The sequence below is a fragment of the Pseudomonas sp. EA_65y_Pfl2_P78 genome, from assembly GCF_963970495.1.
GTDB classification, from domain to species: domain Bacteria; phylum Pseudomonadota; class Gammaproteobacteria; order Pseudomonadales; family Pseudomonadaceae; genus Aquipseudomonas; species Aquipseudomonas baetica_A.
The window spans coordinates 1-57,671 of the sequence record NZ_CAXAON010000007.1; the positions used below are offsets into that span (position 1 = coordinate 1).

At 59.9% G+C, this 57,671-nt stretch carries 50 protein-coding genes and 1 pseudogene (1 of these 51 running past the window's edge); 32 read left to right on the forward strand and 19 right to left on the reverse strand.

What is annotated here, in order from left to right; all coding sequences use genetic code 11:
• Window positions 1-188: 188 nt before the first annotated feature.
• The 3 genes from aguA to AACY02_RS08460 form a co-directional block, all read right to left on the reverse strand.
• On the reverse strand, window positions 189-1,295 hold the full coding sequence (gene aguA, locus AACY02_RS08450; protein WP_339431540.1) for an agmatine deiminase: 1,107 nt from the start codon (window positions 1,293-1,295) through the stop codon (window positions 189-191).
• Between the two features lie 5 nt (window positions 1,296-1,300).
• On the reverse strand, window positions 1,301-2,179 hold the full coding sequence (gene aguB / locus AACY02_RS08455) for an N-carbamoylputrescine amidase (RefSeq protein WP_339431541.1): 879 nt from the start codon (window positions 2,177-2,179) through the stop codon (window positions 1,301-1,303).
• A gap of 302 nt (window positions 2,180-2,481) precedes the next feature.
• A complete protein-coding gene (locus AACY02_RS08460) occupies window positions 2,482-5,394 on the reverse strand; it encodes an aminotransferase (RefSeq protein ID WP_339431542.1) in 2,913 nt (970 codons plus the stop codon).
• A gap of 147 nt (window positions 5,395-5,541) precedes the next feature.
• On the opposite strand from AACY02_RS08460, the gene rfbC reads away from it, so the two are divergent.
• Genes rfbC through AACY02_RS08480 form a run of 4 tightly spaced genes read left to right on the forward strand, consistent with a single transcriptional unit; the run spans window position 5,542 to window position 9,772 of the window.
• Entirely contained in the window at window positions 5,542-6,087 is a 546-nt protein-coding gene (gene rfbC, locus AACY02_RS08465; RefSeq protein WP_221731050.1) for a dTDP-4-dehydrorhamnose 3,5-epimerase, read from the forward strand.
• A 42-nt stretch (window positions 6,088-6,129) separates the two neighbouring features.
• Window positions 6,130-7,938, forward strand: a complete 1,809-nt coding sequence (locus AACY02_RS08470) for a sensor histidine kinase (protein WP_339431543.1) — start codon at window positions 6,130-6,132, stop codon at window positions 7,936-7,938.
• Window positions 7,935-9,320: a sigma-54-dependent transcriptional regulator gene (locus tag AACY02_RS08475; protein WP_339431544.1), complete on the forward strand. Its 1,386-nt coding sequence runs from the start codon at window positions 7,935-7,937 to the stop codon at window positions 9,318-9,320. The genes AACY02_RS08470 and AACY02_RS08475 overlap by 4 nt, the downstream gene beginning before the upstream one ends.
• A complete protein-coding gene (locus tag AACY02_RS08480; protein WP_339431545.1) occupies window positions 9,317-9,772 on the forward strand; it encodes a thioesterase domain-containing protein in 456 nt (151 codons plus the stop codon). Before AACY02_RS08475 ends, AACY02_RS08480 begins: the two co-directional genes overlap by 4 nt.
• A gap of 63 nt (window positions 9,773-9,835) precedes the next feature.
• On the opposite strand, the gene cysQ is transcribed toward AACY02_RS08480, so the two are convergent.
• Window positions 9,836-10,663 carry a 3'(2'),5'-bisphosphate nucleotidase CysQ gene (gene cysQ, locus AACY02_RS08485; protein ID WP_339431663.1) on the reverse strand — a complete coding sequence of 276 codons (828 nt, stop codon included), beginning with the start codon at window positions 10,661-10,663 and terminating at the stop codon, window positions 9,836-9,838.
• An 11-nt stretch (window positions 10,664-10,674) separates the two neighbouring features.
• Window positions 10,675-11,241 carry an ADP compounds hydrolase NudE gene (nudE, locus tag AACY02_RS08490; RefSeq protein WP_339431546.1) on the reverse strand — a complete coding sequence of 189 codons (567 nt, stop codon included), beginning with the start codon at window positions 11,239-11,241 and terminating at the stop codon, window positions 10,675-10,677.
• 88 nt (window positions 11,242-11,329) lie between these two features.
• Between nudE and yrfG the strand changes: the two genes are divergently transcribed.
• The gene (yrfG, locus tag AACY02_RS08495) at window positions 11,330-11,992 is read left to right on the forward strand and encodes a GMP/IMP nucleotidase (RefSeq protein WP_339431547.1); all 663 of its coding nucleotides are present in this window, start codon (window positions 11,330-11,332) and stop codon (window positions 11,990-11,992) included.
• A gap of 94 nt (window positions 11,993-12,086) precedes the next feature.
• On the opposite strand, the gene lysM is transcribed toward yrfG, so the two are convergent.
• The gene (gene lysM / locus AACY02_RS08500) at window positions 12,087-12,536 is read right to left on the reverse strand and encodes a peptidoglycan-binding protein LysM (protein ID WP_339431548.1); all 450 of its coding nucleotides are present in this window, start codon (window positions 12,534-12,536) and stop codon (window positions 12,087-12,089) included.
• A gap of 143 nt (window positions 12,537-12,679) precedes the next feature.
• Here lysM and AACY02_RS08505 point away from each other — a divergent pair, with 143 nt between their 5' ends.
• From AACY02_RS08505 to AACY02_RS08520, 4 genes are all read left to right on the forward strand, one after another.
• Window positions 12,680-13,567: a LysR family transcriptional regulator gene (locus tag AACY02_RS08505; RefSeq protein WP_339431549.1), complete on the forward strand. Its 888-nt coding sequence runs from the start codon at window positions 12,680-12,682 to the stop codon at window positions 13,565-13,567.
• Between the two features lie 92 nt (window positions 13,568-13,659).
• On the forward strand, window positions 13,660-14,499 hold the full coding sequence (fdhD, locus tag AACY02_RS08510) for a formate dehydrogenase accessory sulfurtransferase FdhD (RefSeq protein WP_339431550.1): 840 nt from the start codon (window positions 13,660-13,662) through the stop codon (window positions 14,497-14,499).
• Window positions 14,496-16,844 carry an FdhF/YdeP family oxidoreductase gene (locus AACY02_RS08515; protein WP_339431551.1) on the forward strand — a complete coding sequence of 783 codons (2,349 nt, stop codon included), beginning with the start codon at window positions 14,496-14,498 and terminating at the stop codon, window positions 16,842-16,844. The genes fdhD and AACY02_RS08515 overlap by 4 nt, the downstream gene beginning before the upstream one ends.
• 317 nt (window positions 16,845-17,161) lie before the next feature.
• A complete protein-coding gene (locus AACY02_RS08520; protein ID WP_339431552.1) occupies window positions 17,162-17,644 on the forward strand; it encodes a glycine zipper domain-containing protein in 483 nt (160 codons plus the stop codon).
• A gap of 55 nt (window positions 17,645-17,699) precedes the next feature.
• Here AACY02_RS08520 and AACY02_RS08525 read toward each other — a convergent pair whose 3' ends face one another.
• The 4 genes from AACY02_RS08525 to AACY02_RS08540 form a co-directional block, all read right to left on the reverse strand.
• Entirely contained in the window at window positions 17,700-18,119 is a 420-nt protein-coding gene (locus AACY02_RS08525) for an acyl-CoA thioesterase (RefSeq protein WP_339431553.1), read from the reverse strand.
• 104 nt (window positions 18,120-18,223) lie between these two features.
• Window positions 18,224-19,447, reverse strand: coding sequence for a 3-hydroxyacyl-CoA dehydrogenase (locus AACY02_RS08530; RefSeq protein ID WP_339431554.1), 1,224 nt, complete (start codon window positions 19,445-19,447; stop codon window positions 18,224-18,226).
• 142 nt (window positions 19,448-19,589) lie between these two features.
• Window positions 19,590-21,524 carry a RecQ family ATP-dependent DNA helicase gene (locus AACY02_RS08535; RefSeq protein WP_339431555.1) on the reverse strand — a complete coding sequence of 645 codons (1,935 nt, stop codon included), beginning with the start codon at window positions 21,522-21,524 and terminating at the stop codon, window positions 19,590-19,592.
• A 162-nt stretch (window positions 21,525-21,686) separates the two neighbouring features.
• Complete coding sequence (locus tag AACY02_RS08540; protein ID WP_339431556.1) at window positions 21,687-22,190, reverse strand: polysaccharide deacetylase; 504 nt, start codon at window positions 22,188-22,190, stop codon at window positions 21,687-21,689.
• A 293-nt stretch (window positions 22,191-22,483) separates the two neighbouring features.
• Between AACY02_RS08540 and AACY02_RS08545 the strand changes: the two genes are divergently transcribed.
• The 6 genes and pseudogenes from AACY02_RS08545 to AACY02_RS08570 form a co-directional block, all read left to right on the forward strand.
• Complete coding sequence (locus AACY02_RS08545; RefSeq protein WP_339431557.1) at window positions 22,484-22,771, forward strand: hypothetical protein; 288 nt, start codon at window positions 22,484-22,486, stop codon at window positions 22,769-22,771.
• Between the two features lie 96 nt (window positions 22,772-22,867).
• On the forward strand, window positions 22,868-23,995 hold the full coding sequence (locus tag AACY02_RS08550; RefSeq protein WP_339431558.1) for a hypothetical protein: 1,128 nt from the start codon (window positions 22,868-22,870) through the stop codon (window positions 23,993-23,995).
• A 356-nt stretch (window positions 23,996-24,351) separates the two neighbouring features.
• On the forward strand, window positions 24,352-24,651 hold the full coding sequence (locus tag AACY02_RS08555; protein ID WP_339431559.1) for a hypothetical protein: 300 nt from the start codon (window positions 24,352-24,354) through the stop codon (window positions 24,649-24,651).
• Between the two features lie 154 nt (window positions 24,652-24,805).
• Window positions 24,806-25,249, forward strand: coding sequence for a hypothetical protein (locus AACY02_RS08560; protein WP_339431560.1), 444 nt, complete (start codon window positions 24,806-24,808; stop codon window positions 25,247-25,249).
• Window positions 25,249-25,521 (forward strand): type II toxin-antitoxin system RelE/ParE family toxin, encoded by a 273-nt coding sequence (locus AACY02_RS08565; protein ID WP_339431561.1) that lies wholly within the window; start codon window positions 25,249-25,251, stop codon window positions 25,519-25,521. Before AACY02_RS08560 ends, AACY02_RS08565 begins: the two co-directional genes overlap by 1 nt.
• A 102-nt stretch (window positions 25,522-25,623) precedes the next feature.
• Window positions 25,624-25,746: pseudogene (locus tag AACY02_RS08570) on the forward strand (helix-turn-helix domain-containing protein); the annotation flags it as partial.
• Between the two features lie 42 nt (window positions 25,747-25,788).
• Here the strand turns inward: AACY02_RS08570 and AACY02_RS08575 are convergent.
• Together AACY02_RS08575 and hslO are read right to left on the reverse strand one after the other, a co-directional pair.
• Complete coding sequence (locus AACY02_RS08575; protein WP_339431562.1) at window positions 25,789-27,330, reverse strand: phosphoenolpyruvate carboxykinase; 1,542 nt, start codon at window positions 27,328-27,330, stop codon at window positions 25,789-25,791.
• A 181-nt stretch (window positions 27,331-27,511) separates the two neighbouring features.
• Window positions 27,512-28,414 carry an Hsp33 family molecular chaperone HslO gene (hslO, locus tag AACY02_RS08580; RefSeq protein ID WP_221731029.1) on the reverse strand — a complete coding sequence of 301 codons (903 nt, stop codon included), beginning with the start codon at window positions 28,412-28,414 and terminating at the stop codon, window positions 27,512-27,514.
• A 104-nt stretch (window positions 28,415-28,518) separates the two neighbouring features.
• Here hslO and AACY02_RS08585 point away from each other — a divergent pair, with 104 nt between their 5' ends.
• On the forward strand, window positions 28,519-29,319 hold the full coding sequence (locus tag AACY02_RS08585; RefSeq protein WP_339431563.1) for a phosphatase PAP2 family protein: 801 nt from the start codon (window positions 28,519-28,521) through the stop codon (window positions 29,317-29,319).
• 109 nt (window positions 29,320-29,428) lie between these two features.
• Here the strand turns inward: AACY02_RS08585 and AACY02_RS08590 are convergent, their stop codons facing one another.
• On the reverse strand, window positions 29,429-29,833 hold the full coding sequence (locus AACY02_RS08590; RefSeq protein ID WP_339431564.1) for an RNA-binding S4 domain-containing protein: 405 nt from the start codon (window positions 29,831-29,833) through the stop codon (window positions 29,429-29,431).
• 216 nt (window positions 29,834-30,049) lie between these two features.
• On the opposite strand from AACY02_RS08590, the gene rimB reads away from it, so the two are divergent.
• Window positions 30,050-30,529 (forward strand): retropepsin-like aspartic endopeptidase RimB, encoded by a 480-nt coding sequence (gene rimB, locus AACY02_RS08595; protein WP_401138337.1) that lies wholly within the window; start codon window positions 30,050-30,052, stop codon window positions 30,527-30,529.
• Entirely contained in the window at window positions 30,526-31,431 is a 906-nt protein-coding gene (gene rimK / locus AACY02_RS08600; protein WP_221731026.1) for a 30S ribosomal protein S6--L-glutamate ligase, read from the forward strand. The genes rimB and rimK overlap by 4 nt, the downstream gene beginning before the upstream one ends.
• Before the next feature lie 84 nt (window positions 31,432-31,515).
• On the opposite strand, the gene AACY02_RS08605 is transcribed toward rimK, so the two are convergent.
• Together AACY02_RS08605 and ompR are read right to left on the reverse strand one after the other, a co-directional pair.
• Window positions 31,516-32,829: an ATP-binding protein gene (locus AACY02_RS08605; RefSeq protein WP_221731025.1), complete on the reverse strand. Its 1,314-nt coding sequence runs from the start codon at window positions 32,827-32,829 to the stop codon at window positions 31,516-31,518.
• Between the two features lie 114 nt (window positions 32,830-32,943).
• A complete protein-coding gene (ompR, locus tag AACY02_RS08610) occupies window positions 32,944-33,684 on the reverse strand; it encodes an osmolarity response regulator transcription factor OmpR (protein ID WP_339431565.1) in 741 nt (246 codons plus the stop codon).
• Window positions 33,685-34,042: 358 nt separating this feature from the next.
• Between ompR and AACY02_RS08615 the strand changes: the two genes are divergently transcribed.
• The 3 genes from AACY02_RS08615 to gshA all read left to right on the forward strand — a co-directional run bounded on the left by AACY02_RS08615 (window position 34,043) and on the right by gshA (window position 38,652).
• A complete protein-coding gene (locus AACY02_RS08615) occupies window positions 34,043-36,367 on the forward strand; it encodes a Tex family protein (protein ID WP_339431566.1) in 2,325 nt (774 codons plus the stop codon).
• A complete protein-coding gene (locus AACY02_RS08620) occupies window positions 36,367-36,750 on the forward strand; it encodes a PaaI family thioesterase (protein ID WP_339431567.1) in 384 nt (127 codons plus the stop codon). The genes AACY02_RS08615 and AACY02_RS08620 overlap by 1 nt, the downstream gene beginning before the upstream one ends.
• 318 nt (window positions 36,751-37,068) lie before the next feature.
• Window positions 37,069-38,652 (forward strand): glutamate--cysteine ligase, encoded by a 1,584-nt coding sequence (gene gshA / locus AACY02_RS08625; RefSeq protein WP_339431568.1) that lies wholly within the window; start codon window positions 37,069-37,071, stop codon window positions 38,650-38,652.
• Window positions 38,653-38,706: 54 nt separating this feature from the next.
• On the opposite strand, the gene mgrA is transcribed toward gshA, so the two are convergent.
• From mgrA to epsC, 3 genes are all read right to left on the reverse strand, one after another.
• A complete protein-coding gene (mgrA, locus tag AACY02_RS08630) occupies window positions 38,707-39,744 on the reverse strand; it encodes an L-glyceraldehyde 3-phosphate reductase (protein WP_339431569.1) in 1,038 nt (345 codons plus the stop codon).
• 190 nt (window positions 39,745-39,934) lie between these two features.
• Window positions 39,935-41,896: a choline transporter BetT gene (gene betT, locus AACY02_RS08635; RefSeq protein WP_339431664.1), complete on the reverse strand. Its 1,962-nt coding sequence runs from the start codon at window positions 41,894-41,896 to the stop codon at window positions 39,935-39,937.
• 385 nt (window positions 41,897-42,281) lie between these two features.
• Window positions 42,282-43,208: a serine O-acetyltransferase EpsC gene (gene epsC / locus AACY02_RS08640; RefSeq protein ID WP_339431570.1), complete on the reverse strand. Its 927-nt coding sequence runs from the start codon at window positions 43,206-43,208 to the stop codon at window positions 42,282-42,284.
• Between the two features lie 190 nt (window positions 43,209-43,398).
• Here epsC and AACY02_RS08645 point away from each other — a divergent pair, with 190 nt between their 5' ends.
• The 11 genes from AACY02_RS08645 (at window position 43,399) to AACY02_RS08695 (ending at window position 54,804) form a co-directional block, all read left to right on the forward strand.
• Complete coding sequence (locus AACY02_RS08645; RefSeq protein ID WP_339431571.1) at window positions 43,399-44,391, forward strand: D-cysteine desulfhydrase; 993 nt, start codon at window positions 43,399-43,401, stop codon at window positions 44,389-44,391.
• A 235-nt stretch (window positions 44,392-44,626) separates the two neighbouring features.
• Entirely contained in the window at window positions 44,627-45,427 is an 801-nt protein-coding gene (gene tcyJ, locus AACY02_RS08650) for a cystine ABC transporter substrate-binding protein (RefSeq protein WP_339431572.1), read from the forward strand.
• Complete coding sequence (gene tcyL / locus AACY02_RS08655) at window positions 45,427-46,092, forward strand: cystine ABC transporter permease (protein ID WP_339431573.1); 666 nt, start codon at window positions 45,427-45,429, stop codon at window positions 46,090-46,092. The genes tcyJ and tcyL overlap by 1 nt, the downstream gene beginning before the upstream one ends.
• A 4-nt stretch (window positions 46,093-46,096) precedes the next feature.
• Window positions 46,097-46,846 carry an L-cystine ABC transporter ATP-binding protein TcyN gene (tcyN, locus tag AACY02_RS08660; protein WP_339431574.1) on the forward strand — a complete coding sequence of 250 codons (750 nt, stop codon included), beginning with the start codon at window positions 46,097-46,099 and terminating at the stop codon, window positions 46,844-46,846.
• A gap of 471 nt (window positions 46,847-47,317) precedes the next feature.
• On the forward strand, window positions 47,318-48,082 hold the full coding sequence (locus AACY02_RS08665; RefSeq protein ID WP_339431575.1) for a hypothetical protein: 765 nt from the start codon (window positions 47,318-47,320) through the stop codon (window positions 48,080-48,082).
• Window positions 48,083-48,349: 267 nt separating this feature from the next.
• Entirely contained in the window at window positions 48,350-49,591 is a 1,242-nt protein-coding gene (locus AACY02_RS08670; protein ID WP_339431576.1) for an SfnB family sulfur acquisition oxidoreductase, read from the forward strand.
• Window positions 49,592-49,627: 36 nt separating this feature from the next.
• Window positions 49,628-50,821 carry an SfnB family sulfur acquisition oxidoreductase gene (locus AACY02_RS08675; protein WP_339431577.1) on the forward strand — a complete coding sequence of 398 codons (1,194 nt, stop codon included), beginning with the start codon at window positions 49,628-49,630 and terminating at the stop codon, window positions 50,819-50,821.
• Window positions 50,821-52,173 (forward strand): LLM class flavin-dependent oxidoreductase, encoded by a 1,353-nt coding sequence (locus AACY02_RS08680; RefSeq protein ID WP_339431578.1) that lies wholly within the window; start codon window positions 50,821-50,823, stop codon window positions 52,171-52,173. Before AACY02_RS08675 ends, AACY02_RS08680 begins: the two co-directional genes overlap by 1 nt.
• Window positions 52,174-52,236: 63 nt before the next feature.
• Window positions 52,237-53,046 (forward strand): MetQ/NlpA family ABC transporter substrate-binding protein, encoded by an 810-nt coding sequence (locus AACY02_RS08685; protein WP_339431579.1) that lies wholly within the window; start codon window positions 52,237-52,239, stop codon window positions 53,044-53,046.
• A gap of 2 nt (window positions 53,047-53,048) precedes the next feature.
• Window positions 53,049-54,170 carry a methionine ABC transporter ATP-binding protein gene (locus AACY02_RS08690; protein ID WP_339431580.1) on the forward strand — a complete coding sequence of 374 codons (1,122 nt, stop codon included), beginning with the start codon at window positions 53,049-53,051 and terminating at the stop codon, window positions 54,168-54,170.
• The gene (locus AACY02_RS08695) at window positions 54,160-54,804 is read left to right on the forward strand and encodes a methionine ABC transporter permease (protein ID WP_339431581.1); all 645 of its coding nucleotides are present in this window, start codon (window positions 54,160-54,162) and stop codon (window positions 54,802-54,804) included. Before AACY02_RS08690 ends, AACY02_RS08695 begins: the two co-directional genes overlap by 11 nt.
• Before the next feature lie 94 nt (window positions 54,805-54,898).
• On the opposite strand, the gene AACY02_RS08700 is transcribed toward AACY02_RS08695, so the two are convergent.
• Window positions 54,899-57,671, reverse strand: partial view of an RHS repeat domain-containing protein gene (locus AACY02_RS08700; protein WP_339431582.1) — the 3' portion only. 47 nt of this gene lie beyond the right edge of the window; only the last 2,773 of its 2,820 coding nucleotides appear in the window; its start codon lies beyond the right edge, outside the window; the stop codon is at window positions 54,899-54,901.

Here is a 57,671-nt window from a genome sequence, read left to right on the forward strand (position 1 = left end):
ATGGTGCGGGAAGCGGTCTTGATCTACAACCAAGAGCGCCCGCACCTGTCCTTAAAATACAAAACGCCCGATGCAGTGCATCGGGCGTTAGGGTGAGATAGGTGTAAACCTATTTCAGGACTAGACATCAGGCAAGCAAATCGTCGCCCGGCTGATTGTCCAATCAACTCAAGCTGTTACGACTCAACTCACTCTTTGTGCGGCGCTGGCTGCTGTTGGGTAAGGCAGTGAATATTGCCGCCACCCAGTAACAGTTCGCGGCCTGGCACCATCACCACTTCGTGCTGCGGGAACAGGTTCTGCAGGATTTCCCTGGCCGGGCCGTCCATCGGATCGTCGAAGCTCGGCGCGATGATGCCGCCGTTGACGATCAGGAAATTCACGTAGGAACCCGCCAGACGCACGCTCGGGTTGCGCTCTTGCGTGCCGTCCACCGGATCAACGCCAGCGCACTCTTCTTCGGTGGCAAACAGCGGCCCCGGAATCGGCATTTTATGCACCGTGAACGGGCGTCCCTTGGCGTCGGTGCTGTTTTGCAGCACGTTCATCGCCGCCTGGCAGCGTGGGTAGTTCGGGTCCTGTGGATCGTCGGTCCACGCCAGCAGCACTTCGCCCGGACGCACGTAGCAGCAGAAGTTATCCACATGGCCGTCGGTTTCGTCATTGAACAAACCGTCCGGCAGCCAGATGATTTTATCCACAGCCAGGTTGGCGCTGAGCACCGCTTCGATTTCTTCGCGGCTCAGGTGCGGGTTGCGATTGCGGTTGAGCAGGCATTCTTCGGTGGTGATCAGCGTGCCTTCGCCATCGACGTGAATCGAACCGCCCTCGAGCACAAAACCTTCGGTGCGGTAACGCGGACTGCGCTCGATCTCAAGGATCTTGCCGCCGACTTGCGCGTCGCGGTTCCATGGCGAGTACAAGCCGCCGTCAAAGCCGCCCCAGGCGTTGAAGTCCCAGTTCACGCCGCGCACTTCGCCGCTGTTGTTGATGACGAACGTCGGGCCGCTGTCGCGTACCCAAGCATCATCGCTGGACATCTCGACCACGCGGATATTCGGCACGTCCAGACGCGCACGGGCGTTTTCGTACTGGCCGGCAGAAACGGCCACGGTCACCGGCTCAAAACGGGCGATGGCTTTAGCCACTGCCGCGTGTGCGGCTTGCGCCGGTTTGCCGCCCAGACGCCAGTTGTCCGGGCGCTCGGGCCAGATCATCCAGGTCTGAGTCTGGGGTGCCCACTCGGCCGGCATGTGGAAGCCGTCGGCGCGCGGGGTACTTTTCAATGTGGTCATCGGGATCAGGACTCCAGGGAACCGTCGAGGGTTTTCAACGCGCCGTACAGATTCGGCCGGCGGTCACGGAATGAACCCCACGCGCTGCGAATATGTTCGAGCTCGTCGAGGTTGAAAGTGTGCACAAGAATACCTTCTTCGGTTTTATTCAGCTCCTGCACTTTTTCGCCGAACGGGTTGGCAATGAAGGAGGAGCCGTAGAACGTGATGTCGTAGCCGTCCTGTTCTTCGTGGCCGATGCGGTTGCTGGCGATCAGCGGCATCAGGTTGGCGCCGGCATGACCCTGCTGCACGCGCTGCCAGTGATCGCGCGACGAGATGGTTTTGTCGTGCGGCTCGCTGCCGATGGCAGTCGGGTAGAACAGGATTTCCGCGCCTTGCAACGCCATGCTCCGTGCGGCTTCCGGGAACCACTGATCCCAGCAGATGCCCACGCCGATCTTCGCGTAACGGGTGTTCCACACTTTGAAACCGGTATCCCCCGGATTGAAGTAGTACTTCTCGTGGTAGCCCGGGCCGTCCGGAATGTGGCTTTTACGATAAATCCCGAGGTTGCTGCCGTCGGCGTCGATGATCGCAATGCTGTTGAAACGCGCACGCCCGGCCAGCTCGTAGAAGCTGATCGGCAATACAACCTGCAGCTCTTTGGCGACTTTGCGGAAATGCTTGATCGCGACGTTTTCTTCAACCGTCGTGGCCAGTTGCAGATAGTCCGGGTTTGGCTTCTGGCAAAAGTACGGCGCCTCGAACAATTCCTGGATCAGGATGATCTGCGCGCCTTGGGCGGCCGCTTCGCGCACCAGCCTTTCAGCGGTTTGAAGGTTGGCTTCCAGATCCCACGAACAGGCCATCTGAGTGGCGGCGACGGTAACGATACGGCTCATGAATCATCTCCGGGCAAGGGCTTTGACGGTCGAGGATTCGACCGAAGAGAAAAAACGCGCGCACCGGACAAAAATCGCCATGCCGGAGCAATGGCGACTTTATAGCCGATAAATATCGGCTTTTGAAGCTACAAAAATGTATTTCGTCTGATTTTAAAGACTTAATACCGATACAAATCGAATTAAAACCACCAAACGAAAGGTGTGGGGCTTGCTCGCGAAAGCAGTGTGTCAGTCACTTTGGATGTCGACTGAAGCACCGCTTTCGCGAGCAAGCCCGCTCCCACAGGGGTTCGTGGGTTTTACAAGCCTTCGGTGAGCACCCGGTCGAGCATGTCGACAAAGAAGTCCACACTGCGCCGCGGCGTCACCATCGGCGGTTTGATCTTGAGGATGTTCAGGTCATCGCCGGTCGGCTGCATGAAAATCCCCAGTTCGCGCAGACGATCACACAGCAACGACGTCTCTTCGGTCGCAGGCTCCAGCGTCTCGCGGTTGCGGATCAACTCCAGCCCCAGATAGAACCCCGAACCATGCACGGCGCCGACCAGCGGATGTTTATCGATCAAGGCTTCGAGCCGCGCCTTGAAGTGGCCGCCCACCACTTGGGCGTTCTCCCAGAGTTTTTCTTCCTCCATCACATCCAGCACGGCCATGCCGATCTGGCAGCTCACCGGACTGCCCCCGGCCGACGAGAAGAAGTAACCCTCAGCCTCCAGCGCCTCGGCGATTTCCCGGCGGGTGATCACCGCGCCCAGTGGCTGGCCATTGCCCATGCCTTTGGCCATGACGATGATGTCCGGTACCACGCCTTGCTCTTCAAACCCCCAAAAGAAATGGCCCATGCGCCCGTAACCGACCTGCACCTCATCGGCAATGCACACGCCACCCTGTGCGCGGACCCGCGCATACACCTGCTGCAGATACCCCGGCGGCAGCGAGATGCCACCGGCATTGCCGTACACCGGTTCGCAGATGAACCCGGCCAGTTGGCGCTTTTGCTCGGCGATTTTCGCCAAATGATGTTCGACGCTGCGCACATAGTCGGGCGCCGAATCGAGGCCACGAAACTCGCCGCGATACATGTTCGGCGCGGTCACTGGATGCACCCAGTCCGGACGGCTTTCGAGGGCTTTGGGGTTGTCGGCAATCGAGGTCGACACCGCATCGGCGCCCACCGTCCAGCCGTGGTAGGCCTCCAGCACGCTGACCATGTCGCGACCGCCGCTGTAAGCCCACGCCAGGCGGATCGCCAGGTCATTGGCCTCGCTGCCACTGTTGACCAGAAACACCCGATCCATGCCCTCCGGCGCCAGCTTCAGCAAACGCTCGGAAAACTCGGCGACCGCCGCATAGTTGAAGCGTGAGTTGGTATTGAGGAGCGACCATTGACGGGCGGCGACCGCCGCCATGCGCGGATGGCCGTGACCGAGCACTGCCACGTTGTTGAGCATGTCGAGATAGGAACGGCCCTGCATGTCGATCAGGTGGTTGCGCCAGCCGCGCTCGATGCGCGGCGGATCGACGTAATAGTGTTTTTGTGTACGGGCGAAACTGGCATCGCGGCGTTCAAGCAGGGTCTTGGCGTCCAGCTCTGGCTCGGCATCGCAGGCCAGCCCCAATAACCCCGCAGGAGACGGGCACAACGCTTGCCACGCGGCGGCGCGCGATGGCGTACAGAAGAGCGGCGCATTCAGTTGCGCACCGCGATTCAGTTGCACGATCAACGGCCCGCTGACCGCGCCCAGCACCTGACCTTTGACCAGCGCTGCGCCGCTGTGCAGCGAAGGCGTCACGCCCCACAAGCGCACGCTGAGCTGAGGGCCGTCGAGTTGCAGCACGCCATCTGCGTGCTGATGAACCACGCCGGCAAACGGCGACTCCACGGGTGTGCCAGTGGGCACGCGCAATTCGACGTGCAGCGCGAACGTGTCCGGTTCTTCAGCGCTGTCCGGCCGGGTGCGCGACAGACGGTATTGGCCATAACGGCTCGCCGCCAAACCATGGGCCGCCGCCGCGTCGTTCAACAGACGCTGATCGATGCCGTCCTGCTCCCAGTTCCCAGCCTCGAAATGCGCGCTCAACACGCCGAGGTCGATCAACGCAAATTCGCGTCCGACCAGACTCGGCAGCAACGGTACAAATCCTTCGCTGTTGATCGTCGGCAACGGCTGACCGACGGCGCTGAGAATCGCCGCTTCCATCAGTGCCAGCGGCACCGAGGTGGCCACGCGGAAGATTTCCCACTCATGGGTCAGGTTGTCGCGGCTGTAGGCGTTGCCCGGATCGATGCTGACCTGCTGCTCGCCACTGAGCACCAGCACCGCCGCCCGAGCGACGATCAACGGCCACAAGGCTTGCAGCTCTTCGTGTTGCAGCGGATTGACCGCGTGATAGGCCTGAACCGCCGGCAGAATGACAAACGGATCGCCACCGGCGTGATGCAGCAACGCCGCACAGGTCACCGACAAATCGGTGATGCGCCAGGTGCGGACCAGATCACCGAAATCGATCACCCCCTGCAACTGCCAATGACGCTGGGCGTCGCGTGCCCACACCGCGTTGTCATCGGTGATGTCCATGTGGATCGCCTGCACCGGCAGCTTGTCTGCCAGCGGCTGCAAACGGCGCTCGGCCTGTTCGGCGGCGTCGGCGATCAAGGTGCGCTGCTGATCGTCCCTGATCACTGGCAGCAAATGGCTGATCAAAGCGCTGGCATGGCGCGCGTCCCACTGCAACGTGCGTTCCAGGCCCGGATGGTCGAAGCCTGCCAGCGCCAGGTCCATCTCGCCACAAAGCCTGCCAAACCCGGCGACCACGTCATGGCCCAGGTGATCGAGATGCGTGAGCGGCTGGCCTTCGATGTAATCGAGCAGCCGCACATGCACTGCTTCACCGTCGACATCCAGCGTCAGCAAGTCCTGACCGTTATGGGCGGCAATTACTCGGGGCACGCTCACGTCACAGTGTTCGGCCAGATGTTTCAGGCCGGCGTGCTGGGCTTGTAGCTCCACGAGGGCGTAATCGCCACGGCAGATTTTCAGGACAAACCGCCCCCGCTCAGTGTCGACGCGGTAGTTGAGGTCTTGCTGGCTGCCGAGGGCCTGCAACGTGCCGCTGAGCCCGTAGTGCTCGGCCAGCCATTGCAGGGCCTGCGCCTGCGAAACCTGCGGGCTGGGCAAACTGGCGCGATGAATCAACGTGGCGAGCGACATGAAACGACCCCTGAAATTTTATTAGGCGCCTATATCGCCACCGCAGCAGAGGATGCGCAACCCCTGATCGTGGTTATTCGAGCGCTCGCATCTGTCGGCACTTTGCGCAAGAATGTCGGCCATTCACATCTGCCTATGGAAATTCTCATGAATGTCATCACCACCGATCTGCCCGGTGTTCTGATCATCGAACCCAAGGTGTTCGGTGACGAGCGCGGTTTCTTCTACGAGAGTTTCAACGCCAAGGCGTTCCAGGACGCCACCGGTCTGGACACCCAATTCGTCCAGGACAACCACTCGCGCTCGCAAAAAGGCGTACTGCGGGGCCTGCATTACCAACTGCAAAACACCCAGGGCAAACTGGTTCGCGTCACGGTCGGTGAAGTGCTCGATGTGGCCGTGGACATCCGCCGCAGCTCGCCGCACTTCGGCAAGTCGGTAGCGGTGCGCCTGTCGGCTGAAAACCATCGTCAGCTCTGGGTGCCGGAAGGTTTCGCCCATGGTTTCGTGGTGCTGAGCGAGTTCGCCGAGTTCCTCTACAAGACCACCAACTACTACGATCCTTCTTCCGAACGCAGCATTCGCTGGGACGACCCTGCTCTGGGCATCGACTGGCAACTGGACGAGGCGCCAAAACTGTCCGCCAAGGATCAGGCAGCAGCGCTGCTCAAGGACGCTGACGTCTTTTCCTGAGGCCGGGCATAATGCGCCTGTTCACTCAGGCGCATCCGGCTTATGAAACCCTCTCTCCCTCGCAGACCCCGCTGGCGCAGCCTCGCCCTTCTGGCCCTGTGCCTGGCGCCACTGCTGTGGCCGCTGGAGCATCTGGCTGAGCGCTATTACCGCAGCGAACTGGCCGGCCAGAACCGCCAGACCCTCGACCTGTACGTCGCCAACCTGTTGGGCACCCTGCACCGCTATGAAGTGTTGCCGCAGATCCTCGGCCAACTGCCGGCCCTGCGCGCTGTGCTCGGGGCGCCAGACGATGGGGTGACCCAAGGCAACGCCAACCGCCTGTTGAAAAACATCAGTGCGCAGACCGGTGCCGAAGTCATGTACCTGATGGACACAACCGGGAAGACGCTGGCCGCGTCGAACTGGGACAAGCACGACAGCTTTGTCGGCCGTAATTTTTCCTTCCGCCCCTATTTCAGCGAAGCCATGGCCGGACGTCTCGGGCGCTTCTTCGGTCTGGGCACCACATCGGCCAAGCGCGGCTACTTTTTCGCCGCCGCCGTGCACGATGGCGAGAGAATCCTGGGGGTGCTGGTGATCAAGGTCGATCTCGATCACACCGAAAGCCTGTGGGGCAAAACCCCGGAACAACTGCTGGTGACCGACCACAACGGCGTGGTCATCCTTACGTCGCGCCCGCAATGGCGCTTCCGCTCGACCCGCGCGTTGAGCGACGCCGAACGTGCCGCCATCAGCGCGATCCAGCCCTACCCGACCCGAGAACCGCGCCCGCTTAACCTCAGCCCCACCGCCTGGCTGACCCAGACTCACGACATCGCCGAAACCGGCTGGAGCGTCAGCATCCTCGCCCCGCGCACCCTGATCGACCGCCCGGTGCGCACGGTGGTGGCCATTGGCGGCGCCACGCTGTTGGTGTTGATGCTGTTGCTCGGTCTGATGATGCAGCGCCGTCGCCACTATCTTGAGCGCATCGCGTTTGAAGCCAAGGCGCGGCGAGAACTGGAAGGTCGCGTCGCCGAACGCACCAGCGATCTGGAAGGCCTCAACCGTCGTTTGAAGCAGGAAGTGCTGGAGCGGGAAACGGCCCAGCAGGAGCTGGTACGTGCCCAGGACGATCTGGTCCAGGCCGGCAAACTGTCGGCGCTGGGCACCATGTCGGCGAGCATCAGTCACGAACTCAACCAACCCCTGGCGGCCATTCGCAGCTACGCCGAAAACGCCGAAGTGCTGCTTGATCATCAACGCACCGACGACGCACGCGGCAATCTCAAACTGATCAGCGAGCTGACCGGGCGCATGGCCTCGATCATCGCCCACTTGCGTGCCTTCGCCCGTCGCGACCGCCATGCGCCGGAAAGCGTGGCCCTGCAACCGGCGCTGGACGATGCGCTGGCCTTGCTGGCCAAACGTCGGCGCAGCATGGAGGTTGAGCTGATCCGCGACCTGCCCGCCGCCACGCTGTGGGTCGAGGCCGGGGAAACGCGCTTGCGTCAGGTACTCGGCAACCTGTTGGCCAACGCCCTCGACGCGCTCACCGAAAAAGGCCCGCCACGCAAATTGTGGCTGAGTGCCGAATCCACCCCCGAGGGCGTCAATCTGTACATTCGCGACAACGGCCCGGGGTTCTGCATGGAAGCCCTCGGCCGCGCCAGTGAGCCCTTCTACACCACCAAGACCCGCACTCAGGGCCTGGGGCTGGGCTTGGCGATCTGTGAAACCCTGATGCGCGCCTTCGGTGGAGAACTGTCGTTCGCCAACCACAAGCAAGGTGGCGCCTTGATAACCCTGCGCCTGCGCGCCGGCGCGCCCGGGGTCAGCCTGCAACCGTCCGAGGATCGAAGTGCATGAGCATCGACAATCGCATTCAGGTGGTGTTGATCGACGACGATCCGCACCTGCGTCAGGCCCTTGGCCAGACGCTGGATCTGGCGGGGCTGAAAATCCTGCCGCTGTCCGAAGCCAAAGGTTTGGCCGCACAACTGGAGCGCGACTGGCCGGGCGTTGTCGTCAGCGACATTCGTATGCCCGGCATGGATGGTCTGGAATTGTTGAGCGAGTTGCACGCCCAGGACCCGGAATTGCCCGTGCTGCTGATCACCGGCCACGGCGACGTGCCTCTGGCGGTGCAAGCGATGCGCGCCGGCGCGTATGACTTCCTCGAAAAACCCTTCGCCAGCGACGCCCTGCTCGACAGCGTGCGCCGCGCCTTGGCCCTGCGCCGACTGGTGCTGGACAACCGCAGCCTGCGTCTGGCCCTCAGCGACCGCAACGAGTTGAGCGCGCGTCTGGTCGGCCACTCAAAACCGATGCTGCGCTTGCGTGAACAGATCGGGGCATTGGCAGCGACCAAGGCTGACGTGTTGATCCTCGGCGAAACCGGCGCCGGCAAAGAAGTCGTCGCCCGCGCGCTGCACGATTTGTCGAGCCGCCGTAACGGCCCGTTCGTGGCGATCAACGCCGGGGCATTGGCCGAGTCCGTGGTGGAAAGTGAACTGTTCGGCCACGAACCCGGCGCCTTCACCGGCGCGCAAAAACGCCGGATCGGCAAGTTCGAATTCGCCAACGGCGGCACGCTGTTCCTTGATGAAATCGAAAGCATGAGCATGGACGTGCAGGTCAAACTGCTGCGCATGTTGCAGGAGCGCGTGGTCGAGCGCCTGGGTGGCAACCAACTGATCCCGCTGGATATCCGCGTCATCGCCGCGACCAAGGAAGACCTGCGTCAGGCCGCTGATCAGGGGCGTTTCCGCGCCGACTTGTATTACCGCCTCAACGTCGCGCCGCTGCGCATCCCACCGCTGCGCGAGCGTGGCGAAGATGCTCTGGTGCTGTTCCAGCACTACGCCGATGAAGCCAGCACTCGCCATGGTTTGCCGCCTCACGAACTGCAACCGGCACACCGCGCCTTGCTGCTGCGCCACACGTGGCCCGGCAACGTGCGTGAACTGCAGAACGCCGCCGAGCGGTTCGCTCTCGGTCTTGAATTGGCACTGGATGACACCGGCATCGAGGGCGGCGGCACGACCGTGGAAGTCATCAGCGGAGGGCTCAGCGAGCAAGTGGAAAACTTCGAGAAATCGTTGATCGCCGCCGAACTGGCGCGCTCCCACAGCTCGGTACGCAGCCTTGCCGAAGCCCTCGGCGTTCCCCGCAAGACCTTGCACGACAAACTGCGCAAACACGGCTTGAGTTTTGCCGACAGTGGCGCCCAAGGAGACGAAACCGAATGAACCGTGACAGCCGCTATCTGCAATCGGTCCTGCATCACGACATTCCCCTGACCCAGGCGATGGGCCTCAAAGTGCTCGACTGGCAGGCGCAGCAGTTGCGCCTGCACTTGCCGCTGGACGCCAACGTCAACCACAAGAGCACCATGTTCGGCGGCAGCCTCTACTGCGGCGCGGTGTTGGCCGGCTGGGGCTGGTTGCATTTGCGGCTGAAGGAAGCAGGGATCGAAGACGGGCACATCGTCATTCAGGAAGGGCAGATCAGTTATCCGCTGCCAGTGACGGGGGATGCCACGGCGATCTGCCTGGCGCCGGATGCGGCGGTGTGGAAGAGGTTCGTGGCGATGTATCAGCGTTATGGCCGGGCGCGATTGACCTTGAATACGCGGATCGTCAATGCCGGCAGTGATGAGGATGCGGTGACATTCAGCGGGCAGTACGTCCTGCACCGCTAACCCGCAGGAACTCACCATGCGGTTGCGGCGAGGGAGGGCTCGCCACAACGGTTCGTTCACCGCTCAGGAACGGGCGAGCTCCAGCAATTTTGAACGCCACGCGGCCTTCGCCGGCAGGGCCAGAAACGACGTATTGAGCAGCGATTCGCGCGCCGGGTAACAGAACGCCTCACCCTGCAAGTCCAGCACCTCACCGCCCGCGCCTTCGAGCACGCCTTGCGCCGCCGCCGTGTCCCATTGCGAAGTCGGCGCCAGGCGCGGATAGCAATCCGCCGCGCCTTCGGCCAACAGGCAGAACTTCAGCGAACTGCCGATATTGGCCAATTGCAGCTCACCCAGACTGGCGCTCAACCCGGCCAGCAAGCGTTCCTGCTCAGGACTCGAATGCCTGCGGCTGGCCACCACCGTGAACGCCTCACCCGGTCCCGGCACATCACGCACCTGAATCGAAACCGGCGTACCGCCCTTGTCACAACGCCAGGCACCGAGCCCGGCACCGCCGACATAGAAACGACCGTTGGTTGGCATCGACACCACGCCAAACACCACCCGACCGTTGTCGATCAGCGCAATGTTGACGGTAAATTCTTCACTGCCGCTGATGAACTCTTTGGTGCCATCGAGCGGGTCCACCAGCCACCAGCGCTGCCACCCGGCGCGAACGCCTTGCGCGATGTCGGCGTCCTCTTCGGACAATACCGGGATGCTTGGATCGAGCGCCTTCAGCCCGGCGACGATCAGGTGGTGTGCGGCCAGGTCGGCCGCCGTAACCGGCGAATCATCCGACTTGGCGGTGACTTCAACACCTGATCGCCAAAACGGCAAAATCGCCTCACCGGCCTGCAATGCCAACTCGACCACCGGCGCCATCAACGGATGGGGAAAATTCATCGACACTTCACTCATGATTGAAAGGATCCACGCTGGGTCAGCAGGTCACGGGTCAGATACAGCGCGGCCAACGCGCGGCCTTCGGAAAACTGCGGATTCATTGCCAATGCCGACAACTCGCGCAGATTGACCTTGTCGACCCGCATCAGCTCGGGCTCGTCGCCCTCAAGCCGCTCCTCGTAAAGATCAGTGGCCAGCACCACTTGAATCTTCTGGCTCATGTAACCGGGCGACAGCGACAACTCGGTCAGATGTTCCAGTTGCCGCGCGCCAAAACCGGCCTCTTCCTTAAGCTCACGCTCAGCCGCCGCCAGCACATCTTCGCCCGGCTCGATCAAACCTTTGGGCAAGGACAATTCGTATTCATCAGTACCGCCGCAATACTCCTCGACCAACACCGCGTGTTCGGCGTCGAGCATGGCCACGATCATCACCGCGCCGTAACCCGCGCCCTTGCCGACCAGCCGCTCATAAGTGCGCTCCACGCCATTGGAAAAACGCAACTTCAATTCTTCGACGCAAAACAGGCGACTGGTGGCGACGATCTCGCGGGCGAGTACGGTGGGTTTCTGGCGCATGCAAAGCTCCTTGGCGTGAACGCGCTACTATAACGCGGCTTTCCCGATTGTTTACGTCGGATATCTTTCTACCGCTCGAGACGTTGCCATGCCTTCTTTACCGTGGTCTGACATCGATACCGTTCTGCTGGACATGGACGGCACGTTGCTGGATCTGCACTTCGACAACCATTTCTGGCTGGAACACCTGCCCCAGCGCTACGCCGAACTGCACGGCGTGAGCCGCGCCATGGCCGAGATGGAGTTGCAGCCGCTGTTCGAGCGACATGCCGGCCAATTGCAGTGGTATTGCCTGGATTTCTGGAGTGCCGAGCTGAAACTGTCAGTGCGTGAACTGAAACAGGAAACCGCGCACTTGATCGCCCTGCGCCCGGATGCCGATACCTTTCTGGCGGCGATAAAGCAGGAGGGAAAACGGGTGATCATGATCACCAACGCGCACCGCGATTCGTTGTCACTGAAACTGGAACGGGTCGAACTGGCGCCGTACTTCGAGCGGCTGATCAGCTCGCACGATTACGGTTACCCCAAGGAGAATCCGCAGTTCTGGGACGCCTTGCAGGCCGATATCGGCTTTGATCCGGCGCGCAGCCTGTTTATCGACGACACCTTGCCAATCCTGCGCAGTGCGCGTGATTTCGGCGTGACACATTTACTGGCGGTGAAGGAACCAGACAGCCGCAAGGGGCCTAAGGACACCGCTGAGTTTGCGGCGGTCGAGGACTACCGCGATTTGCTTGCAGGGCTATAGAGCGAGTCGCCTGCTTCGCGAGTTCAAGCCCGCTGCCATATTGGAATACGTTCCTCTGTGGGCGCGGGCTTGCTCGCGAAAGCGGCCTTGAGTCTTACTCGGGAATACGCAGCACCTGCCCCGGATAGATCTTGTCCGGGTGTGTGAGCTGAGGCTTGTTCGCCTCGAAAATCTTGTTGTACTTGTTGGCATCGCCGTACTCACGCTTGGAAATCGCGCTCAGCGTGTCACCCTTCTTGACGGTGACAAATTTCGCGGCGGTTGCAACACCACCGGTCACGGTGATCTGGTCGTCTACGCCACTGACGCCGTCGACGTTGCCAAGCGCCAGGAGGATTTTTTCTTTTTCTTCCTGGCTGGCCGCTTCACCCGTGGCAATGACTTTCTCGCCTTCAACCTTGACCTGAATCTTCGACGTGTCGATTCCCGTCAGCGCGTCCTGCACATGCTTGGTCAGCGCCTCGCCATTGGCTTGGGCCTTGTCCGGCGTGAGCGCATCAAGGATTTTTTCACCGGCATCTTTCAAAAAGCTGAATAGGCTCATCGTGTTTCACTCCATGGAATAAAAGGGGTCAGACGTCAAAGCCTAGACCACCTTCGCCAAATACGGTTCCACGCCGACCAATGACCCACCCCAGCCACAAGCGTTAGAATCGTCCACCCCTGCCAACACCCTTCGGAGCGAAGATGGACATCAAGCAACTGAAATTCCTCATCGCCCTCGACGAAACCCGCCACTTCGGCCAGGCCGCCGCGCGTTGCCACATCACCCAGCCGACCCTGTCGATGCGTCTGCGCAGCCTTGAAGAAGAACTCGATTTGCCGCTGGTCAACCGGGGGCAACGCTTCGAAGGCTTCACCGCGCCGGGGGAGCGCGTGCTGGCGTGGGCGCGCACGGTGCTGGCGGCTTATGACGGCTTGCAGGCGGAAGCGGCGGCCTGTCGCGGCAACCTCATCGGTACGTTGCGTTTAGGCATCGTGCCGCTGTCGAGCTTCGATCCACTGCCGCTGATACAGCGTTTGCACAGTGCGCACCCGAACCTGCGTTTCGAAATGTCGGCGTTGAGTTCCGAGCAGATCCTCGAACAGTTGGCGAACAACCGTATCGACCTTGGCGTGTCCTATCTCGATCGTCTAGATAATGAGCGTTTCGACTCCCTGGCCTTCAGCGAAACCCACATGGGCCTGCTCTACGATCAGCGCTCCTTCACCTTCGGCGAAGCGCCGTTGAGTTGGGAGGCGTTGATCGAACTGCCGTTGGGGATGCTCACCAGCGGCATGCATTTCCGCCAGTCCATCGACCACAACTTCCACAGTCGGAACCTGACCCCGCAGCCGTTGTTGCAAACCGACGCCGTGCATCAATTGTTACAAGCGGTGCACGGCGGGTTTTGCTGCGCGATCATGCCGCTCGACGCCGGCCTGGAAAAACTCACCGACCACCTGCGCCTGCAACCGATCGAAAGCGCCCAGACCCTCGCCCCGCTTGGCCTGATCATGCGACGCGGCGCCCCGCGATCGGCGCTGGCAGAAGCCTGTTTCGCGCTGTATCGGAAATCACCAAGCGACTCTTGATCGACGTCATCTATCGGTAGATCGAAAGTAGCGATTAGACGCGACATCTTGCCGCGCCTAGTCTTAGCGTTGATCAATCCGTTGGTGATGCCATGAACGCCAAGCGCCCAGCCTGCGCGGCGCCTGCACTCGAAACGCCCGCGCCCGCAGCCAGCCAGACCTACAGCTACAGCGATCTGCCCCTACAGGAATCGGCCAGCACCGCGCTGGCCGAGGAAGTGGCGTTGGCGATTGCCTACAACGGCATCAGTCAGGCAGTCATGCTGGTGACGCCGACCGACCTTGAGGACTTCATCGTCGGTTTCAGCCTCGGCAGCGGCATCATCGAAGACGCCAACGACATTTATGACCTGCAACTGACCGGCGCTGGTTCTGCGCAATACGCACAGGTGACCATCGCCAACCGCGCCTTCTGGAACCTCAAGCAACAGCGGCGCCAGTTGGCCGGCACCAGTGGTTGCGGCCTGTGCGGCGTCGAAGCGGTGGAACAGGCGCTGCCTGACCTGAAGGTGTTGCCCGGCGCACCGTTGCCGCCGAGTGCATGGCTCGACGGTCTGCGCCAGCGCATCGGCGCGTTCCAGCCGCTGGGTCAGCACTGCGGTGCGGTGCATGCGGCGGTGTTCATGAATGCCAGCGGCGAGCTGCTGCTCGGTCGCGAAGACATCGGCCGGCACAACGCCCTCGACAAACTGATCGGCGGGCTGATCCGCCAGCAGATATCCACAGAAGGCGGGCTGGCGATTGTCACCAGCCGTTGCAGCCTCGAATTGATCCAGAAAGTGTTGCGCGCCGGCATCCAGACCCTGGTCAGCCTGTCCGCCCCCACGGGCCTTGCCGTGCAATGGGCCCGTCGGCACAACCTCAATCTCATCCACCTGCCGCACAAAAGTGCGCCGCGGGTGTATAGCCCCGCGATGGAGAATCAAGCGTGAGCCAACATCATCAAGCCGACCAGAAACCTGTCCCGCGCTACAAGCCCTATAAAGGCGCTGCCGGCGGCTGGGGTGCCCTGATCAGTGTGGCTCAGGCCTGGTTGACCAGCGACAACGCGCTGAAAAACCTGCGCATGATGCTCAAGACCAACCAGAACGGCGGCTTCGACTGCCCGGGTTGCGCCTGGGGTGATTCGCCGGAAAGCGGCATGGTCAAGTTCTGCGAGAACGGCGCCAAAGCGGTGAACTGGGAAGCGACCAAGCGTCGCGTGGATGCCAAGTTCTTCGCCAAACACAGCGTGACTTCGCTGCTGGAACAGAGCGATTACTGGCTTGAGTATCAGGGCCGCCTGACCGAGCCGATGGTCTACGACGCCCAGACCGATCGCTACAAACCGATCAGTTGGGACGACGCCTACGCGCTCATCGCCAAACACCTGCAAAATCTGCCAAGCCCGGATCTGGCCGAGTTCTACACCTCGGGTCGTGCGAGTAACGAAGCCGCCTACTTGTATCAGTTGTTCGTGCGCGCCTTCGGTACCAATAATTTCCCTGACTGTTCGAACATGTGCCACGAAGCCAGCGGCGTGGCGTTGGCGCAAAGTGTCGGCGTCGGCAAAGGCACCGTGACCTTCGATGACTTCGAACACGCCGACGCGATTTTCGTCTGGGGCCAGAACCCCGGCACCAACCATCCACGAATGCTCGAACCCCTGCGTGAAGCGGTGAAACGCGGCGCGCAAGTGGTGTGCATCAACCCGCTGAAAGAGCGCGGTCTGGAACGTTTCCAACACCCGCAGCACCCGATCGAAATGCTCACCAACGGTGACAAGCCGACCAACACCGCGTACTTCCGTCCGGCCTTGGGCGGTGACATGGCGGTGCTACGCGGCATGGCCAAGTTCCTGCTGCAATGGGAGCGCGACGCGCAGAAGGCTGGCGCGCCTGCGGTGTTCGATCACGACTTCCTCAATGCACACAGCGCCAACGTGCTGGAATACCTGGGCGTTGTCGACGACACGCCGTGGGAGCAGATCGTCGAGCAGTCCGGCCTGACCCTGGTCGAGATCGAGCAAGCGGCGCGCATGTACGCCAAAGGCAAGAACGTGATCATGTGCTGGGCGATGGGCATCACCCAGCATCGTCATTCGGTGCCGACCATCCAGGAAATCGCCAACCTGATGCTGCTGCGCGGCAACATCGGCAAGCCCGGTGCAGGCCTGTGCCCGGTGCGCGGTCACAGTAACGTGCAGGGCGACCGCACGATGGGCATCAACGAGCGCCCGCCCGTGGCGTTCCTCGACTCCCTTGAGCGGCGTTTCCAGTTCAAGGTGCCGCGTGAAAACGGCCACAACGTGGTCGAGGCGATCCATGCCATGGCCGAAGGTCGCGCCAAGGTCTTTATCGGTCTGGGCGGCAACTTCGCCCAAGCCACACCGGACAGCCCGCGCACGTTCGCGGCGCTGAGCAATTGCGACCTGACCGTGCAGATCAGCACCAAACTCAACCGCAGCCATTTGGCCCACGGTAAAGACGCGCTGATCCTGCCGTGCCTGGGCCGCACCGACATCGACATCCAGACCGAAGGCCCACAAGCCGTCACCGTGGAAGACTCGTTCAGCATGGTTCACGCCTCCAACGGCCAATTGCAGCCGCTGTCGAACCAGATGCGCTCGGAACCGTCGATCATCGCCGGCATCGCTGCCGCCACGCTGGGCAGCAAACCGGTGGACTGGAACTGGCTGGTGGCCGATTACGGGCGCATTCGCGAGCTGATCGCCGACACCATCCCGAACTTCAAAGACTTCAATGAGAAGATCAAAAACCCGGGCGGCTTCTACCTCGGTAACAGCGCCGGTGCACGTAAGTGGAGCACCCCGTCGGGCCGCGCCAACTTCCGCGCCAACATGCTGCCCAAGGATCTGGTCCACGAACGCACCCGCGCCACCGGGCAACTGCCGGATCTGATCCTGCAGTCGATGCGTTCCCACGATCAGTACAACACCACGATTTATGGTCTCGACGACCGTTATCGCGGGGTGAAAGGCCAGCGCGACGTGCTGTTCGTCAATGAAGCCGACATCATTCGCCTGGGCTTCCGGCCGGGGCAGAAGGCCGACATCGTTTCGATCTGGGACGATGGTCGTGAGCGTCGGGTGAAGGGCTTTACGCTGCTGGCGTTTGATATTCCGGCCGGCCAGGCCGCCGCGTATTACCCGGAAGTGAATCCGCTGGTGCCGCTGGAAAGCACTGGGGATGGCAGCCATACGCCGACGTCGAAGTTCATTGCGATTCGCCTGGAAGCGGCGAGCGAGACCGGGTTGATCATGGCCAAGTCGGCTTGATACGGCGTCTGTTCCGGCCTCTTCGCGAGCAAGCCCATATTGGAATGCACTCCAATGCGCGGGCTTGCTTGCGAAGGCGTCGGTTCAGTCAATGCATTTCTTAAGCTCAAACACTTTTCCAGCGCCCACAAAAAAGGCCGCTTTTTCACAAAAGCGGCCAGTCCGAAGTAGCTAAAGACCGGCGAAAATCGGTTAAGTTCCGCATAAAAAACAGTAACTTGCACAATTGCATACAAGTCGTGTTATTCGTCGGATTTCGATTGTCACGCTTGTTACAGAGCCTCAGGATCGCGCCGTCATCCCTTTGAGGCTCACCTATGAAGTTCTCCTCGATTCTCTTGTTGTCCCTTGGCCTGGTCAGTGGCTTCGCGTCTGCTGGCGGCACCACCGAAGCAGGTGTGGGCGGCGCATTGGGCGGGGTTCTTGGCTCGGTCGTCGGTCAGTCGTTAGGCGGCAATACAGGTTCCACCATTGGCGCGGCCCTGGGCGGCGCGGGTGGTAGCGCCGTTGGCGCAAACAAACACAGCCGTGGCGAAGCGGCCATCGGTGGTGCGCTGGGCGCAGCCGGCGGTAACGTGGTTGGCCGCAGCGTGGGCGGCTCCACCGGCAGCCTGATTGGCGCCGCGGCGGGTGGCGGTGCCGGTGGCGCGCTGGGCAACTACATGGGCAACAAAAGCAATGACGATGATCGTCGTTATGATCGCGGTCGTGACGACCGTCGCTACTACCGCGACGACCGCCGTGGTCGCGGCCATGCCTACGGTCATCGCAAGCATCACAAGTACTATCGTCACCACTAAGGCGAATGCTTGAACAAAAATCGCAGCCCTGGGGCTGCGATTTTTTTTGCGTTTTTCACACCACCAGGCTTTCCAGTGCCCCGCGCAACCCGGCAGGAATCGGCACGGGCTGATTGCTTGCCCGATCAACAAACACATGCACGAAACGCCCGGCCGCACACGCCTCGCTTTCACCGACCTTGAACACTGCCAATTCGTATTGCACCGAACTGTTGCCCAGTTTGCCCACCCGCAGACCGATCTCGATCAAGTCCGGGAAAGCGATGGAAGCGAAGTAATCACACGCCGAACTGACCACAAAGCCCACCACCTCACCGTCATGGATATCCAGCCCACCGACCTGAATCAGGTAAGTGTTCACGGCAGTGTCGAAGAAGCTGTAATAGGTGACGTTGTTGACGTGGCCGTAGGCGTCGTTGTCGTGCCAGCGCGTGGTGATAGGCTGGAAATGCCGGTAGTCGGTGCGTTGGTTCATGCGCAGTTCTCGTCTTGATCGACCTCACACTGACAGCGAGGACGAGCACTATACCTGTGGGAGCGGGCTTGCCCGCGAAGGCGCCAGCACTGGCGCCCCATCACTCAACGGTCAGCAAACCCCTTCCCCTGCGCTGCCAACTCACCGATCAACCGCGCCGGTTTCCACTGATCGCCCTGCCGTGTCTCCAGCGCCAGCAAGCGCTGATGAATATCCGCCAGCCCTTGCTGATCCGCCCAGGCCATCGGCCCGCCCTTGTCCGCCGGGAAGCCATAGCCGTTCAGATAGACCAGATCAATGTCATGCGCCGACTCGGCAATGCCTTCCTGCAAAATCTTCGCCCCTTCGTTGACCAACGCGAGCAAACACCGCTCAAGGATCTCTTGCGGGCCAATCTCACGGCGCTGGAAACCCAATGCGTCACTGACCCGCAACACCAGCGCATCGACCTCGGGATCATGCTCAGCCTGACGACTGCCCGGCTCGTAATGGTAATAACCGTTGCCGGATTTCTGACCAAACCGGCCCATCTCGCACAAGCGGTTGTCCACCTGAACTTCTGGAGCCTCCTGGCCCTTGCCGGCCAACTCACGCGCACGCCACTCCAGATCGATGCCGACCACGTCGTACATGCGAAACGGCCCCATGGCAAAACCAAAGCCCTGCAAGGCTGCGTCGACCTGCTGTGGGTAAGCCCCTTCCAGCAGCATCTTGCGTGCTTCAAGCACATACGGATGGAGCATGCGATTGCCGATAAAACCGTGGCAGTTGCCCGATACCACACTGACCTTGCCCATGCGCTCGCCCAGCGCCAGCGCGGCTTGCACCACGGCCGGTGATGTCTTCGCGCCACGGACGATTTCAAGCAGTTTCATGATGTGCGCCGGGCTGAAGAAATGCAGGCCCAGAACTTGCTCAGGGCGTCGGGTGGCGGCAGCAATCGCATCGATATCCAGCGCCGACGTATTACTCGCCAGCAGCGCCTCGGGCTTGAGCAGACCATCGAGTTCGCGAAAGATCTTCTGTTTGAGTTCAAGGTTTTCGTACACCGCTTCGATCACCAGATCGACATTGCGGATTGCCGCGTAATCCGCCGCCGCACTGACCCGGGCGAGCCGCGCATCTGCCTCAGCCTGATCAATGCGCCCCTGACGCACGTTGTGTGCATAAGTGTCGGCCACCGTGGCGAGCGCCTGCTCAAGCATCTGTGGATTGTTGTCGACCCACTGCACCGTCACCCCAGCGTTGGCCAGGCACATGACAATGCCGCGCCCCATGGTCCCCGCACCGATCACGGCAGCCTGCTGAATATCGAATGTCTGGCTCATGTTGTTCTCTTGTTGGCGATCCATAGACGGGTCTCACCATAGTCAGCCCGCGACGGTTTTTGAAGTTTATTCCCGTGATGATCGACATTCAGCGGATGGATGCAGCCGCGCAAAGACTGTGCACTCTCCCACGGGGCGGGGCTTAATCGAGCAGGTGATTGTCAGCCCAATGGCGGACTTCAGCGTAGGGATACGCCTCCAACGCCGCATACCCGGAAATCGTCCGCGCCTTGAGCTTGGTGAACAGCGGCACACTGATCCCGCACAGAAACCGCGTCAGCCGTTCCGCCGTCGGCGCATGGCCCGTGTGCTGCTCATGCTTGTGGATAAAATCACCGCACAGTGCCGCAAAACTTTTATCCACAAGCGCAGGCAATTCCGGTGGCGCCGGCAACCGGGCAATGTGCCCATGGCACACCGAACAATGCCCACAGCGCTCCGGGGCATTGTGATCGCCGAAGTACTCGGCCAGGCGATACCCCAGGCAACGATCGGTGGCGAACACATCCAGCATGGTGTGAATCCGCGCGACTTCGGTTTGCTCGTGGCGAGTGAAGTCATCGTGCAGTTCTGCGCTCAGAACATCGCTGTCGACGTCGCTGTGCAACAAGCTGTAGACCTCGGTCATCTGCTTGCTCTCAAGCTCGATCCAGGCCTTTTCCTGGAAGTAATCCAGCGCCTTCACCACCCGATTACGCTCGGCCGAATACTGCGTATACATCGCCTCGAAATCCACCGTAGCCCAGGTGCGCGCCCGGCTCGAGGTGTGGATGATCGCCGCGACGAAATCCCGGCGCTCGCCCTCGAAACGCTCAAGCAACGCCTCGGGCTCCAGCAGGTATTTGAAACGGTATTCGGCGTAATAGGCGTAACGCGGTGCGATCAAGCCACGCAACTCCAATTGCACCAGCAAAGTCTTCAGGGGCAACGCCCGGATGTTGCTGTGATCGGCCAATGGCCCGAGCAGAAACTCCCACTGCCCTTGCGGTGCCGAAGCTTTCAATTCATCGAGGACATAACGAATGCCTTCGCGTTCCGGCGTGTCGCCGTAGACGAAGTTTTCCAGGACATTGAGGCTGTCGCGATTGGCCAGCACCAGACAGTCCGAAGGCTGCCCGTCACGTCCGGCGCGGCCGATTTCCTGGCTGTAGTTTTCGATGGATTTGGGCAGGTCGAAGTGCACCACATTGCGGATGTCGCTTTTGTCGATACCCATACCGAAGGCGATGGTCGCGACGATGCAATTGGACTGCCCGGCCATGAAGCGTTTCTGGATGCCCTCGCGCTGATCGTGGGGCAGACCGGCGTGATAGGCCTCGGCCTGAATACCGTTGCGCTCGAGGTGTTCGGCGATGTGTTCGGCGGTTTTCTGCAAAGTCACATAGACGATGCTCGGCTGGCCCGGACGCTCGGCCATCCACTCCACCAGACGCCGGCGCTTGTCCTGCCCGCGCACCGGTTCCACCAGCAAATTGAGATTGGGCCGGTAGAAACCGGTGGTCACCACATCGTCAGCGGCAATGGCAAATTTTGCCTGCATGTCGGCGATGACTTTCGGCGTGGCGGTGGCCGTCAGCAGCAAGGCTTGCGGGATGTTGAACTGGCGCTGGTAGTCCGGCAGTTTGAGGTAGTCGGGGCGAAAGTTGTGGCCCCACTCCGAGATGCAGTGCGCCTCATCCACCACCAGCAAAGAGATCGGCACCTGCTGCAGGAAATTGCGGAAGCGCTCGTTTTTCAGACGCTCGACCGAAATCATCAGAATCTTCAACTCACCCGAACGGGCGCGGCCCATCACGTCATTGGCATCGTCTCGACTCTGCGCAGAATCGATGCTCCCCGCCGAAATGCCATGGCGTTGCAGGAACGCCAATTGATCCTGCATCAGCGCCAGCAAAGGCGAAACCACCAGGGTCAGATTCGGCAGCATCAGCGCCGGTAGTTGATAGCAGAGGGACTTGCCGGATCCGGTGGGAAAGATCGCCGCCGCCGAGCGCCCGGCCAGCACCGCGCTGATGGCGGCCTCTTGTCCGGGTCGAAACTGTGGATAACCAAAAACCTGTTCCAGGGTGTTGTGCATTCGCTGTCACTCCTTTGACCGCTGCCATGCCAACAGCCTAGCGGGCGATCGCAGCGAGTCGAGAAAAGGTCGGGGCCAAATCGATACGCAATGATACAGCGAAAGGCGCGGACAACTCAGGGCCCGCGAGACGGCCTGCCAAAGCCATACAACATCCAGAACTCAGGGCCGCAACACCGCCACGCGCAACTGCTCGTTCAGCATTTGCTCATGCACATCCAGGCTCTTGCTCGCCCACAGCGCATGAGCCGGGCTGATGTCTGCGGTGAACGCCGCCGCCAGTTGGCGCAGATCGGAGATGCTACGCACCTGTGGACAAAAGGGTTGCCCGTCACAGTCCTGACTGGCGTTGCGATAGGTGCTCAGCAAACGATCCCAGAGATCATTGCGCACTTGCCTGATCGACTTGAGCTGCACTTGCGGCACGCCCAGCCGTTGCTTCAAACCTGACTCGTCCAGCGCTTCGCTGGCGAGCAAGGCTTTGGCGAACATCAGCACTTCGGCGCGAGAGGCCGTGTCGACATTCGCCTGGTTGGTAAGCGCGCCTGGCCAACCGGTTCGATCCAGATGATCCAGTACCAGCGCATTGCCAATATCCGCTGCCAACGTCAAACGGTAGCCAATAGCCCACAGCAATATGATCGAGGCCATTCGTAGCCACTGCATACCTAATTCCCTTTAAGCGCGTATCAGAAGTTTGGAAACGTCCCACAGATTCTGGCGCGCACAATACAGATGTTTACCCAGAAGCGCCTGATAAAGCCGTGGGAAATTTCCTGTCTAAGGGTTTTGCCTTAAAAAGGTCATGAAAAACTGTAGGGCGAATACCCGCCCCCCCGGAAAACCCCCTACAAACGCTGTCCATCCTGGCCGTCTTGTCCCGCTGCGCAGCACCCTCCTATAGTGGCCGGCGCGACTGAACCTCGCCGTAGCGACTTCTCAAAGGACAGACTTCATCCATGAACTCACTGCATCCACCCATCAACCGCTATCGCCGCTTGAAAACTGTCTACAGCGACAATCCGGTACTGGTTATCGACACTGACGCCAGCCATGAAGACTTGCTGAATGCCGCTCAACAAAGACTGTGCGCCGCCAACAATCTGCTGGAAACGCTTTACTGCATGTGTTTTCAACAAGCGGATGTCAAAGACATCCCCAACATCGTCAATGCGCTTTACTTATTGACTCAGGATGGTTGCGAACTGCTGGAAGTGGCGAAGTTCAAAGCGAATAATAAAAACTGAAAAACAATACGCAACAAACTTGGCAACAACCCATTGCTTCACCACAAAAAACAACCGCACTAGATTGATTGCTCTTCCATTAACAGAGCAACAAACATGACGACTTTAACTGTCTTTTTTTGCGGTACCGGCTCCACCAGATTTGATACGAACAACCCGAACTACTGGAACGGCGAACTGGTTTCCACACTGGCTTCGCACCACAGCGGCCGGGAGTTTGCCGAATGGGTCATCGTCGACGGCCCGGGCACCAGCAATTTGCAGACCGATGAACTGTTTACCGAATCCGGCGATTACGACCTGAGCGGTACGCTGTTCGGAAAAGGTTGGGAGGAGAATGTCCAACATGCCGTGAACATTATCAAAGGCCAGTGCGACTGGCAGCGTGAACAACTGACCGAAGCAGAATACAACCGACTGAAAGCTGCCGGTATTCCCATCGAAGACGTAAAAATAGAAGGCTCGTGGATGTGGCGAAAATATAACTACGGAAAGCGAAGCGTTACTCAGCAAAAGTTACAGGAACAAATCATCAAGACGTTCCGTAAGGATGGCGTCATTCCCACTCAAGTCAACCTGGTGGGATGGAGTCGTGGCGGCGTCAGTTGCCACATGTTGGCCAACGCCTTGTACGCCGACGACGCGCTGAAGAATATTCCGGTCAGGATCTTCGCCATTGACCCGGTTCCGGGTATCGGCAACTTTCAGGAACACCGGGTGAAACTCAACGCCAACGTCAAAGAATACGTCGGCTTTTATGCCCGGAACGAGCGCTCCAAAGGCTTCAGTTGCGTCATCCCGCAAACCGCCACCGGCACCAGAACCAGCGTTTTCCCAATGCCCGGCCGCCACGCCACACTGGTGGGCAACGCCGCCGTTGACGGCGACAGAGGCCCTAACGTGCTGGCCGAACCCGGCCTGATCGTCCGCCACTTCGCCGAAGTGTGCCTGCAGCGCTGGGGCACGCCGCTGAGCAAAACCCTGAACCTGAGTGACGCTGACCTGCGCCAGCACACCGACGCCATCGTGAGGGCCGCCGCGAAATACCAGGCCATGGAAAAGTGTTCGTACACCTACTTCACCGAACTGGATCAAGACGAACGGTGTGTGTCGCTGGGCAGCAAAGGTGTGCCGTTTTCAGCGGTGAAAGGTTCGATTTACACACCCGAAACCGGGCTGACGACCAGTGTGCTGGATACGGCGGCGTACAAGAATCTTGGTTGACGGTGAACCGACGAAAAAACCTACAACAATCTCCTATCTGATCTTCGTACCGATCCTACAGGTCTGGACTCCGTTGCCGCCTATCGGCGCCTGGTAGTTCAAACCTATAGTCGTGACTATCGCTGCCAAATCAGCGGTTCGGGCTTGGTCACCCGTATGAGTTGTGCACTCGCACTCGTTGTATGCTGCTGGCGCTTTTTGTGTCGGCACGCTTTATGGCGGCTGAGTTCGGGACGCCTTCGGGCGTGCCGGTTGTGAGTGCCTCACCGGTTGACCAACCCGAACGCAGTCCGCCACCTATCCCTTGTGGTCACGGTGGGTGCGAATTCTCATGACATATTTCGAGGCCAAAAATAATGAAAACATGGAACCCGCTCACCCCTGATCGCTACCGCCCACTCGAATCCAACCTCACCGACACCAAGCCCCTGATCATCGACGCTGCAGCCAACCCGCAAGACATCCTCGAATGCGCCGTCCAGCGCCTGCGCGCCTCCAGCGACCTGCTTAAAACCCTCTACTGCCTCAGCTTCAAACAAGCCGACGTCGAAGACATCCCCCACATCACCCACGCCCTCTATCTGCTGACACAGGATGGCTGTGACCTGCTGCAAGTCGCGCAGCAGCAAATGCTCAACTGGAAAGCGCCAGTCTGAAAAATCTCAGGCAGGTGTGCTCCCAATAAGTGGCGCCTGCCTCACCAAAGAACATGGATGCGGGACACCCGGCGCCCAGTGCAGGAGTTGAATTTTGCAAACTACTATTGATTGCGTACGATGGCAGCCATTGTTCAGCCAAGAGCTCGCCGTCATGACCACTGAAACCATCGATCACAGCATCCTGACGCGCCTGATTGAAAACGGTTCGGTCAGCAGCACACGTATCATCGCCAAGCCTGGTGGCTGGTCGATTCAAATTCATCAGGGAAGCAAAGAATGTTCGCTCGCAGCGCAACGCAGTGGTCAGGTGCGCCTGTTCAAACGCCTTGAAACACTAGTGGCCTATTTGCAAGAACTGGGTATCACTCACTTCGATGTGGATGCATCCAGCTATGACCCGCTGCAAATGAAAACCTACACACGTCCTGATCGCGCTGAAGCAATGAAGCAAGCACATGAGGCGGCGGCGTATGAAGAGTGGTTCAAGCGGCAGGTGCAAATCAGCATTGATGATCCAAGACCCAGCGTGAGCGATGAAGACGCTCGACGAATATTTGCTGCCAAGCGCGATGCCCTGCGTCAACGCGTGCGTTGATGAGGTTGGTCTGGCGCCAAGAGGCGCTTGATGACCGAGACCGAATCATGGAGCACATCAGTGAGGACAACCCTGAAGCGGCTGCGGATCTCGACGATATGTTCGAATCAAAAGGGGAAGTCGCCCGAAAGCGCCCGACCTTATACAGAAGGGGCAGCGTTGAAGGCACACGAGAAATCGTCGCAGCGTCCAACTATGTCATCGTCTACACGATCAAAGATGAATGTGTGGAGGTGCTGCGAATAATGCATGCCCGACAGCAATGGCTATGACAGATCACGAGGATTCGACAGGGCAAACCCATTCCCCGGGTCGACCAGCCAAGTGCAATTATTCTGGCGTTATCACTACCCAAGTGAAGGAATACTAGCGTTATGGCCAGAAAGACTGCGGCTCTGCTTCCTAAAACTGCGCGACTCCTGAAGAACCTTGGCGAACGCTTGAAACTGGCTCGGTTACGCAGGAGGCTGACGGCCAAACAACTCGCACAAAAAAGCCGCCCCTAAAGGGCGGCTTCTTCATTCACCACAAACCAACGCTTACAACTTCGGCCCAGCAGCCTTGATCGCGTCGCTCACTTCGAACTTCTTGAAGTTCTCGATGAACAGACCGGCCAGCGCCTTGGCAGCCTCGTCGTACGCAGCCTGGTCAGCCCAGGTGTTGCGTGGGTTGAGCAGGTTGGTTTCAACGCCCGGTACGGCCAATGGCACGTCGAGGTTGATGGTGTCCAGGTGCTCGGTGGTGGCGCCGATCAGTGCGCCGCTCTGGATAGCGGCGATCACTGCGCGGGTGGTCGGGATGTTGAAGCGTTTGCCGACGCCGTAGCCACCGCCGGTCCAGCCGGTGTTGACCAGGTAGACCTTGGAGCCGAAGCCGCGGATGCGCTTGATCAGCAGCTCTGCGTATTCGCCGGCCGGGCGCGGGAAGAACGGTGCGCCGAAGCAGGTGGAGAAGGTCGACTTGATGCCGCTGCCCGAACCCATTTCAGTCGAGCCCACCAGTGCGGTGTAGCCGGACAGGAAGTGGTAGGCCGCTTGTTCTTCGTTGAGGATCGACACTGGCGGCAGCACGCCGGTCAGGTCGCAGGTCAGGAAGATCACAGCGTTCGGCTCGCCACCGAGGTTGTGCTCGGAGCGCTTGGCAACGTGCTCCAGCGGGTACGCGGCGCGGCTGTTCTGGGTCAGGCTGACATCGGCGTAGTCGGCGTGCTTGGCGTCATCGATGACGACGTTTTCCAGCACAGCGCCGTGCTTGATGGCTTTCCAGATGACCGGCTCGTTCTTCTCGGACAAGTCGATGCACTTGGCGTAGCAGCCGCCTTCGATGTTGAAGACAACGCCTTCGCCCCAGCCGTGTTCGTCGTCACCGATCAGGTAACGGCTTTCGTCGGCCGACAGGGTGGTTTTACCGGTGCCCGACAGACCGAAGAACAGGGTCACGTCGCCTTCTTCGCCGATGTTGGCGGCGCAGTGCATTGGCAGCACGTCAGCGGCCGGCAGCAGGAAGTTCTGCACGGAGAACATGGCTTTCTTCATTTCACCGGCGTAACGCATGCCGGCGATCAGCACTTTCTTCTGGGCGAAGTTGAGGATCACGCAACCATCGGAGTTGGTGCCGTCACGCTCAGGCACGCACTCGAAGTTGGCCACGTTGAGCACTTGCCACTCGTCACGACCAGCCGGGTTGTACTGGGCCGGGTTGATGAACAGGCAACGACCGAACAGGTTCTGCCAGGCCGTCTGGGTGGTCATTTTCACGGCCAGGTAGTGATCTTCAGCCGCGCCGACATGCACATGGGAAACAAAGTGCTCTTGCGCGTTGTTGAACGCCTCGACGCGAGCCCACAAGGCATCGAACTTGTCGGCCGGGAACTTGCGGTTGATCGGGCCCCAGGCGATAGCGGCCTGGGTGGAAGGCTCTTCAACGATGAAACGGTCGACTGGCGAACGGCCGGTACGATGACCGGTGCGAACAACCAGAGCGCCGGTATCGGCAAGCTCGCCTTCACCGCGGTTCAGGGCTTCTTTTACCAGATCATCAACACTCAGATCGGTGTACACGGCGTTATTGGCTTGCGTCATGAGGTTCCCCGTCGGCCAGTGGCCGAGTGTGCTCCAAACGTTTTGTAGTAGAAAGTTGCGCACTACTACCGCGAAAAAAGTGGGCCGGATTATGCCAGAAAAGCCCAAAAAGAGTAGGGTCCTCCCGTCGTAACGGCGAAATTCCGTCGTTGAGCAGTGAATTTACCTGCGCTGAACCGTTTTAGTGCCGGGTATCTGACGGCGTGTCGACGCCCGCACCAGCGAACAATTGAGCGATGTCGGCCGCATCGAACAAGTAGCGTTCGTTGCAGAACTGGCAATCGATCTCGACGTTGCCGCCCTGTTCGGCAACCAGCGCCTGCGCATCTTCCAGACCCAGACTGACCAGCGCATTGCCCGAGCGTTCACGCGAGCAGCTGCAACGGAAACGCAGCTTCTGCACGTCGAACAGGCGCACTTGCTCTTCATGGTAGAGACGATGAAGCACGGTTTCGTTGTCCAGGCTCAATAATTCATCGGCGGTCAGCGTGCTAGCCAGCGCGGTGATGTGCTGCCAACTGGCGGCGCGGTCTTCTTCGTCTTTCAGACGATCGGCCGGCAGTTGCTGCAGCAGCAGACCACGGGCGCGGCGGCCGTCGGCGAACAACTTGAAGCGGGTGCCGACCTGTTGCGACATGACGAAATAATTGGTGAAGCAATCGGACAGGGTTTCGCCGTCGAGATCGACGATGCCCTGATAGCGCTGGCCAACCGTCGGGTCGACGGTCAGGGCCAGCACACCCTTTGGCATCAGGTCGCTGAGGGTCGCATCGGCGGCAATCTGATCGGCGTGGTAGCGCGCCAATCCTCGGATCTCGCGCTCGCTGGAGCATTCGATCATCAGCATCGGGATCGGGCCTTCAGAGCGCGCCTGCAAAATCAGCAAGCCGTCGAACTTCAGGGTGCCCACCAGCAAAGAGGCCGCCGCCATCAATTCGCCCAGCAATTGCGCGACCGGCTCGGGGTATGGGTGTTTGGCGAGCACTTCAGCGTAGCTGCGCTCAAGCGCCACCAGTTCGCCACGGGTGTCGCTGTCATCGAAGATGAAGCGTTGGGTGAAATCGGTATCCGTTAGGTCGGTCATAGGTCCGGTATCTGAAAGTGATGACAAAATGATTACAAAGAATGAAAATTCGCGTTTCTTGGCACCCTCTTTGGTGCCGACTGCTACGCCATGGGAGGCATTTTATGAACAATCCGGGTTTGTTCCAATCAAGGTGGAACCTCGGCCGGCTGGTTCTGTGCAACGTGGTGCCGTTAGCGCTACTGGCTTTCTGGTTATGGCCTACGGGTAACTCGCTGTGTGTGATTTTCGACGAGTGGCTGTTCCGCTCGCTCAATGCACCACTGGCCAGCAACCCCATATGGCTCCACATCTGGGCAATTGCAAGTATGCGTCCGTTCGACATCGTCGTCGGGCTGATTCTGCTGACGCTGCTGATCAAAGGTGACTGGGTATTCAAGGCGATTGATGCGCGCCGTGCTTTTTTCGGTTTTTTATCGATTCTGCTGTTGATGGTGGTGATCCGTACGCTGTTTTCCAAGTTCGCCGATTTCATGGACTGGCAGCACAGCAGTCCGTCGATGGTGCTTGAAGGCGCGGTACACCTCAGCGATTACTTCCCGCATCTGGAAAAGACCTGGGAGTTGAAAGATCGCTCGAGCCAGAGCTTCCCGGGCGACCATGCTTCGGTGTTGCTGATCTGGGCATTATTCATGGGGGTGTTCAGCCGCTCGGTTGGCCAGTTCCTGACGATCTGGGGCCTGGCGGTGCTGTTCATGCTGCCGCGGCTGGTGGCCGGGGCGCATTGGGGTCAGGACGATTACATCGGCGGCGTGTTGCTGGCGGTGCTGGCGTTGGGCTGGGGCTACTACACGCCATTTGCGTATCACGCCGCGAATTTCTGGCTGAAAGTGACGGCGCCGATTTTCAGTTTGCTGGGCAAGCTGCCGCTGATTTCGCGGATGAGTGTGGTGCGTAGCGCCTGATATCGCGGCGTCCATGGCGAGTGCTGTGCACTCGATTCGCCAACAGGCTAGCTCCCACATTGGAATGCAATCTTGTGTGGGAGCTTGCTCGCGAAGAGGCAGTGACGCCCTACTCGCTGCCGCTACCCCGAAACTTGAACAGATCCCGCCGCTGCTTCTTGCTCGGCTTGCCATCGGTGCTCACGCCCAACGCACCGGCCTTGCGCATCGCCGCAGCCGCTTCGCGCTTGGCGATACTCGCCTCGGTCTCCGCATACAGCGTTTGCGCTTCGGGCGCGCCACGACGCACGATAGACAGTGCCTCGACCCTCACTATGCGCACTTCGAAACCGGTGCGAATCTCAAATTCGTCGCCAATGCGTGGCTCTTTGCCAGGCTTGCAGCGCTCGCCTCGACAATGCACCTTGCCACTCTCGATCGCTGCTTTGGCCAAGGCCCGGGTTTTGTAGAAACGCGCGGCCCATAGCCACTTATCGAGACGGACCTTGTCGTCGTCTTCGTTTTTTTGTGCCATGGAATGTCCTCATTCTGAAATATTGGTGAACTGTACTACCGTTTCTGTCGTGCCATGAATGACCCCATCCCGGATTACAATGCACACATTCCGGCGCCTGCTTCAGGCGCCGGTAATCCGGGCTGTAGATATCTGTCGCCTTTTAACCATTATTCTGCGTGAATACCGCGAATCCGGCCCCTGCGGACTGAGCGGTTGTCACGGTTGAGCATTTTTTTGAAGACATTTGACCATTTGACCGTTGTCGGTCTGCGCGAGTGGGTGGCGCTCCCTGATTTGGGAGTCGCGGGCCTGCGGGCAAAAATCGACACCGGTGCCAGCACCTCCAGCCTGCACGCCACTGACATCGAGCCGTTCGAACGCGACGGCGCGAAGTGGGTGCGCTTCACTGCGCACCTGGGCACAGTGGTGCAGTTGCGTCACCGGCGTTGCGAAGCGCCTTTGGTGGCGCGCAAGACCATTAAAAGCTCCAACGGTCAGGCTCAGGTGCGCTATGTGATCAGCACCACCCTGGCCCTCGGTGATCGGGTCTGGTCGGTCGAGTTCACCCTCGCTTGCCGCAAGTCCATGCGTTATCGCCTGCTACTCGGTTCCAAAGCTTTGATTGACGGCCAACTGGTGGTCAATCCGGGCATCAAATATGTACAAGACAAGCCGGTGTTCCCGGTATCTACCTCCTCCACAGGTGTTGCATGAAGATCGCTGTGCTGTCGCGGAACCCGCGTCTGTATTCCACCCGTCGCCTGGTCGAAGCCGGCACCGAGCGCGGGCATGAAATGGTGGTGATCGACACCTTGCGCGCCTATATGAACATCGCCAGCCACAAGCCGCAGATCCACTATCGCGGCAAACCGCTGGAAGGTTTCGATGCGGTGATTCCACGGATCGGCGCGTCGGTAACGTTCTATGGCTGCGCGGTGTTGCGTCAGTTCGAAATGATGGGGGTCTTCCCGCTCAACGAATCGGTGGCCATTGCCCGTTCCCGGGACAAGTTGCGCTCGTTGCAACTGCTGTCGCGCCGGGGGATCGGCTTGCCGGTGACCGGGTTCGCTCACTCACCGGATGACATTCCGGACCTGATCGACATGGTCGACGGTGCTCCGCTGGTGATCAAAGTGCTGGAAGGCACTCAGGGCATTGGTGTGGTGCTGTGTGAAACCGCGACGGCGGCGGAGTCGGTGATCGAAGCGTTCATGGGCCTGAAGCAGAACATCATGGTCCAGGAATACATCAAGGAGGCTGGCGGTGCGGACATCCGCTGTTTCGTGGTCGGCGACAAGGTGATCGCGGCCATGAAACGTCAGGCCAAACCGGGCGAGTTCCGCTCCAACCTGCATCGTGGCGGTAGCGCCAGCCTGATCAAGATCACCCCGGAAGAACGCATGACAGCGCTGCGGGCGGCCAAGGTCATGGGCCTGGCGGTGGCGGGGGTGGATATCCTGCGTTCCAATCACGGGCCGCTGGTGATGGAAGTGAACTCGTCGCCGGGGCTTGAAGGGATCGAGACCACCACCGGGAAGAATGTGGCGGGGATCATCATTGAGCATCTTGAGAAGAATGGCGGGCCGAATATGACTCGCACCAAAGGCAAGGGCTAAACCCGGAAATATGTGGCGGCTCAGAGGCCGCCTTCGCGGGCAAGCCCGCGAAGGGGCCATCAGCCTCACCCTGGATGTCAGTGTTTAAACAGCATCGCGAGGCAGCATCAACCCCAACGGCAACCTGACCCGCGCCTCCAGTCCACCCCCGGACCGATTACGCAACTCAACATTGCCGCCATGCATCGAAGCGATCCGCTTCACGATCGCCAACCCCAAACCGGTGCCTTTGCCGCCACGAGCGCGGTCACCACGGGTGAACGGGTTGAAGATCGCCTCAAGCTCCGAAGGATCGATCCCCGCCCCACGGTCCATCACACTCAGCACCACATACGGGGCACTGGTGTCGCCAGACACATACGCGGCGACTTCAACGCCGCTGCCGGCATGATTCAAAGCGTTGCCAATCAGGTTGTTCAACAAGCGCTTCATTGAAACCCGACGCAGCGGAAACGGCTGGATCGGTTCCAGACGCAACCGAACCTTCTCTTCACTCTGGTTGTACGGCGCCACGACTTCACGTACCAGATCGCTGAGATCCACTTCCTCCACAGACTCGTCCCGACCGTCGCGAATGAACGCCAGGAACTGGTCGAGAATCGCATCCATGTCCTCGATGTCGCGCACCATGTCGTCGGTCAGGTCGTTACGGTCGCCCATCAATTCAAGCGACAGCCGCAACCGGGTCAACGGCGTGCGTAAATCGTGGGAAACCCCGGCCAGCATCAACTCGCGCTCACGTCCGGCCTGTTCGACGTCCTCGGCCATCTGGTTGAAGGCGCGATAGACCTCGGTCATCTCGCTTGGCGTGTCGCTGATCGGCAGGCGCACGCTGCGGCCCTGACCGAGTTGCCGGGCGGCATACACCAGTCGCTTCAAGGGTTGGTTGAGCTGGCTGACGAAAATCCATGCCGACGCGGTCGACAGCAAACCAATGGCGAGGAACCAGCCGAGGACGTTCCAGATTTTCTGGCCACGCAATGGATGCGGGTACAGTGGGACTTTCAGCCAGCCATCACCCAGGCTCGGTGCACGGACCCAGAGCGCCGGCGGTGAGTGCATGCGTAATCGCACCTCGGTGTCGGGGCCCAGCTCGGTCTGCATCTGCCGCTGATAGATTTCGCTATAAGGCCAATGTTGTTCGCCTTCCGGCACACCCGCCCCGACCACCCTGATCAGGGGCACCTTATCGGCGATCTTCGCGCGGTTTTCTTCGTCTGCGGCCCAATAGGCGCGCAGCGTCAGAGCGACGCCGTGACTGTATTGACGATCCACCAGCACGTCCTCGTTCATCAACAGATAAACCAGGGTCAGCGCCTTGGAAAACAGCACGACGATGAGCACCAGCCAGAGGGTGCGGGAGAAAAAACTTTGGGGAAACCAGACGGGGGTTTTCATCTTTAACCGCTACACACTTGCAGGAGCGAGCCATGCTCGCATATTGCGGATTGCGAGTCTGTGAGATGGGTCATTCGACCCGCCCCCGACAGACTCGCTCCTACAAATCACCGATCACTTGGTGGCGGTGCCATCCGGTACAAACACATAGCCCACGCCCCAGACCGTCTGGATGTAGCGCGGTTTGGACGGATCGGGCTCGATCATCCGGCGCAGACGGGAAATCTGCACATCGATGGAACGCTCGAGGGCATCCCACTCGCGGCCACGGGCCAGGTTCATCAGTTTATCGCGGGTCAGTGGCTGACGCGCGTTCATGACGAGGGCCTTGAGTACCGCAAACTCACCGGTGGTGAGCATGTGTACTTCGTCGCCGCGCTTCAGTTCGCGAGTGGCCAGCGACAACACGTAATCACCGAAGGTGACGTTTTCGTCTTCGCTGCCCGGTGCGCCCGGCACCGGTGCGGCCTGACGGCGCAGCACTGCTTTGACCCGTGCCATCAGCTCGTCCGGGTTGAACGGCTTGGCCAGATAGTCGTCGGCACCCAGTTCCAGGCCCTTGATGCGGCTCATCTCATCGCCCTTGGCGGTGAGCATGATGATCGGAATCTGGTTGTTCGCCGCCCGCAGACGGCGGCAGGCGGTCAGACCGTCTTCGCCAGGCAGCATCAGGTCGAGGACGACCAGATTGAAAACCTCACGCGAGAGCAGACGATCCATCTGCTCGGTGTTCGGTACGGTACGGGCACGATAGCCCTTGCTGACGAAAAAGCGTTCCAGCAGGCTACTCAGCCCTGGATCGTCGTCAACGATAAGAATTTTTTCGCCTTCAGCAGGTTGTGCAGTGCTGCTCATTGGATGCTCCTTTTAGCTCGGCGCGCATTATGGCGTAGCTGCCGTTATACGCACCGTGTGCATTGTTAGCAGATTTTTCCTTCACTGCCAGAAAACCGGGGTTTATGCCTACAGACTGCAACGCCCCCGAATGACAGAACGCTGGTTATAATGCGCGGCGTTTTGTGCCAGGCAACGTCTGAATCGTTACCGGAGTTGGCCGGGCTTTTTTCCCGGTGGCCGCAGTAATTGTTCGATTTCACGGGTCAATGGGGTGCCTTTTGACCCAGGCAGCGGCAATCCTCTAGCCGTTCAACCAGACTCCGGGCCTTTGTTTCCGTGCCTGCGAGCCTGCTTTCACACTATGTCAGGTGGTTTTATGGACAGCATCAACAGCCGCATTGCCGAGGAACTCGGTGTACGCCCACAACAGGTCGAAGCGGCCGTCGCGCTACTCGATGAAGGCTCTACCGTTCCCTTCATCGCCCGTTACCGGAAAGAAGTGACCGGCAGCCTTGATGACACGCAACTGCGTCATCTGGAAGAGCGTTTGCGCTACCTGCGAGAACTCGACGAACGGCGTATCAGCATCCTCGCCAGCATCGAGGAGCAAGGCAAACTCACCCCCGCCCTTGAACGCGATATCAAACTCGCCGACACCAAGACCCGCCTTGAAGACTTGTACCTGCCGTACAAGCAAAAGCGCCGCACCAAGGGCCAGATTGCCCTGGAAGCCGGCCTTGGCGACCTGGCTGACGGCCTGTTCAACGACCCGAATCTCGCTCCGGAAACCGAAGCCGCACGCTTCGTCGACGCCGAAAAAGGCGTGGCCGATGTGAAGGCTGCGTTGGAAGGCGCCAAATACATCCTGATGGAACGCTTCGCCGAAGACGCCAGCCTGCTGGAAAAACTGCGCAGCTACCTCAAACAGGAAGCAACCCTCAGTGCCCGCGTGATCGCAGGCAAGGAAGAAGAAGGCGCCAAGTTCCGCGACTACTTCGAACACGACGAGCCGCTCAAAAGCATGCCGTCGCACCGCGCACTGGCGATTTTCCGCGGCCGCAACGAAGGCATCCTCAGCTCCGCACTGAAGGTCGGCGACGAACTGCCGGGCACCATGCACCCGTGCGAGGGCATGATCGGCCAGCAATTCAACATCCAGAATCAGAACCGTCCCGCCGACAAATGGCTTGGCGAGGTGGTGCGCTGGACCTGGAAGGTCAAGCTCTACACCCACCTGGAAACCGATCTGCTGGGCGAGCTGCGCGACGGCGCCGAAACCGAGGCGATCAACGTGTTCGCCCACAACCTGCACGACCTGCTGCTGGCCGCACCGGCCGGCCCGCGTGCGACCCTGGGCCTCGACCCGGGCCTGCGTACCGGTTGCAAGGTGGCCGTGGTCGACTCCACCGGCAAGCTGCTGGATCACGCCACGGTTTACCCGCACGTTCCACACAACAAGTGGGATCAGACCATCGCCATCCTGGCCGCGCTGTGTGCCAAGCACTCGGTTGACCTGATCGCCATCGGCAACGGCACCGCCAGCCGTGAAACCGATAAACTGGCGATCGAGCTGATCAAAAAATACCCAGCCATGAAGATGACCAAGGTCATGGTCTCCGAGGCCGGCGCATCGGTGTACTCGGCGTCGGAACTGGCGGCCAAGGAATTCCCCGATCTGGACGTGTCGATCCGTGGCGCGGTGTCCATCGCCCGTCGTTTGCAGGATCCGCTGGCCGAGCTGGTGAAAATCGACCCGAAATCCATCGGGGTCGGCCAGTACCAGCACGACGTGTCGCAGCTGAAACTGGCACGAGGCCTGGACGCGGTGGTCGAGGACTGCGTGAACGCCGTCGGTGTCGACGTCAACACCGCTTCGGTAGCGCTGCTGGCACGGATCTCCGGCCTCAACGCCACACTGGCGCAGAACATCGTGGCGCACCGCGACGAACACGGCGCATTCAAAACCCGTGCAGCGCTGAAGAAAGTCGCACGCCTGGGCGAAAAAACCTTCGAACAGGCCGCCGGTTTCTTGCGCGTGATGAACGGTGACAACCCGCTGGATTCCTCGGCGGTTCACCCGGAAGCCTATCCGCTGGTGCAGCGTATTGCCGCTGAAACCGACCGCGACATCCGCTCGTTGATCGGCGATGCCGGGTTCCTCAAGCGTCTGGATCCGAAGAAGTTCACCGACGAGACCTTCGGTCTGCCGACCGTGACCGACATCCTCCAGGAGCTCGAAAAACCGGGCCGCGACCCGCGTCCCGAGTTCAAGACTGCCGAGTTCCAGGAAGGCGTCGAAGACCTCAAAGACCTGCAACTGGGGATGATCCTCGAAGGCGTCGTCACCAACGTGACCGCGTTCGGTGCCTTCGTCGACATCGGCGTGCATCAGGACGGTCTGGTGCACATCTCGGCGCTGTCGGAGAAGTTCATCAAGGACCCGCGTGAAGCGGTGAAAGCCGGTGACGTGGTGAAAGTAAAGGTCATGGAAGTCGACATTCCTCGCAAACGCGTGGGCCTGTCGATGCGCATGGGCGACACCCCGGGCGAGAAGATCGATGGCGCCCGTGGCTCGCGTCCGGGCTCGGCGCAACGCCAGCCGTCGAACAATGCGCCACGCAAGGAAACCGCAACAGCGACGCCCGTGAACAATGCGATGGCCTCGCTGTTCGCCAACGCCAAGCAGTTGAAGAAACGCTGATGGACATTCCGGCCGGGCTCGTCGAGAGCGCGTTTTTCAAGCTGTTGGGCTGCCGCCTGCACAGCCTGGAAACCGGGGTGGCGCAAGTCGCCCTGGTGCTGGAGCCGGAACTGCGCAATCGCGGCGGCAAATTGCACGGTGGCGCGCTGTTCAGCCTGGTCGACATCGCCATGGGTCTGGCCTGTTCCAGCACCCACGGTTTCGATCAGCAGAGCGCGACCATCGAATGCAAGATCAACTATATCCGCGCCGTTTCCGACGGCGAGGTGCTGTGCACGGCGCGGGTCATCCACCCGGGCCGCCGCACGCTGGTGGTCGAAGCCGACGTGATGCAGGGCGAAAAACTGGTCGCAAAAGCGCAAGGCACGTTCGCTGTCCTGTAGATGTTGCTCATCATTTTGAGTTAATTTCGGCGCAGTGATCGCCGCGTCGAGCTTTTCTGTGAGAGCGGGCTTGCTCGCCAAGGCTGTGTGTCAGTTTGCATGTCTGTGACTGATACACCGCCTTGGCGAGCAAGCCCGCTCCCACAAGGATCGCGTTTACTTCGCGTGCATCTGCCAGATTCAGGGATTGAAGTCGGCGGTTCGAAAGGGGCTTCGTGAGCCCAAAAAACCAGGCGAAAACGCCAGTTTCAACTTCACCCTTGTAGACCGTCTTGCCCACCCCCATATTGGGGCGACTGACGCGTGAAGGAATCCAAATTGAGCGAACTTCTCAACCGCCGCCTGGCTCTGCTCGGCGAGCGCGCTAACCTCTCTCTGCTCGAACAGTGCCTCCACGGTATCGAACGTGAATGCCTGCGCGTGACCAGCGAAGGTCGTCTGGCGCAAACGCCGCACCCCGAAGCCTTGGGTTCCGCGCTGACCAACGAAAAAATCACCACCGACTATTCCGAGTCGCTGCTGGAATTCATCACGCCCGCCCTGCCCGACCCGGCAGATACACTGGCGAGCCTGGACAGGATTCACCGTTTTGCCTACAGCAAACTCGGCAACGAGTACCTGTGGAGTCCATCGATGCCGTGCCCATTGCCGGCCGAGGAAGACATCCCGATTGCCTATTACGGCACGTCCAATATCGGTCAGCTCAAGTACGTCTATCGCAAGGGCCTGGCCCTGCGGTACGGCAAGACCATGCAGTGCATCGCCGGGATTCACTACAATTTTTCCCTGCCGGAAAAACTCTGGCCGTTGCTGCGCGAAACCGAGGGTTTTTTCGGCACTGACCGGGATTTCCAGTCGTCGTCCTATATCGCGCTGATCCGCAACTTCCGGCGCTACAGCTGGTTGCTGATGTACCTGTTCGGCGCCTCACCGGCGCTCGACGCGGGCTTCCTGCGCGGTCGTTCGCATCAGTTGGAACAGCTCGATCCAGACACGCTCTACCTGCCGTACGCCACCAGCCTGCGCATGAGCGACCTCGGTTACCAGAGCAACGCCCAGGCCGGCCTGACGCCGTGCTACAACGATCTGACGAGCTACACCGACAGCCTGCGCAAGGCCGTGGCTACGCCGTACGCACCGTACGTTGAAGTCGGCACGCACAAGGATGGCGAGTGGGTTCAGTTGAACACCAACATCCTGCAGATCGAAAACGAGTACTACTCCAACATCCGCCCAAAACGCGTGACCTACAGCGGCGAGCGGCCGATTCAGGCGCTGGTGGCCCGTGGCATTCAGTACGTCGAAGTGCGCTGCCTGGACATCAACCCGTTCCTGCCGATGGGCATCGACCTCACTGAATCGCGCTTCATTGATGCGTTCCTGCTGTATTGCGCACTCAACGACAGCCCACTGCTGACCAACACCAGTTGCAGCAACGCGACCTCGAACTTCCTCAGCGTGGTCAAGGAAGGTCGCCGTCCGGGTCTGCAATTGCAGCGCGACGGTGAGCCGGTCGAGATGAAGGCATGGGCGGTAGAGTTGCTGGAAAAGATTGCCCCACTCGCTGCGCTGCTCGATCAAAGCCATGGCGGCGATGCCCACAGCAAGGCACTGGATGCGCAACTGGCAAAAGTCCGCGACCCGTCGCTAACGCCTTCTGCCCAAGTGCTGGCCGCGATGGCCGAGCACAAGGAAAGCTTCGCGCAGTTTTCCCTGCGTCAGAGTCAGGCACATGCCGAGTTTTTCCGCAGCGAGTCGTTGACAGCTGACGAGCAGGCGAAGTTTGAGGAACTGGCGCGCTCTTCCCTGGTGGCGCAGGCTGAGCTGGAGCAGAACGAGGTGGGCGATTTCGATGTGTTTGTCGGGTCGTACCAGGCGAGCATTCTGGCGATCAGCAACTGAAAAAAACCTCACCCTGATCCTCTCCCGCAGGGAGAGGACTGGGTTGAAGGATGCTCACTGCGCCATCGAGGGCTTCTCCCAAAGATTGATCCCGCCCTCTTGGGCAAACCGGTCAATCTCTGCCAGTTCTTCAGCACTGAAGCTCAGATTCTTCAACGCCCCGACGTTCTCGATAATCTGCTCCGGTCGGCTTGCGCCGATCAGCGCCGAGGTCACGCGCGGGTCACGTAGCGTCCAGGCCAGTGCCAGTTGCGCCAGGCTCTGGCCACGACGCTTGGCGATCTCGTTCAGCGCACGGACGTGGGCGATGTTGGCTTCGGACAAATGCGAAGCCTGCAGCGAACCACCGCCCGGACGATTGACCCGCGCATCCGCCGGCACGCCGTTGAGGTATTTGTCGGTCAGCAGACCTTGCGCCAACGGCGTGAAGGCGATGACGCCAGTGCCGAGTTCATCGGTGGTGTCGAGCAGGTCTTTTTCCACCCAGCGGTTGAGCAGGTTGTACGCCGGCTGGTGAATCAGCAGCGGCACCTTCCACTCTTTGAGCAGCGCGGCGATCTCGCGGGTTTTCACCCCGGAGTACGACGAGATGCCGATGTACAACGCCTTGCCCTGTTGCACGGCGCTGGCGAGGGCGCTGGCGGTTTCCTCCAGCGGGGTGTCCGGATCGAAGCGATGCGAATAGAAGATGTCCACATAGTCCAGGCCCAGGCGCTGCAGGCTCTGATCAAGGCTGGCCAGCACATATTTACGCGAGCCACCGCCCTGACCGTAAGGGCCAGGCCACATGTCCCAACCGGCCTTGCTGGAGATGATCAACTCATCGCGGTATGGCTTGAAGTCTTCGCGCAGCAGGCGACCGAAATTGATCTCGGCGCTACCGTACGGAGGGCCGTAGTTGTTGGCCAGGTCGAAGTGGTTGATCCCCAGGTCGAACGCAGTGCGCAGCAGGGCGCGCTGGGTGTCGATCGGCGTGCTGTCGCCGAAGTTGTGCCACAGGCCCAGCGATAGCGCCGGCAGCACCAGACCGCTGCGCCCGACGCGGCGGTAAGGGATGGACTCATAGCGGTTTTCGGCAGCGGTGTAAGTCATCGAATCCTCTCTTGTTTGATGAACAGCTAATGGACGATTGACGTAACCCCTGTGGGAGCGGGCTTGCTCGCGAAGGCGTCAGAACCGTCGATGATTATCCACCCTGCACACCCCAATCATCCTCTTCGGCCTGATCCTGGCAGGGTGCTTGAGCACCGAGTCTTGATCCGACTCGGCGCTCAACCCACGATCAACGCACCAGATGCAGGAACTGCATGTGCCGTTCGTACTGGTCGAGGATGTCGTTGATGATCTGCTCTTTGGTGTAGCCGACCATATCGTAGTCCTGACTGCCCTCGCTCAGGTGCACTTCGGCGCGGTAGTAGCGGCGATTGTTGAGCTGCTTGGAGCCCATGCCACCCCGGGCGAATGATGGCGTGAAGTAGCCGCGCATCTGCACTTGGTAGATGAACGCATGCTGCTCGCCATGGCCGATTTCCAGGCTGACGCTGTCGTTGGCCGGGTCCGGCTGGGTGACCACGTTCAGGCCTTTTTCGACAAACACCGCCGTCACTTCTTCAATTGCCGGGCGCACGGTGGTGTCCATGAAACGGTACACCTCGTCACGCGACGGGAAGTGCACGGCCTGGCTCAGACGCTGTCGCCAGCCCCCTGAACCACGCCGCGAGCCGGACACCGGCGCCAGCGAGTGCAGTTGCGCGATCTGCTTCTGCGACTCCAGATAGAACGCCTTGTGCAGGCCCCACATCATCAAAAGCAGGATCAGCGAGAACGGCAACGAGGTCAGCACCACCGCCGACTTCAGTGCATCGATGCTGCCGGAGAATAGCAGCGAGCTGGTGATCAGCGCCGTCATCACGCCCCAGAACACCCGCAGCCATTTCGGCCCGTCTTCGTCCGGGTTGCCGCCCTTGGCCGACAGTGTCGAGAGCACCACGGTACCGGAGTCGGCTGAGGTGACGAAGAACACGAAGCTGATGAACACCGTCACAGCGATGACGGTTTTGCTCCACGGGTAGGTTTCCAGCAACAGATAAATGCTCATCGACGGGTTGTCGAGGGCCGACATGCCGAGCGCGCTCATGCCGTGATTGAGCACCTGATCGAGGGCGCTGTTGCCGAAGATCGACATCCACGCCAAGGTGAAGCCGAGCGGGATCAGCAGCACGCCGAAGACGAACTCACGAATGGTGCGGCCACGGGAAATCCGTGCGATGAACAAGCCCACGAAGGGCGACCATGCGATCCACCAGGCCCAGTAGAACACCGTCCAGCCGCCAAGCCAGTCGCTCGGTGTGTCATAGGCGTAGAGGTCAAAACTCTTCATCGGCAAGGCACCGAGGTAGTCGCCAACGTTCTGGATCAAGGTATTGAGCAGATGCTGGGTGGGGCCGGCGAACAGCACGAACAGCAGCAGCGCGCAGGCCAGCAGCATGTTGATGTCGGACATCACCCGCACGCCTTTATCCACACCGGCGACAGCCACGATGATCGCCGCGCCCATCATCAGGGTAATCAAACCGACTTGAATCCACTGGGTGTGCGCGATGCCGAACAAGTAGTCCAGGCCCGAGTTCAGGTGCAGCACGCCAAAGCCCATATCGGCGCCGAGGCCGAACACGGTAGCGATGATGCCGAAGCCGTCCACCGCGTAACCGATGGGGCCGTTGATGCGTTTGCCGATCAGTGGATACAGCGCCGAACGCAGGGCCAGCGGCAGGTTGTGACGGTAGGCAAAGTAGGCCAGCGCCATGCCGACGAAGGCGAACACCCCCCAGCCGTGCAAGCCCCAGTGCAGAAACAGAATCTGCATCGCCTGGCGCGCCGCGTCCGCCGTGCCGGCCTCGCCTTGCGGCGGTTGCAGCATGTGGGTCAGCGGTTCGGACACGCAGAAGAAAAACAACGTGATGCTGATCCCGGCAGCGAACAGCATGCCGGCCCAGGACAGGTAACTGAATTCGGGTTCGTCGTGGTCGGCACCGAGTTTGATCTTGCCGTAGCCGGATAACGCGGTGACCACCACGAAGACCAGATACAGGCTCATCGCGAGCATGTAGTACCAGCCGACCGTATTGGCCGCCCAGTTCTGCGCAGCCAGCAGCCAGGCACCGGCCTGTTGTGGCATGGCGATGACCACAAGACCAAAGAGCAGAATGACCGTCGCGGCGAAGTAGAACACCGGCGGATTCATGCGTACCAGGCCGCTGGCGGGGGTTGACGATGCACTCATGAAACGCGCACCTCGATGGATTGAGACGTGGCTGAAATGATCGGACTCAGCAAAGGCAAGCCTCCTGTTGTGAGCGGGCAGCGAACCACCGGTTTAACTTGAATGAACGTTCAAGTTAAACATGGATAGGACGCTAACGACTAATCGTACGGCCAGCCGGTCGTGTTCCTACGCTAGCTCAAGGTGAGGTATGACGTGGAGTTGGAGAGATTGGTTCAGTGGAGAATTGGCGCAGGGACATTATCTGGATTCGCCCCAAGACCCATTCGTGAGCAAGCCCCCTCATTCCAGCTATGGGAGCGGGCTTGCTCGCGAAGAGGCTGGATGCCGCAACAAAAATCAGAGGCTACTTCTGCGTCCCGTCATCATGCTGCAAATTGGCCTGGGTCAAATTGCACCCCGCCGGCACGCTGCGGGTCAGCCACACGTTGCCGCCGATGGTCGACCCCTTGCCGATGGTGATCCGCCCAAGAATCGTCGCCCCGGCATAAATCACCACGTCGTCCTCGACAATAGGATGGCGTGGATGGCCCTTCTGCAATTGCCCGTCTTCATCGGCCGGGAAGCGCTTGGCGCCTAACGTTACCGCCTGATAGATCCGCACACGCTCACCAATGATCGCCGTCTCGCCAATCACCACACCCGTGCCGTGATCAATAAAGAAACTACGGCCGATCTGCGCGCCCGGATGGATATCAATGCCGGTGGCCGAGTGCGCAATTTCTGCGCTGATCCGCGCCAGCAACGGCAGCCCTGCACGATACAAATGGTGGGCGAGACGATGGTGAATCACCGCCAGAATCCCCGGGTAGCACAGCAGTACTTCATCCACACTGCGCGCCGCCGGATCGCCGTGATAGGCCGCCAGCACATCGGTGTCGAGCAACGTGCGCAAGCCCGGCAATGCCAAGGCAAAATCCTGAATGATCTGGAGCGCCCGGGTCTCCACTTCGCTGTCGTCCTGGGCGCTGTGGCGGGCGACGTAGCGCAGTTCCAGACGTGTCTGGGCGAGCAACGCATTCAGCGCGACATCGAGGGTGTGGCCGACGTAGAAGTCTTCGCTTTCCTCACGCAAATCCACCGGCCCCAGACGCATCGGGAACAATGCCCCACACAGCGCTTCAAGAATCTGCGCCATCGCGGCGCGGGACGGCAGTTCGCGCCCACCCTGCTCGCCGGATGCCCGGCCATTCTGGGCGCGCCACTGATCCCGCGCGCTGCGCAGTTGACTGACGATGGTCTGTAATTGCCAATGGCTGGAACGCTCGCTCACGGTAAAGACTCCTCACGGGCGGCCGGAGTGCCTGGCCGCGTCAACGGCGACTACTTTAAGGCATGCCTGTGAGGGCGAATTAAGAACCGATAGTGCTGGGCTCAGTCCATTTGGCTATAAGCGATTGATGGTTGCCCGTGCAAAAGCGCGTGCCTATAGTCCCTTCATCTTTCTCCTCCAGTACGCAACCATGATTAAACAACAGCTGGATCGCTTTACTCGCCTGGAACTGCTTGGCCAGCCGACCCCACTGGAAAAACTTGAGCGCCTGTCCACCTGGCTCGGCCGTGACGTCTACATCAAACGCGATGACCTGACGCCGCTGGCCATGGGCGGCAACAAGCTGCGCAAACTCGAGTACCTCGCCGCCGACGCCCTCGCCCAGGGCGCCGACACGCTGATCACCGCCGGTGCGCTGCAATCGAACCACGTTCGCCAGACGGCGGCGCTGGCCGCCAAACTCGGCCTGAGTTGCGTGGCGTTGCTGGAAAATCCGCTGGGCACCGAAGACAGCAACTACACCGGCAATGGCAATCGCCTGCTGCTGGATCTGTTCGACACAAAAGTTGAGCTGGTCGACAACCTCGACAACGCCGATGAACAACTCGCGGCCCTCGCCGTGCGTCTGCGCAGCAACGGAAAAAAACCGTATCTGGTACCGATTGGCGGCTCCAACGCCCTCGGTGCCTTGGGTTATGTGCGTGCCGGGCTTGAGCTGGCCGAACAGATCAAAGACACCGGGCTCGACTTCGCCGCCGTGGTACTGGCATCGGGTAGCGCCGGGACCCACAGCGGCCTGGCGCTGGCGTTGAGTGAGGCATTGCCGCAACTGCCGGTGATCGGCGTGACCGTGTCGCGCACTGAAGAAGAGCAGCGCCCGAAAGTGCAGGGGCTGGCGCAACGTACTGCTGAGCTGCTCGGCGTTGAGCTGCCGGCCAGCTTCAAGATTGAGCTGTGGGACGAATATTTCGGCCCGCGTTATGGCGAACCCAATGCCGGGACGCTGGCAGCGGTGAAATTGCTGGCCAGTCAGGAAGCGGTGTTGCTCGACCCGGTATACACCGGCAAGGCCATGGCCGGGTTGCTTGATGGCATCGGTCGGCAGCGCTTCGAAGAAGGCCCGATCATCTTCCTGCATACCGGCGGGGCGCCGGCGTTGTTTGCCTATAAGGACTTCTTGTAAGCGGAAGACGAGACCGTTCCCACGCAGAGCGTGGGAAGGTTTTATATTCAAATAAGGAATATCAATTTCAATATTAAGTATTTTCAAGTCTAACCAAGTCGTCATATAGTCTCGCCGCAGGCGAATTTCGCGCGAGACGCTTAAGCTGCTTTAAGGCAGGATAGCGCTGTCGTCCAATTCCCGAATTCGCCAACTTTCCTTAAGCGTCTTCCATAAGAAAACACAGGGGCTTGTCATGAATTTTTCCGCACTACGTCGCAATCTGCTGGTCGGTTCGCTGGGCCTGGCGCTGAGCGCCGGTCTGATCAGCCAGGCGGTTGCTGGTGAGCAACTGCAACAGATCAAGGACAAAGGCGTAATCAACGTCGGCCTGGAAGGCACTTACCCACCGTTCAGCTTCGTCGATGCCGACGGCAAGCTGTCCGGTTTCGAAGTCGAGCTCTCCCAAGCGCTGGCGCAGAAACTGGGCGTCAAAGCCAAGATTCAGCCGACCAAGTGGGACGGTATTCTCGCGGCGCTGGAATCCAAGCGCCTGGACATAGTGGTCAACCAAGTGACCATCTCCGAGGACCGCAAGAAGAAGTATGACTTCTCCGAGCCGTACACCATCTCCGGGATTCAGGCGTTGGTGCTCAAAAGCAAAGAAGCCGCGCTGAACATCAAGACCGCAGCTGACCTGTCCGGCAAGAAAGTCGGCGTAGGCCTGGGCACCAACTACGAACAATGGGTTCGTGCCAACGTGCCTGGCGCTGACGTGCGCACCTACGATGATGATCCGACCAAGTTCGCCGACCTGAACAACGGCCGTACCGACGCCATCCTGATCGACCGCCTGGCCGCGCTTGAATACGCCAAGAAAGCCCCGAAAACCGTGGCGGCCGGTCAAGCGTTCTCCCGTCAGGAGTCCGGCATTGCCTTGCGCAAAGGTGAACCGGAACTGCTGGCTGCCGTGAACAAAGCCCTCGACGAGCTGCGTGCCGACGGCACTCTGGCCAAGATCTCGGAAAAATACTTCCAAGCTGACGTCACTCAATAATGGAAGAAGCTTTCCAACTCGCACTCGACTCCGCGCCCTTCCTGCTCAAGGGCGCGTACTACACGGTCGTCCTCAGCCTTGGCGGGATGTTCTTCGGCCTGCTGCTGGGCTTTGGCCTGGCGTTGATGCGTCTGTCGCGTTTCAAAACAGTCAACTGGCTGGCCCGTATCTACGTGTCGTTCTTTCGCGGCACGCCGTTGCTGGTGCAACTGTTCGTGATCTATTACGGCTTGCCGCAAATGGGTGTGGAACTCGACCCCCTGCCCGCCGCGCTGATTGGCTTCTCGCTGAACATGGCCGCTTACGCCTGTGAAATCCTGCGCGCGGCGATCGGTTCGATCGAACGTGGCCAGTGGGAAGCTGCGGCGAGTATCGGTATGACCCGCGCGCAGACTTTGCGCCGGGCCATCCTGCCGCAAGCGATGCGCACGGCACTGCCGCCGCTGGGCAACAGCTTCATTTCGCTGGTCAAGGACACCGCGCTGGCCGCCACCATCCAGGTGCCGGAACTGTTCCGTCAGGCGCAGTTGATCACCGCCCGGACTTTCGAAGTCTTCACCATGTATCTTGCCGCCGCGCTGATCTACTGGATTCTGGCCACAGTGCTCTCGCACTTGCAGAACAAGTTGGAAGAGCGGGTCAACCGGCACGACCAGGAGTCCTGACCCCATGATTGTCGTGGAAAAACTGACCAAGCAATTCAAGCATCAAGTCGTGCTCAACGGCATCGATCTTGAAGTCAAGGAAGGCGAGGTCGTGGCAATCATCGGCCCCAGCGGCTCGGGTAAAACCACGTTCCTGCGCTGCCTGAACTTCCTTGAACAACCCACCAGCGGCCGGATCAAGGTCGGCGATATCGAGATCGATACCAGCCGCCCGCTGAACCAGCAGCAAAGCCTGGTGCGCAACCTGCGCCAGCATGTGGGTTTCGTGTTCCAGAACTTCAACCTGTTTCCCCATCGCACTGCCCTGGAAAACGTCATCGAAGGCCCGGTCGTGGTCAAGAAGATGCCGCGCGAGCAAGCCATTGCCCTGGGCATGAAGCTGTTGGCCAAGGTCGGCCTCGCCGGTAAGGAAGACGCCTATCCGCGTCGTCTCTCCGGTGGCCAGCAACAGCGCGTGGCGATTGCCCGGGCGCTGGCAATGGAGCCGGAAGTGATCCTGTTCGACGAGCCGACTTCGGCCCTCGATCCGGAACTGGTGGGCGAAGTACTGGCGACCATCCGCGGCCTCGCCGAGGAGAAACGCACCATGGTCATCGTCACCCACGAAATGGGCTTCGCCCGCGACGTGGCCAACCGCGTGGTGTTTTTCGACAAGGGCGTGATCGTCGAACAAGGTGAAGCCAAAGCATTGTTTGCCGACCCCAAAGAAGAGCGCACCAAACAGTTTCTCAGCAAGTTTTTGAATCACACCTGAAAACCCTTGCTGTGCGAGACGTCAACTTCCATGGATGGAAGTTACCTTTTTCGCCGCGTAAAACTTTCCTGAATATATACAACCTGCCTGGAACCGATGCGATACATGTATATATTCTGAAACCACTATTGCGTGTATAAAATCCGCCGCGCCTTTCATCGCAGCTACCAAATAACGCTGCGCCAAAACTGGCAAAAAGCCCGGAGTTCTGTGGTCTCGTTCACCATACACCCTAGGCACACGGCTTCAACAACGTAGGAATATTCTGATTAGTTCGTAATTCATTGATTAACTAACGCCGTCTATTGACACCCCTTCCCGCACACTCTTATCTAGTCGCCAACCGGCGCTACTTAGTTCAATCAACCCGCACTAACTTGGACATCAGTTCACAGATTTATTGCCCGTTGATTCACGCCTTTTGTTCTTTCAGAAACGGACTTCGCTGCAAGGCTTCAAGGAGAGAAATCGATGACTCGCACTTCGCATACCCCCGAACTGGCAGCGCCGACCCTGGCGTCAGCGCAAAAAAACGGCATCAATCTGGCTGCTGCCGCTCATCTGTTGATCGAGGTGTCGCCCTACCCCGACATGGACTGCGGCGACCTGATCGAACTGTTCTGGAACAAATGCTATGTCGCCTCCAAGGTACTGACGACCGAGGACGTTGGCGCGACAGTCAACCTGCGGGTGCCGGAAAGTTTTATTGTCAATGGCACCGCCCGCATTCACTACCGGGTGATGCAGGTCGGCCAAGGCCCGGCGCTGTCGACGGCAAGCCGTGTGCAGGTCAAACTCGATTGCCCGGGCGGCCAACCGTCGGCATTGTGCGGTGACGAAAACCAGCAACTGGCGCCGGTAACGATCCCTGACACCATTCGCCGCCAGGGCGTGAACCCGAACCAGATCAAACGCGGTGTGCCGTTGACCATCGAGCCTTACACGAACATGGCCGAGGATGACGCCATTACTGTGCGCTGGGGTGATGTTCGCATGGATCTGGCGCCCATCACGGCAGCGGATGTCGGCCTGCCGATTCAGGTCTGGGTGCCGCCGGCAGTGATTGTCGAAGCCGGCGAGGATCTGCGCCTGGACGTGACCTATTGCATCCTCGACCGGGTCGGCAACAACTCGCGCTGGGCGCCGCCAAGGACGCTGAAGATCGGTTGCGTGAATCCTTATCTGAAAGTGCCGTTGAAGCCCACCTGCAAGGCGGCTGAATCCCGCAAAAAATAAAGCCTAAGGCGGAGTGAGGAGCCTTGGCCCCTCACCGCAAAGGGCTTGAGCATCCCGACCATCACACCTTCATATGCATATTCCTAAAAGTTAGTTTATTTAATTTTTATACACGCCTAGGGTATATAAACCGGACCACCGGACATTCTTTCGTTCGCCGCACTTCGCGGCGTTATTCATGAGATGTGAGGTAGGTCGTATGGTCCGGAACACAATCACCCCAGTGCAGATCGCCAGGGCATTGCGTGCAGCCAGGGAGTGGCGCTGATGTCCAGTCTGGCAGACGCGAACGTCCAGTCTGATCTGGACATCGCCCCCTTGTTGTTGCCCGCGCAGGTCCTGCGCAACGACGCCCAAGCCATTGAGGCCGCCCATGAGCTGGCGCAAGTCGCGCTCGTGCAAGCCGCCAATCGCGACCGCCAGCGCCAGTTGCCTTGGTCACTGATCGAACAGTTCACCCGCAGCGGTCTGGGCAGCATTGCAATCGCGCGCCAATACGGTGGCCCGCAGGTTTCGTTCGTCACGCTGGCCGAGGTGTTCGCGATCATTTCCGCCGCCGATCCGGCGTTGGGACAGATCCCGCAGAACCAGTTCGGCATCATCCATCTGCTGCTCGGCAGTGCCACCGACGCGCAAAAACAACAGTTGTTCCAGAGTGTTCTCGAAGGCTGGCGCATCGGCAATGGCGGCCCTGAGCGTGGCACCAGAAACACCCTCCAATTGAAAGCGCGAATCACCGCCGACGGCGACGATTACCTGCTCAATGGCCAGAAGTTTTATTCCACTGGCGCGCTGTTTGCGCACTGGGTCGCGGTCAAAGCGCTGAACGATGATGGCAAGCAAGTGCTGGCTTTCGTTCGCCGTGGCACGCCAGGTTTGCGCATTGTTGATGACTGGTCGGGCTTCGGTCAGCGCACCACCGCCAGCGGCACGATCGTGCTCAACAACGTGCGCGTCGAAGCGGCTCTTGTCGTTGATAACTGGAAGATCAACGAAACCCCGAACACCCAAGGCGCAATCTCGCAATTGATTCAGGCGGCGATCGACGCCGGCATTGCCCGTGGCGCTATCGAAGACACCATCGAATTCGTCAAAACCCGTTCGCGACCATGGATCGACGCCAAGGTCGAACGCGCCAGCGATGACCTCTACGTGATCGCCGACATCGGCAAACTGAAAATCGAACTGCACGCCGCCCAGGCGCTGCTGCGCAAGGCCGGGCAAGTGCTCGATCAAGTGCACGCCGCGCCGATAACGGCCGAGTCCGCCGCCCGCGCTTCAATTGCCGTGGCCGAAGCCAAAGTGCTGACCACCGAGATCTCGCTGCTGGCCAGCGAAAAGCTTTTCGAACTGGCCGGCAGCCGCGCGACCCTCGCCGAATTCAACCTCGACCGTCACTGGCGCAATGCCCGGGTGCACACCCTGCACGACCCGGTGCGCTGGAAATATCACGCGGTCGGCGCCTATCGCCTCAACGGCAAGCTACCGGCTCGCCACTCCTGGATCTGACGACCGCACACCTTCTCAAGAGCCTTGGAGAAACCTATGCCTCTTTCCCATCCCGTCGCGGTCATCACCAGCGATGAGCAAGCCCTGATCATCGCCAGCGACCTGGCCGAAGATTTCAAACGCGACAGCGCCGTGCGGGACCGTGAGCGGCGACTGCCGCTGCCGGAACTCGACGTGTTTTCCCGCTCCGGCCTGTGGGGCATCAGCGTGCCGAAAGAATACGGCGGCGCCGGTGTGTCCAACGTGACGCTGGCCAACGTCATCGCCCTGATCGCTGAGGCCGATGGCTCTCTCGGGCAGATTCCGCAGAACCATTTCTACGCCCTCGAAGTGCTGCGAGTGAACGGCAGCCACGAACAGAAACAACGGTTGTACGCCGAGGTTTTAGCCGGTCAGCGCTTCGGCAATGCGCTGGCGGAACTGGGCACCCAAACCGCCCACCATCGCGTCAGCAGCCTCAAGCGTGAAGGCGAGGGCTATCGCATCAATGGCCGCAAGTTCTATGCGACCGGCGCGATTTACGCGCAACGCATTCCAACGTCCGTCGTCGATGAAAACGGCGTGCAGCAACTGGCCTTCGTGCCTCGCGACAGCCAGGGCCTGAGCGTGATCGACGATTGGAGCGGCTTCGGCCAGCGCACCACCGGCAGCGGTTCGGTGCTCTTCGAAGACGTGTATGTCGCCGCCGAAGACGTGATCCCGTTCCAGAGCGCCTTCGAACGTCCGACCACCGTCGGTCCGCTGGCGCAGATTCTTCACGCCGCTATCGACACCGGCATCGCCCGCGCCGCTTACGAAGATGCGTTGCACTTTGTGCGTAGCAAGACGCGCCCATGGATCGACGCCGGCAACGACAACGCCACCGAAGACCCGCTGACGTTGAAGAGCTTCGGCCACTTGAGCATTCGCCTGCACGCCACCGAGGCGCTGCTGGAACGCGCCGGTGAGTTCCTCGACAAGGCTCAGGCCCAGACCAGCGCCGAAACGGTCGCCGCCGCCTCGATTGCCGTCGCCGAAGCACGGGCGATCAGCACAGAAATCTCCCTCACCGCCGCCAGCACCTTGTTCGAACTGGCCGGCAGTCAGGCCACCCTGATCGAGCACGGCCTCGACCGCCACTGGCGCAACGCCCGCGTGCACACGCTGCACGATCCGGTGCGCTGGAAGTACCACGCGGTGGGCAATTACTACCTCAACGATGAAAACCCGCCATTGCGGGGCACGATCTGATGAGCAAGAAAAAGATCCTGCTCAACGCGTTCAACATGAACTGCATCGGCCACATCAACCACGGCTTATGGACGCATCCACGCGACAACTCAACCCAGTTCAACAGCATTGAATACTGGACCGAACTGGCGCAGTTGCTGGAGCGTGGCTTGTTCGACGGTTTGTTCATCGCCGACATCGTCGGCGTGTACGACGTCTACCAGAACTCGGTGGACGTCACGCTGAAAGAGTCGATCCAGTTGCCGGTCAACGATCCGTTGCTGCTGGTGTCGGCGATGGCGGCGGTGACGAAAAACCTCGGTTTCGGCCTGACCGCCAACCTCACCTATGAGCCGCCGTATCTGTTCGCCCGACGCCTGTCGACCCTCGATCATTTGAGCCGTGGCCGCGTCGGCTGGAACATCGTCACCGGATACCTCGACAGCGCGGCAAAAGCCATGGGCCTGCGCGAGCAGGTCGAGCATGACCGTCGTTACGATCAGGCTGACGAGTACCTGGAGGTGCTCTACAAACTCTGGGAAGGCAGTTGGGAAAACGGCGCGGTGCTCAATGATCGCGAGCAGCGGATCTACGCCCAACCGGAGAAAGTGCACAAGGTCGAGCACAAGGGCGAGTTCTATCAGGTCGAGGGTTATCACCTCTGCGAGCCTTCACCGCAGCGCACGCCGGTGCTGTTCCAGGCCGGCAGTTCCGATCGCGGCTTGCTGTTCGCCGGGCGTCACGCCGAGTGCGTGTTCATCAGCGGCCAGAACAAACCGTCGACCAAGGCGCAGGTGGACAAAGTCCGCGCCAGCGCCGTCGAGGCCGGGCGCAATCCCGAGGACATCAAGGTGTTCATGGGCCTCAACGTCATCGTCGGCGAAACCGAAGAAGCGGCGTGGGCCAAGCACGCCGAGTACCTGAGCTACGCCAGTGCCGAGGCCGGCGTGGCACATTTTTCGGCGTCCACCGGCGTCGACTTTTCCCGGTACGCGATCGACGAACCGATCCAGTACGTGAAGAGCAACGCCATCCAGTCCGCGACCAAGAATCTGCAGAACAACGACTGGACCCGACGCAAATTGCTCGAACAGCACGCTCTGGGCGGTCGCTACATCACCGTGGTCGGCTCGCCTGCGCAAGTGGCGGATGAGCTGCAATCGTGGATCACCGAAACCGGGCTGGACGGCTTCAACCTCACGCGCATCGTTACCCCGGAAAGCTATGTCGATTTTATCGAGCTGGTGATTCCGGAGTTGCAACGGCGTGGGTCGTACAAAACCGCGTATGACAGCGGCAGCTTGCGCGAGAAGCTGTTTCACGCAGGGGCGCAGTTGCCCGAGCAACACATCGGATCTTCATTTCGTCGCTAAAAGCTTGCTCGCGAAGAGGCCCTACCAGACACCCATATTCATGCACTGACTGGAAACCACACCATGACCCAGAAATTCCTGACCCACCCAGTCAAAGCACTGGCCCTGACCTTCGGCCTGTTCAGCTCGGCGGTGTTCGCCGCCGATGCACCACTGAAAATCGGCACCACCGCCGCGTTCGCGATTCCGCTGGAAGCCGCCGTCGAAGAGGCCTCCAAACAAGGCCTGAAAGTCGAGCTGGTGGAGTTCACCGACTGGATCGCACCGAACGTCAGCCTCGCGGCCGGCGACATCGACGTGAACTACTTTCAGCACATCCCGTTCCTTGAAAACGCCAAGGCCGCCGCCGGTTTTGACCTGGTGCCGTTCGCCCCGGGGATCATCAACAACGTCGGCCTCTATTCGAAAAAATACAAATGCTTCGACGAGTTGCCTGAAGGCGCCAGCGTCGCCATCGCCAACGACCCGATCAACAGCGGTCGCGGTCTGCAACTGCTGGCCAAGGCCGGGTTGATCACGCTGAAACCGGGCGTTGGCTACAAGGCCACCGAAGACGACATCGTCGCCAACCCGAAGAAAATCAAAATCCTTCAGGTCGAAGCCGTGCAACTGGTGCGCGCCTATGACGACGCCGATCTGGTCCAGGGCTACCCGGCCTATATTCGTCTGGCCAAGACCTTCGATGCCGGCTCCGCGCTGCTGTTCGACGGTCTCGACCACAAGGAATACGTGATCCAGTTCGTCATCCGGCCCAAGAGCAAGGACGATCCGCGTCTGATCAAATTGGTCGACATCTACCAGCACTCGCCGGCCGTGCGTGCCGCGCTGGATAAGGCCCACGGCAAGCTGTACCAGGCCGGTTGGGAAAGCTGAACATGACGGCCGCGATCCAACGGCGACTGGAGATTCCAGAGCCCAACAATGCTGAAAAAACCGAACTGCATCCCGAGCTGAATCGCGCCCACATACGCTTCATCGGCCTGGGCAAAACCTATAACGGCCGGCAAGGTCCGGTCGCGGCCCTGCAAGGCATTGATCTGGCGATCCAGCGCGGCGAGGTGTTCGGCATCATCGGCCGCAGCGGCGCGGGCAAATCGTCGCTGATCCGCACGATCAATCGTCTGGAGCAACCGACGTCGGGGCGTGTGCTGATCGATCAGGTCGACATCGGCGAGTTCGATGAAGATCGCCTCGTCGCCCTGCGCCGACGCATCGGCATGATCTTTCAGCACTTCAATCTGATGTCGGCCAAGACCGTTTGGCAGAACGTCGAATTGCCGCTGAAAGTCGCCGGGGTGCCGAAAGAACAGCGCGAGAAAAAGGTTCGCGAACTGCTTGAACTGGTCGGTCTGCAAGCCAAACACAAGGCCTATCCGGCACAGCTTTCCGGCGGCCAGAAACAGCGCGTCGGCATCGCCCGGGCCTTGGTTCACGACCCGGACATTCTGCTCTGCGACGAAGCCACTTCGGCACTCGACCCGGAGACCACTCAATCGATCCTCGGCCTGCTGCGCGAGATCAATAAACGTCTGGGCCTGACCATCGTGCTGATCACCCACGAGATGGCGGTGATCCGCGAAATCTGCGACCGCGTCGTGGTGCTGGAGCACGGGCGGATCGTCGAGCAAGGCCCGGTCTGGGAAGTGTTCGGCGACCCACAGCACGCGGTCAGCCAGACGTTGCTCGCACCGCTGCAACACGCTTTGCCACAAGAATTGCAGAGCCGTTTGCACACGCTACCGCCCTCGCCCGGCGCCGCTGTGGTGCTGCGTTTGCAATTCACTGGGGCGGCCGGCGATGAGCCGGACCTAGCGGCCTTGTTCGCCGCACTCGACGGACGGGTGAAATTGCTTCAGGGCGGTGTGGAACGGATTCAGGGCCACGCGCTGGGGCAACTGCTGCTGGCCGTCAGTGGATCATCGCTGAGCACCGAGCAGTTGCGTCAGCGCGCGGGTGATTGGGCGCAACGGGTGGAGGTGTCGGGTTATGTGGTTTGAGCGCTTGCTACAGGGGTTTATCGACACGTTTGTGATGGTCGGTGTGTCGTCGCTGATCGCCCTGCTGGTGGGGATTCCCATGGCGGTGATTCTGGTCACCAGCGACAAGGGCGGGATCTACCAGGCGCCGGTGCTGAATCGCGCCTTGGGTGCGTTCGTGAACCTGTTCCGCTCGGTCCCGTTTCTGATTCTGATGGTGGCGCTGATTCCGTTTACCCGGTTGATCGTCGGCACCACCTACGGCGTGTGGGCGGCGGTGGTGCCGCTGACGATTGCAGCGACGCCGTTCTTTGCGCGGATTGCCGAAGTCAGCCTGCGCGAAGTCGATCATGGTCTGATCGAAGCCGCGCAAGCCATGGGCTGCCGGCGCTGGCACATCGTCTGGCATGTGCTGTTGCCCGAAGCGCTGCCGGGAATTGTCGGCGGTTTCACCATCACCTTGGTGACGATGATCAACTCCTCGGCCATGGCCGGGGCGATTGGTGCCGGTGGCCTGGGCGACATCGCTTATCGCTACGGCTATCAACGCTTTGACAGCCAGGTCATGTTGACGGTGATCGTGCTGCTGGTGGCGTTGGTGGCGGTGATTCAGTTGGGTGGCGATCGGTTGGCGCGGGGGTTGAACAAGCGTTGAGTGGGTTGTTCTTGTTCATTGTGGCTTGGGGTACGCCCCCCAAGTCACTCAACCTTTTGTTGGAGTGTAGCTATCGAGTCACCCGCATCGAATTTCAACCATAAAGCAAATTGTTGAATAAATTGTTGTCTTCCTGCCTGGATCGATACAGATCACTCATACTTTTTGCTGCGTAAACAAGACTATCCGCGTTATTAGCCGCCATTTCCGCACGCAGATGAGGAGCCTGATTAAACATTTCAATCGACGTTTCAAGATCCAATATATCCGGCATCCCCATATAGTTACCAACCGAGGTAATGAAATCACGATGAGACGCCGTGTACTGTTGTGAAAAAACAAGATTCAAACCGCCGTGCATGATGGCTTCGGACAGACCTCGAGCAGGCAAATCATATTGCATCACTGGGTAATTCAAAAGCTCCGGCGAATTAGAGTTCAGGTAGAAATTATCTAACGCACCAGGCCCGACCGCGCTAACCCGGCTAACCCTGTTCAAGTGCATTAATTCATGCCCCAATACCAGACCTGAGTTGCCATTAACTCTGTCTAGATTAATAGCAATACGCCCATAAAAATCGCCAGGTCTGACCTCTGCAGTTGAGTGCCTCGCTGTTCCTGGGACCGCTATAAAACCTAAAAACTTTCCTCTCGCCGCTGGCCTACCGTAGGCATTTGCCAGTTCCCTTCCACGCGTCCAAATTCCCGGAAGCCTGTTTTCTACCGCGCTGTATTGCGGACCAAAGTAACTCTGCAAGATTCCTGAGGTTTCTGCGTACCCTTGCGTTAACACATAAGTTGCCTCTGCGAAAACCTTCTCCACTTCAGACAACTGCGAGCTTATTACAGACGCTTGGTCCATAGGAAACGCATCAAGTCCTCGTGCAGCAATCAGTTTCTCCGAGCCGATGAGTGCTGTTTCCACAAAATCATCTTTACCTTCGTAAAAAAACCTGCCATCCACGTCTTTCCTAGCGACAGGATTATTTGCAACAAAACAGAAAATGTTCAAGCCATTGATTTCTCCAGCTGGATCCGGACTAATCCAGCGCTGCAACCATGGCGCGTAATACCGATGTCCATAGTAATAGAGCCCGGTCGCATCCCTCTCCTTGCCCGAATAACGAATGGTTTTGTCATTCGCCACCCCTGCACTTTTACCCGCCCAGCACGCCGTACCGCCAAAGGGATAATAGTGTTCCTGCGTTAGCACAGTCGCTTGCTCATTCAGTTCCAATGTGCTGGAACCGAGATGATCGCTGAGGCTGTACCTCTGTTGGTCGACGTAATTACCTTCGGGCCAGTGCAACACTCGAACGCTGCAAGGTCCGGCTTCGACGCGGACGACATGGCGTACTTCGCCACTGGCCTGTCGATGGATTTCCAGGCCAGGGAGATAACGGATTTCACTGTGCAAAGTCCGGCGATTGGATTGGCTGAAAATTGCCTTGCGCAACCGATGGCCTGGTCGGTCATAGGCATACGACTCATAGTCGTCAGCTTCGCCCTCGCGTTTGACCAACGTCACCTGACTCAACTGATTGCGGATGTCCCAGAGCATAGCCTGTCCGCGTTGCAGCTCCAGTTGATTGCCGCAGGCATCAAAGCCCAGCGTTATTTGTGGCTCTCCCGGCAAAGTACCGTCATCCCGTTGCCCCAAACCTCGATTGCTGTGCGCGGAGGTGAACATCGAAAACCCCGGCGCACCACTGTGGTGTCGGGTGATCAGGTTGCCCGCCGTGTCGTAGTCGAATGTCTGGGTGTAGTTGCGCCGTTGATTAGGGTCCAGCGGTGTGGGCAGCAGATCCGGTAACGCCGGGCCATGGCTCGGCTGACTGACTTCCCAGCCCTTGGCCTCAACCAGTTGATACAGGCTGTCGTAGCGATAACGGCTGATCGGCTCGATGCGCTGGTGATTGAAGTACGTGACGGCCTGGGTTTTATCTTCCAGGCTGACGATGTTGCCCACCGGGTCGTAGCCGTAATGCAAATTCTGCAATGGAGGTTGCTCACCGAGACCGGCGATCAGGCTGAGCAACCGGCCGTCATCTGGGCTGTATTCAGCGCGGCTGACGACGCCGTTTCCGGCGGTCTCACGTTCGATCTGTTCTTGAGCGTTGTATTGGATATCACTGAACAGACACTGCGACGGCTTACCTTCACCGGCCAGTAGAAGCCAGGTCGCGGAGGGTTTGCCCGATACGTTGTAATGAACGGTTTGGGTATTGCCCATGGCATCGATCTGGCGCTGCAGTTCGCCCGTCGGGTAGAAAGCGTGACGGGTTATGTACGACTTTTCTTCAAGATACTCGTCACGAACGTCGGGATCGGTGGGCCAGTCAGGCAGGTCGAGCGCTGTCAGAAAGCGCCGGGATTCGGCCAGCTCGGCACCGGTCAGACCGTAGTCGTTGATGATGCGGTTACCGGCCGGATCGTCATGGCGGATCAGGCGACCGCACTGGTTGTGCTGCGCGAACGCATCGCTGGCAGCGGCATAGGTCAATCGCTCGACCACACGAGATGGCTCGCCACGGGCCTGCTCCTTCAGTGCCACCGGACGCTGCTGTTCGTCGAATTCGGTGTGACGCTGGCTACCTCGTGCATCCCAGAACGAACAGGTCAAACCCGCCTGGTTCAGCAAACTCAACTGCCAACCCGCATCGACACTGTCCGTCAGCAAGGCCTGACCGCTCAGCCCATAAGCCGTGGCCAGATTCGGTTTCGGTGCCGTTCCCCACAATCGCGGGTCCCACGACGCCACCTGACGTCCAGCCGCATCGAACATTTGCCGAGTGATGCGCGGGTCGATGTCGGGCTGGTCCGGATGTCGGCAATAGCCGACGCGGCGGATCACCTGCGAGCGAGAG

Excerpts from the sequence above, each read along its gene's own strand:
- ompR (WP_339431565.1), bottom strand. The coding sequence starts at position 33,684 with ATGAGCAGCACTGCACAACCTGCTGAAGGCGAAAAAATTCTTATCGTT.
- yrfG (WP_339431547.1), top strand. The coding sequence starts at position 11,330 with ATGCCTTCTTTACCGTGGTCTGACATCGATACCGTTCTGCTGGACATG.
- AACY02_RS08550 (WP_339431558.1), top strand. The coding sequence starts at position 22,868 with ATGACGACTTTAACTGTCTTTTTTTGCGGTACCGGCTCCACCAGATTT.
- AACY02_RS08530 (WP_339431554.1), bottom strand. The coding sequence starts at position 19,447 with ATGAGCCAGACATTCGATATTCAGCAGGCTGCCGTGATCGGTGCGGGG.
- AACY02_RS08665 (WP_339431575.1), top strand. The coding sequence starts at position 47,318 with ATGACTCGCACTTCGCATACCCCCGAACTGGCAGCGCCGACCCTGGCG.
- AACY02_RS08695 (WP_339431581.1), top strand. The coding sequence starts at position 54,160 with ATGTGGTTTGAGCGCTTGCTACAGGGGTTTATCGACACGTTTGTGATG.
- AACY02_RS08480 (WP_339431545.1), top strand. The coding sequence starts at position 9,317 with ATGAACCGTGACAGCCGCTATCTGCAATCGGTCCTGCATCACGACATT.
- AACY02_RS08675 (WP_339431577.1), top strand. The coding sequence starts at position 49,628 with ATGCCTCTTTCCCATCCCGTCGCGGTCATCACCAGCGATGAGCAAGCC.
- AACY02_RS08565 (WP_339431561.1), top strand. The coding sequence starts at position 25,249 with ATGAGGTTGGTCTGGCGCCAAGAGGCGCTTGATGACCGAGACCGAATC.
- AACY02_RS08685 (WP_339431579.1), top strand. The coding sequence starts at position 52,237 with ATGACCCAGAAATTCCTGACCCACCCAGTCAAAGCACTGGCCCTGACC.
- tcyJ (WP_339431572.1), top strand. The coding sequence starts at position 44,627 with ATGAATTTTTCCGCACTACGTCGCAATCTGCTGGTCGGTTCGCTGGGC.
- rfbC (WP_221731050.1), top strand. The coding sequence starts at position 5,542 with ATGAATGTCATCACCACCGATCTGCCCGGTGTTCTGATCATCGAACCC.
- AACY02_RS08670 (WP_339431576.1), top strand. The coding sequence starts at position 48,350 with ATGTCCAGTCTGGCAGACGCGAACGTCCAGTCTGATCTGGACATCGCC.
- AACY02_RS08505 (WP_339431549.1), top strand. The coding sequence starts at position 12,680 with ATGGACATCAAGCAACTGAAATTCCTCATCGCCCTCGACGAAACCCGC.
- AACY02_RS08525 (WP_339431553.1), bottom strand. The coding sequence starts at position 18,119 with ATGAACCAACGCACCGACTACCGGCATTTCCAGCCTATCACCACGCGC.
- AACY02_RS08590 (WP_339431564.1), bottom strand. The coding sequence starts at position 29,833 with ATGGCACAAAAAAACGAAGACGACGACAAGGTCCGTCTCGATAAGTGG.
- AACY02_RS08620 (WP_339431567.1), top strand. The coding sequence starts at position 36,367 with ATGGACATTCCGGCCGGGCTCGTCGAGAGCGCGTTTTTCAAGCTGTTG.
- AACY02_RS08690 (WP_339431580.1), top strand. The coding sequence starts at position 53,049 with ATGACGGCCGCGATCCAACGGCGACTGGAGATTCCAGAGCCCAACAAT.
- aguB (WP_339431541.1), bottom strand. The coding sequence starts at position 2,179 with ATGAGCCGTATCGTTACCGTCGCCGCCACTCAGATGGCCTGTTCGTGG.
- fdhD (WP_339431550.1), top strand. The coding sequence starts at position 13,660 with ATGAACGCCAAGCGCCCAGCCTGCGCGGCGCCTGCACTCGAAACGCCC.
- AACY02_RS08605 (WP_221731025.1), bottom strand. The coding sequence starts at position 32,829 with ATGAAAACCCCCGTCTGGTTTCCCCAAAGTTTTTTCTCCCGCACCCTC.
- cysQ (WP_339431663.1), bottom strand. The coding sequence starts at position 10,663 with ATGAATTTTCCCCATCCGTTGATGGCGCCGGTGGTCGAGTTGGCATTG.
- AACY02_RS08615 (WP_339431566.1), top strand. The coding sequence starts at position 34,043 with ATGGACAGCATCAACAGCCGCATTGCCGAGGAACTCGGTGTACGCCCA.
- betT (WP_339431664.1), bottom strand. The coding sequence starts at position 41,896 with ATGAATCCGCCGGTGTTCTACTTCGCCGCGACGGTCATTCTGCTCTTT.
- AACY02_RS08545 (WP_339431557.1), top strand. The coding sequence starts at position 22,484 with ATGAACTCACTGCATCCACCCATCAACCGCTATCGCCGCTTGAAAACT.
- AACY02_RS08520 (WP_339431552.1), top strand. The coding sequence starts at position 17,162 with ATGAAGTTCTCCTCGATTCTCTTGTTGTCCCTTGGCCTGGTCAGTGGC.
- AACY02_RS08575 (WP_339431562.1), bottom strand. The coding sequence starts at position 27,330 with ATGACGCAAGCCAATAACGCCGTGTACACCGATCTGAGTGTTGATGAT.
- mgrA (WP_339431569.1), bottom strand. The coding sequence starts at position 39,744 with ATGACTTACACCGCTGCCGAAAACCGCTATGAGTCCATCCCTTACCGC.
- AACY02_RS08680 (WP_339431578.1), top strand. The coding sequence starts at position 50,821 with ATGAGCAAGAAAAAGATCCTGCTCAACGCGTTCAACATGAACTGCATC.
- hslO (WP_221731029.1), bottom strand. The coding sequence starts at position 28,414 with ATGACCGACCTAACGGATACCGATTTCACCCAACGCTTCATCTTCGAT.
- AACY02_RS08470 (WP_339431543.1), top strand. The coding sequence starts at position 6,130 with ATGAAACCCTCTCTCCCTCGCAGACCCCGCTGGCGCAGCCTCGCCCTT.
- AACY02_RS08560 (WP_339431560.1), top strand. The coding sequence starts at position 24,806 with ATGACCACTGAAACCATCGATCACAGCATCCTGACGCGCCTGATTGAA.
- AACY02_RS08645 (WP_339431571.1), top strand. The coding sequence starts at position 43,399 with ATGATTAAACAACAGCTGGATCGCTTTACTCGCCTGGAACTGCTTGGC.
- aguA (WP_339431540.1), bottom strand. The coding sequence starts at position 1,295 with ATGACCACATTGAAAAGTACCCCGCGCGCCGACGGCTTCCACATGCCG.
- nudE (WP_339431546.1), bottom strand. The coding sequence starts at position 11,241 with ATGCGCCAGAAACCCACCGTACTCGCCCGCGAGATCGTCGCCACCAGT.
- lysM (WP_339431548.1), bottom strand. The coding sequence starts at position 12,536 with ATGAGCCTATTCAGCTTTTTGAAAGATGCCGGTGAAAAAATCCTTGAT.
- tcyN (WP_339431574.1), top strand. The coding sequence starts at position 46,097 with ATGATTGTCGTGGAAAAACTGACCAAGCAATTCAAGCATCAAGTCGTG.
- AACY02_RS08535 (WP_339431555.1), bottom strand. The coding sequence starts at position 21,524 with ATGCACAACACCCTGGAACAGGTTTTTGGTTATCCACAGTTTCGACCC.
- AACY02_RS08460 (WP_339431542.1), bottom strand. The coding sequence starts at position 5,394 with ATGTCGCTCGCCACGTTGATTCATCGCGCCAGTTTGCCCAGCCCGCAG.
- AACY02_RS08540 (WP_339431556.1), bottom strand. The coding sequence starts at position 22,190 with ATGCAGTGGCTACGAATGGCCTCGATCATATTGCTGTGGGCTATTGGC.
- tcyL (WP_339431573.1), top strand. The coding sequence starts at position 45,427 with ATGGAAGAAGCTTTCCAACTCGCACTCGACTCCGCGCCCTTCCTGCTC.
- AACY02_RS08555 (WP_339431559.1), top strand. The coding sequence starts at position 24,352 with ATGAAAACATGGAACCCGCTCACCCCTGATCGCTACCGCCCACTCGAA.
- AACY02_RS08475 (WP_339431544.1), top strand. The coding sequence starts at position 7,935 with ATGAGCATCGACAATCGCATTCAGGTGGTGTTGATCGACGACGATCCG.
- rimK (WP_221731026.1), top strand. The coding sequence starts at position 30,526 with ATGAAGATCGCTGTGCTGTCGCGGAACCCGCGTCTGTATTCCACCCGT.
- AACY02_RS08585 (WP_339431563.1), top strand. The coding sequence starts at position 28,519 with ATGAACAATCCGGGTTTGTTCCAATCAAGGTGGAACCTCGGCCGGCTG.